Origin of the sequence: Pseudoalteromonas sp. SR43-3, from assembly GCF_014163875.1 — a bacterium.
GTDB lineage: Bacteria > Pseudomonadota > Gammaproteobacteria > Enterobacterales > Alteromonadaceae > Pseudoalteromonas > Pseudoalteromonas distincta.
The window spans coordinates 328,522-386,192 of the sequence record NZ_JACJEC010000002.1 but is presented as its reverse complement, the minus strand read 5'-3'; the positions used below and the strand labels follow the sequence as shown (position 1 = coordinate 386,192).

The window sequence follows — 57,671 nt, the reverse complement described above, 5'->3', positions numbered from 1 at the left end:
GATGATACGCCGATGGGGGAGTCGCGAGCTGATTTACTTTCAGTAGGATTTAGCATTGATTTGCCATTGTTTACTGATAACAGACAAGATCAACAGGTTAAATCGGCTATTGCTAGTGCAGAAGCTACTAAAACACAAAAGCTGGTGGCGCTTCAAAAACTCAAAGGCATGTACTTTAAGGAGTTTAGCCAACTCGCTCGTTTGCAAAAACGCGATGCGCTTTATCAAAATACGTTATTACCGCAAATGTCAGAGCAATCTCAAGCAACACTTAATGCTTATACGCGCGACGATGGGGATTTTTCTGACGTGATGCGCGCGCGCATTGGTGAACTTAACGCCAAAATAGACGCGCTTAATATTCAAGTAGAGCAGCATATTATTACCGCTCGCCTTAATTATTATGCAAGTAGCTTAGACCCCCAAGTAATGAGCGAGCAAACTGGAGAATTACATAATGAATACTAATTTAAAGTTACTTGTTGCCGCCTTAGTCGGTGCGGGCGCATTTGCATTAATTGGCGCCTTAGTGATGCAGTTTTTACCTAGCAGCTCGGAAATGAATGAACAGCAAAGTGCTGAAAAACAGCCCTTGTATTGGGTAGCCCCTATGGATAGTAATTACAGGCGTGACGCGGCAGGGCTGTCGCCAATGGGAATGGATTTAGTCCCTGTATATGAAAACGATAGCAACGCTCAGGATGGACCAGGTGCAGTAACTATTTCGCCTGCAGTCATCAATAACTTGGGTGTAAGAACTGCCAAAGTAGAGCTTAAAACACTTCACAGCGATATAAATACTGTGGGGTATGTGCAATATAACCAAGACCAACTTATTCACATTCATCCGCGTGTAGAGGGCTGGATTGAAAGCTTGTACGTTAAAGCGCAAGGAGCACAAGTTAAAGCCGGTGAGCCTTTATATACTTTGTATTCACCACAATTGGTGAATGCACAGGAAGAGTTTTTATTGGCGGTTAATCGTAATAATACCGTGTTAATTCGCGCAGCAAAGGCACGTTTAGAGTCGTTAAATGTGTCTGATGGATTTATTGAACGTTTACAAAAAAATAAAAAGATAATGCAAAATATTACTTTTTACGCAAAGCAAAGTGGTGTGGTAGATGAGCTAACAGTACGAGAAGGCTTTTACGTTAAACCAGGCACATCAATGATGAGTATTGCTCAGCTTGATGAAATTTGGGTAGAGGCAGAAGTATTCGAGCGCCAATCAGAACAAGTGAGCGTGGGCTTGCCCGTTACAATGACGCTTGATTACTTAAAAGGTCAAAAGTGGGAAGGTAAGGTTGATTACATTTACCCCGCGCTTGATGCTAAAAACCGAACGCTGCGTGTAAGACTCAGGTTTGAAAATGCAGATCATCGGTTAAAACCAAATATGTTTGCACAAGTGAGCATTCACGCTAAAGCGAGTAAGGCGCAATTTACAGTACCAAAAGAAGCGGTAATTCGCACGCAGCATCAAAACCGTGTAGTTATTGCATTAGGTGAGGGTCGTTTTAAATCGGTAGAAGTCGAAGTTGGGCAAATTAATAGTAATGAAGCGGTCATTTTGTCAGGTGTAATGACAGGTGACACGGTAGTGACCTCAGCGCAATTTTTAATAGATTCTGAGTCAAGTAAGAGCTCCGACTTTAAACGAATGGAAATGCCTAGTTCTAGCATTAGCTCAGGTATGAGTTCGGATTCTGGTTCAGACTCAAATATGAACATGGATATACAGCCACAAAGCGCCACGGTTAACGGCACTATTAATGCCATAGATACACAAAATCGCATTATAAATATTAGTCGAGAAGCCATTGAAAAATGGAATCGAGAACCCGCCACAATGGACTTTGTATTAGCGCCAGATATTGATATTACCAAGTTTGAAAATGCCCAGTATATTAATTTTACTTTTAGCATTATTAATGATGAATTTGTAATTACTAAAGCGCAAAACGCAGAGCTGATTGATCATTCTACCATGCAACCTATGCAACACAGTTCTCACTAGGAGCCATTATGATAACTGCCATTATTCGCTGGTCTGTTGGCAATCGCTTTTTTGTGTTGTTGCTTACATTAATTTTACTAGGTGGAGGGTTGTTTGCACTAAAAAATACGCCCGTGGATGCCTTGCCTGACTTATCTGATGTTCAGGTCATTATAAAAACTACTTATCCGGGGCAAGCGCCGCAAGTAGTGCAAGACCAAGTTACATTTCCTCTCACCACAGCAATGCTTTCTGTGCCGGGAGCGCAAACCGTAAGAGGTTTTTCGTTTTTTGGTGACTCGTACGTTTACGTTATTTTTGATGAAAAAACTGATTTGTATTGGGCGCGTAGCCGAGTACAAGAATACCTAAGCCAAGCAGCAAACCGATTGCCCGATAGCGCTACGCCAGAGCTTGGCCCTGATGCAACAGGCGTAGGTTGGATTTACTTATACGCACTGGTTGATAAAACAAATAAACACGATATTAGTCAGCTACGAAGCTTACAAGATTGGTTTTTAAAGTTTGAGCTACAAACTGTGCCCGGAGTCTCTGAAGTGGCTGCTGTTGGTGGCATGGTTAAGCAATACCAAGTCAATGTAGAGCCCGATAAATTACGCGCATATGGTATTCCGCTTAGCCTCATTCAAACCGCTATTCAACAAGGCAACCAAGAGATGGGCGCCTCGGTAGTTGAAATGGCTGAAGCTGAATACATGGTAACAAGCACCGGCTACATTAAAAGTGTTGCCGATTTGGAAGTTATTCCGCTTGGCGTAAACGCTAATGGTACTGCGCTGCAATTGCGTGATGTAGCCGATATTAGAGTCGGGCCGCAAATGCGCCGTGGTATTGCAGAGCTTAATGGCGAAGGCGAAGTAACCGGCGGCATTGTTATTATGCGCTATGGCGAAAATGCACAAAAAACTATTGAGCTGGTAAAAGCAAAATTAGAATCGCTTAAAAAGGGATTACCAGAGGGCGTTGAAATAATCCCTGTGTACGATCGCTCCAACTTAATAAATAACGCGGTAGATAATCTAACAAGTAAGCTAATTGAAGAGCTGATTGTAGTTGCTTTAGTGTGTGTGGTGTTTTTGTTTCATGTGCGCTCATCATTGGTGGCAATTATTACGTTACCGCTTGGCATTTTAACGGCATTTATAATTATGTATTGGCAGGGGATTAACGCCAACATTATGTCTTTAGGAGGAATTGCAATAGCGATAGGTGCAATGACCGACGGCGCTATCGTCATGATTGAAAATATGCACAAACATATGGAAAAAACGCCCCTTACCAACGAAAACCGCTGGGAAGTTGTGGCTAAATCGGCGAGTGAAGTGGGTCCTGCATTATTTTTTAGTTTATTAATTATTACCGTCAGCTTTATGCCGGTATTTATTTTAGAAGCGCAAGAAGGACGTATGTTTGCGCCACTGGCTTACACTAAAACCTATGCTATGGCAGCGTCTGCTGGGCTTGCGATTACCTTAGTGCCGGTATTAATGGGTTACTTTATTAGAGGTAAAGTTATTTCGGAGCAAAAAAATCCAGTTAACCGATTACTCGTCGCAGCGTATCGCCCACTACTTAACTGGGTGCTTAAATTTCCAAAAATGACATTGGTACTCGCGGTGGTTGTTTCTGTTATTGGCTTTTACCCGGTAAACAAAATAGGCAGTGAATTTATTCCGCCACTTGATGAGGGCGATTTAATGTATATGCCCACAACGTATCCTAGTTTATCGGTAGGTAAAGCGCGCGAAATACTACAGCAAACCGACAAGTTAATTGCCACAGTGCCCGAGGTTAAAACAGTATTTGGTAAAGTTGGGCGAGCAGAAACAGCAACAGATCCTGCGCCGCTTACAATGATAGAGACGTTTATTCAGTTAAAACCAAAAAACGAATGGCGCGAGGGTATGACTCTTGAAAAACTTAAAAAAGAACTCGACGGTTTGGTTAAGTTTCCGGGGTTGACGAACGCGTGGGTAATGCCAATTAAAACACGTATTGATATGCTCGCGACCGGTATTAAAACCCCTGTGGGTATTAAAGTTGCGGGACCAAAGTTGAGTGAAATTCAAAAAATTGGTCAACAAATAGAAGTGTTATTAAAAGATGTGCAAGGCACTGCATCGGTTTACTCAGAGCGAGTAGCCGGTGGACGTTATATAAAAGTAGATATAAATCGAGAAAAAGCGGCGCGTTATAGCTTAAATATTAGCGACATACAGCAAGTTGTATCTACTGCAATTGGTGGTACAAACGTAACTCAAACCGTAGAAGGGCAAGAGCGCTACCCAGTTAATTTGCGTTACCCGCAAGCATACAGAGACTCGCCAGAAGAGCTAATGTTGTTACCCATTGTAACGCCTACAGGGCAGCGTATAGCACTTGGTGATGTAGCCGATGTATTTATTGAAGATGGACCGCCTGGTATAAAAAGCGAAAATGCACGTTTAAACGGTTGGAGTTTTATTGATATAGATGGCGTTGATATTGGTACTTACGTTGAGCACGCTCAGCAAGTGCTCGATAAAGACCTAATACTACCTGCTGGCTACTCAATTACGTGGGCTGGGCAGTATGAATACATGCAGCGCGCTAAAGACAAACTGACTTATGTATTACCACTTACATTAGCGATTATTATTGTGTTGCTTTATCTTAATTTTAGAAGCTTTGCTGAGGTCACTATTATTATGGCTACGTTGCCACTGGCAATGATTGGTGGCGTATGGCTAATGTATTTAGAGGGCTTTAACTTTTCAGTTGCAGTGGGTGTAGGTTTTATTGCCTTAGCTGGGGTAGCGGTAGAAATTGGGGTCATTATGTTGGTGTATTTAAACCAGGCCTATCAAGAAAAATGCATCGAAGCAGAGCAGGCAGATAAGCCACTTAGTTTAGTGCAATTACAGCAAGCTATTATTGAAGGTGCAGGGCTTCGAGTACGCCCGGTTATGATGACTGTCGCGACAATTATTATTGGCTTGCTACCTGTGCTGTATGGCACAGGCACCGGAAGCGAAGTAATGAGTCGAATAGCTGCACCTATGGTTGGCGGTATGGGCAGTGCAATTGTACTCACCTTACTTGTTATTCCTGCGGTTTACCTACTGTGGCGCAAACAAGGACTTAAATAATATAAAGCAACAAGACGATAGAGCAGTGCGGTTACTACCCACGCATTGCTCTATAAAAATTACCTATAATTTGTAAGTTATTCTATTAAATTGCTAACTAATATCCATTTTAAAATTAACCTTCTGTTTTTAAATGGTTTTTTAATTGGCACGCTTTACGCAGTGTAGTACCTAAACAGTCAACTAAGTAAGGAATGCACATGCAAGTTAAAACAATTAAAGAGGTATACGATTGGACCGTTTTGTTTCATACGCAAATGGCGGCTAATTTTCATAGCGTAAAGGATTTACTCGATGAACATAATGCAATGCTGGTGGACTACTACCTAAATTACGAAAAAAAACTCGCTGAAGATTTAGTCGGGTTTAAAGCGATAACCGAAATAAATACGCTCGATACGTACTGTTATGAATACTTTGCTAAAAATCCTGAGCTAATTACTTTCGAAGACATTAGTAAAGACCAGCAATTTGATGAGAAAGTTATTCAAGCTTATTTATCAGAGCAGCATCAAAAGGTAATTGAATTATACGAATACTTACTTGAGCGCGCTGAAACTCAAAGTGGCCAAGAAAAGCTGCAACAAATACTAGAGCTGGAAAAGCAAGGTATAAAGCAAATGATGCAAAGTACGAATCGTCATATGGATATGTAGCTTTATAAGATAACTATTCAAAATAGCCGATGCTTGCATCGGCTTATTTTATGTCTGCGTTAAATAACCCGCAGAGGGCTTTGATAAACTGGCTAAAATAATATGCGTGTCAACAGTGTGGCACGCACCTAGGGAGATCAAACTTCTTCTGTATCTACAATTAAATCACTTGTTATTGATTCCAATGCTTCAATGACTTCATCTTTATTCATACCATTGGGTAAAGTAACGGTAGCAACAGCGCTAAAAATAGGCACCCCCCAATTAGGCGCACTTTGCTGCCTTGAATTTAAATGAGTAATGTTAGCGCCTTTGTGGCGTATTACACTCGCCAACTCTTGAACAATACCTGGGCGATCGTTACCTGTTATAACCAGATTGATTTGTTCTAATGTTGATGGTTCAATTTCTGTGTTTCCGGTTTCAATTCGAACGTCTAACTTAGGTAACTTATTTAAAGCGCTTTGTAATGATTGAAAGTGTTCCTCAGCAACTTCAAGTTGAATAATACCTGCAAAATGACCTAATAAATGGCTTAAGTTACTGCTTAGCCAGTTGCCATGATTTTGTAACACGACGGATGAGATACTCTCTACTAAACCAGGGCGATCTTGCCCTAAAATAGTTATAACCAACTGCTTCATAAATAATTCTCTTTTTAAGCCCAAAGAAAGTAAATGCATAGGCATTAAGTGTATTGTCTAATCTAAATTGTGTATTGTTGCACTTTTATAAGTCGTTGATTTTAAAATAATAAAATTGAATGTGGTTGTGTTGACTATACGTGGTATTAATAGTCATTCTTATTTAGTAAGTACTCTTTTAGTATTGACCTCGATAAATGCTTTGTCCAATTATTTTATAATTTAGTTCACTTAAAAATCATCTATATGAGACTTATTTAGCGATTTTCTTCGCTAGTTTTATTTAAAACCGTTTTAACGTGCTTATTATTACTGCTGTAACATTACTGTCATCTTGATGAAATATAATTTATACAACGTTAAGATTTAAGGGTGTTTTGATGACTTCAAATCCGAATAAACCGACTTTTAATACGGATCGAAGCCGTCTATTTAAAGATCGGTTTGCCAAATTTGGTATAACCGCAGGTGGGATAATGGTATTGGTAGCACTGCTATTAATATTCTTTTACCTTCTTTATGTAGTACAGCCAATTTTTGAATCAGCAAAAGTAGAAAAACGCGATAGCTTTCAGGTCGCTAATTCGCAGCAAATAGCAGGCCTAGGTGTAGAAGAGCAAACTGAAGTTGCTTATTTACTCAGTCAGCAAGGGCAGGTTGATTTTTACAGTGTGCAAGATGGCAGCTTTGGTAAAAAGCTTAAAACATTAAACGCCGAGCTACCAAGTGATGCAACAAGCTTTGCAACTAGCGCGCCTTTTCAAGGGTATTATGCGTTTGGTTTAAAAGATGGCACTGTAATGGTCGTAGCACCTAAATTTTTGGTCACCTTTCCTAATAACGAGCGTAAATTAACGCCTCGTTTAGACTTTCCTCTTGGGGAAATGGCTTTGGAAGTAGATGAACAAGGCGCAGCTATTAAACGCTTTGCATTTAGCCACTATGAAGACAGAACAGCCGTTGTCGCACTTACAGAAGACAAACGGGTGCTGTTTAGCAGTTTTGTTGCTGAAGAGAATATGTTTACTGGCGAAGTTGAGTGGGTTGTTGAGCGCACAGAGCTAGATGTTGAAGGGCGTGTAGATGAGCTATTAATGTCGCCAGATACAACCCGTACTTTTGTACGTTCTGCTAATCAAGTTTACGTATACGATACACGTGACCCAAGTGATGTAGAGCAAATTCAGCTACTTTCAGCTAACGAAGAAAATGCCAATATTGTATCTGCACAATTACTAGCAGGTGCAAACTCATTAATGCTTGCCAATGATAACGGCGAAGTTTCGCAGTGGTTTGAAGTTAACACTGACACTGGCCGCGAATATGAAAAAATACGTTCATTTGAAACGACTAAGCAAAGTAAATTAAATGTATTTACAGAGTTCTACCGTCGTACTTTTTTTACGACCAGCAGTAACGGTGAGCTTGGGGTGTACTACACAACAAGCGAAGCAAAATTATGGCAAGGTAAAGTAAGTGAAGGCGCAATACAAAACTTTGCAATTTCACCGCGTTCAAATGCTGCATTAATTTTGGCGGATAACAAACTAACAGTATTAGAAATACATAACGAGCATCCAGAAGTCACTTGGTCAGCGCTTTGGCAAGAAGTGTGGTACGAAGGTTACCCCGAGCCAGGTTATATATGGCAGTCAACATCAGCCAGTGATGACTTTGAATCTAAGTTTTCATTAGTGCCAATTTCGTTTGGTACATTAAAAGCAGCCCTTTATGCGATGTTATTTGCAGTGCCTATTGCGCTTTCGGCGGCAATTTACACGGCATACTTTATGTCGAGTAAATTACGTAAGGTAGTTAAGCCTACTGTTGAAATAATGGAAGCATTACCAACCGTTATTTTAGGTTTTTTAGCCGGTCTTTGGTTAGCTCCTTTGATAGAAGAGCACTTACCTGCAATTGTTGGGTTACTCATATTATTACCTTTAGGTATGTTAGCGACAGGTTTAGCTTGGACTAAATTACCAACCAAAATCCGTCATCGAATTCCTGAAGGATCTCATTCAATTATCCTTATTCCGGTCGTTTTACTTATTGGCTGGTTTTCGTTTGCGATGAGTGAATTTGTTGAGCTTTGGATGTTTGACGGCAATGTACGTCAGTACTTAACAAATGAGCTAGGTATGACATTCGATCAACGTAACTCGCTGGTTGTAGGTATTGCGATGGGGTTTGCAGTTATTCCAACTATATTCTCAATTGCAGAAGACGCCGTATTTAGTGTTCCAAAGCATTTATCAAATGGCTCATTAGCATTAGGTGCAACGCAGTGGCAAACACTAATACGTGTTGTATTACTAACAGCAAGCCCTGGTATTTTCTCTGCGGTAATGATGGGACTTGGCCGCGCCGTTGGCGAAACCATGATTGTACTTATGGCAACGGGTAATACACCTATTATGGATTGGAGCATCTTCCAAGGTATGCGTACGCTTGCAGCAAATATTGCAGTTGAAATGCCTGAGTCAGAAGTAGGTAGTTCGCATTACAGAATATTGTTCTTAGCGGCCTTTGTACTATTCATATTCACATTCATTTTTAACACAGTCGCTGAGTTTGTTCGCCAGCAACTGCGTGAAAAATATAGCTCAATGTAAGCGGAGAGACATGACATGGTAAAGCAGTGGTTTAAGTCTGGTTCTCCTTGGATTTGGATGACCGGTGGTGCAGTGAGCATCAGTTTAATTTCAGTTCTAGGCTTATTAGCAATGATAGCCTGGAAAGGATTAAGTTTTTTCTGGCCTTCAGAAGTTGTGCAGTTTGAACTTGAAGGGTCAATTTCAAAACAAACCGTTATTGGCGAAGTTTATGACCGTGAATTAGTACCAAAAACGCGTTTAGCCGCGACAGGTATTGACGTTAGCGGATTTGAAAAAGAAGAAATAGAGCGCTTACTTATTAAAACAGGTAATCGTGAGTATGTAGATTTAGACTTTCGTTGGATATTAGAAACCGACATTAAAAATAAAACAACGCCTGCAACGCTTGCTGTATTTGAGCGTAGTAAAAACGGTAATTTTTATGGTTATGTTGAAAGTGTAATTAAAGATGGTAAACCAGTCGAAGGCGATAAAATTGAAGCTCTACATGAACTTGTAGAGCGTGCCGTGGATTTAAACGACGAAGCACTTGATTTACAAAATGGTGACATTGGGCATATTAACTATGAGCTTGAGCGTCTTCGTTTAAAAGAAAAGGGCTACTTACTAGATAACGCACTCACTGATGAACGTGTTGCTGAGCTTGCTCAAGAGCGTGCTGAATTACGTGCGCAGTATGGTGTACTTGAAAAAGATTTATTTGCACTACGTAAACAAGCTAAACGTGACCACGTAACTGTAAAAGATATGCGCGGTGAAGTAGTTACGATTCCAATGTATCAAGTACTTGATGTTTGGTTTCCAAATGATATGGGCTTTTTTGCAAAGCTAGGGCACTACTTTGTGCAGCTAGGTAAGTTTGTATCTGATGACCCACGTGAAGCAAATACAGAGGGCGGTGTTTTCCCTGCTATATTTGGTACTGTGTTTATGGTTATGCTGATGGCTGTAATAGTGACGCCGTTTGGTGTTGTTGCTGCAATTTACTTACACGAGTATGCCGCTAAAAATGCAGTCACTAAGATGATTCGTATTGCGGTGATTAACTTGGCCGGTGTGCCTTCAATTGTGTACGGTGTGTTTGGCCTCGGCTTTTTTGTATACATGTTAGGTGGTAGCTTAGACCAATTATTTTACCCTGAAGCGGCACCAACGCCAGTATTTGGTACGCCAGGTGTAATGTGGTCGGCGTTAACGCTTGCTATATTAACTTTGCCAGTTGTTATTGTATCGACTGAGGAAGGCTTATCTCGTATTCCAAGTACCGTACGTGACGGTTCACTAGCGCTTGGCGCAACAAAGGTTGAAACGTTATGGCGCATAATTATTCCAATGGCAAGCCCTGCAATTATGACTGGTTTAATACTGGCAGTTGCGCGTGCTGCAGGTGAAGTTGCACCATTAATGTTAGTAGGCGTTGTAAAAATGGCCCCTACATTACCACTTGATGGTAACTTCCCGTATTTTCACTTAGATAGAAAGTTCATGCACTTAGGCTTTCATATATACGATGTTGGCTTCCAAAGCCCTAATGTTGAAGCGGCACGTCCGCTGGTATACGCCACTGCCTTTTTATTGGTGTCGGTGATTATTACCCTAAACATAACGGCCATTGGTATACGTAACCATTTACGTGAAAAATTCAGATCGCTTGAACACTAATTAGTAAAGATTTTATAGGTAACAAAAATGATTACAGTCGCTCCACAAGTAAACCAAGCTAATATTGGTCAAAAGTTAGACCTAGAAAATTTAACGGATGATCAAAAAGCGCTAGAGATTAAAGACCTCGATCTTTACTACGGTGATAAGCAGGCGCTTAATAAAGTTAATATGAACATTCCTAAAGGCCAAGTAACTGCGTTTATCGGGCCGTCTGGGTGTGGTAAATCAACATTACTGCGTTGTATTAATCGCATGAATGATTTGGTTGATATTTGCCGTATTGAAGGTGAAATATTACTCCATGGTCAAAATATTTACGATAAGAGCGTAGATGTAGCAGCACTTCGTCGTAATGTAGGCATGGTGTTTCAGCGCCCTAATCCATTTCCTAAATCAATTTATGAAAATGTAGTTTATGGCCTGCGCTTACAAGGCATTAAAGAGAAACGTAAATTAGATGAAGTAGTAGAGCAATCACTTCGTGGTGCTGCTTTGTGGGATGAAGTAAAAGATAGATTGCACGATAGCGCGTTTGGCTTATCGGGTGGTCAGCAACAACGTTTAGTTATAGCTCGCTCAATTGCAATTGAGCCTGAGGTACTTTTACTTGATGAACCAACATCAGCACTCGACCCTATTTCTACTTTGGTAATCGAAGAGCTAATAAACGATTTAAAAAACAAATTTACCGTTGTTATTGTTACACACAACATGCAACAAGCAGCGCGTGTATCTGATCAAACAGCCTTTATGTATATGGGCGAATTGATTGAATACTCAGACACAAATACCTTATTTACTACACCAACGAAGAAAAAGACTGAAGATTACATTACCGGTCGTTACGGTTAATTAGCCCGTTATAGCGTGTTGTACAAGATTAAGAGAGAAGGTAACTATGGAACATAATATTAATAAGCATATTTCTGGGCGCTTTAACCAAGAACTAGAAAATGTACGTAACCATGTATTGAGTATGGGTGGCTTAGTTGAGCAGCAATTAAATAGCGCGCTTGATGCGGTGAGTCGTAACGATGCTGAGCTTGCTCAAAAGGTACGTCAGAACGATTACAAAGTAAATGCAATGGAAGTCAGCATTGATGAAGAATGTACGCGTATCATTGCTCGTCGTCAGCCTGCAGCAAGTGACTTACGTTTAGTGATTGCAATTGCAAAAACTATTGCAGATTTAGAACGTATTGGCGATGAAGCTGAGCGAATTGCTAAAGTTGCACTAGACTCATTTACTAAAGATCAACAAGACTTGTTAGTAAATATTGAGAATATGGGCCGCCAAGTTCTAAAGATGTTACATGATGTACTAGACGCATTTGCACGTATGGATGTGCAGCGCGCATTTCAAGTACATAAAGAAGATGCAAAAGTTGACCGTGAATATGAAGCTATCACACGTCAAATAATGACTTATATGATGGAAGATCCACGCTCAATCCCTAAAATTATGGACTTAGTTTGGTCTGTTCGTTCATTAGAGCGCATAGGTGATCGCTGTCAAAATATTGCGGAATACATTATTTATTTTGTAAATGGCAAAGATATTCGTCATACATCTCAAGAAGATATAGAAAAATCGCTATAATTTTTTACCTATTTTTCTTTTTTATTAAAGCGGCTTAGTGCCGCTTTGTGCATTGCAAGCCTTAGTGAAGTAATAAAAAGCGTTCACAATCTTGGTTAATACTGTAAAATTCATGCTGCAAAGCATATCAATTTGATTAAAGGGTCAGTTATGCCTACAAACGCGTTTTTAGGAGTATTTGCAAAATCTCCTATCAAACCAATGGAAGAACACATCAAGAAGGTTCATCAAGCAAGTAAAGCTTTGATACCTTTTTTTAATCACGTATTTAAAGAAGAGTGGGTACAAGCTGAAGAGCTTCGCATCACTATTCGCAATTTAGAACGTGAAGCTGATGATATGAAAAGAGATATACGCTTACAATTGCCACGTGGTTTATTCATGCCGGTAGAGCGTACAGATCTTCTCGAATTAGTAACTCAACAAGATAAAATTGCCAATAAAGCAAAAGATATTGCAGGACGAGTGATTGGTCGTGAAATGACCATTCCTAAAGTTATGCAAGCTGATTTCTTAGCTTACTTAACCCGTTGTGTAGATGCGACTAAACAAGCATCTAAAGCAATTAACGAATTAGAAGAATTGCTAGAAACGGGTTTTAAAGGTCGAGAAGTCACCTTAGTAGAAAAAATGTTAGTTGAATTGGATGCCATAGAACAAGACACGGACGAAATGCAGATAAAAGTACGCCGCCAGCTACGTGATGTAGAAGGTGAGTTAAATCCAATTGATGTGATGTTTTTATATAAAATCATTGAATGGGTTGGCGAGCTTGCAGATATTGCAGAGCGCGTAGGATCACGTCTTGAGCTGATGTTAGCTCGTTAATTTAAAATCAGTTCAAACACGAAAGATTAAGGTTTTACAATGGATATCATTGCATCTTACGGCACGGTATTAATTTTAATTGCCGCAGCAGTCGGCTTTTTTATGGCTTATGGTATTGGCGCGAACGACGTAGCGAACGCCATGGGTACATCTGTAGGTTCAAAAGCGCTAACAATCAAACAAGCTATTTTTATAGCGATGATTTTTGAATTTGCAGGCGCCTATTTAGCAGGTGGTGAGGTTACATCAACAATTCGTAAAGGAATTATTGATGCAGCACCATTTGCAGATATTCCGGAATTAATGGTTCTGGGTATGATTTCGTCTTTATTTGCAGCCGGTGTTTGGTTATTAATGGCCTCGTTCTTAGGTTGGCCTGTATCTACAACTCACTCAATCATTGGTGCAATCATTGGTTTTGCGTTAGTTGCAGTAGGTACTGAGGCGATTCAATGGGATAAAGTAGGTGGTATTGTAGGTAGTTGGATTATAACACCTGCCATATCAGGCTTTATTGCATACTTAATATTCATGAGTGCACAAAAACTTATTTTTAATACAGATGCACCACTAAAAAATGCTAAACGTTATGTCCCTCTTTATATGGGCTTAGCAGGTTTTATCATGGCATTGGTTACAATTAAAAAGGGCTTAAAGCACGTTGGTATAGACCTAGGCTCAGCTGAAGGCTATGCACTGTCAGTAGGTGTTGCAATAGTTGTTGCTGTGATTGGTAAAATTGCCATATCTCGCTTAAATATTGATCCAAAAGCAGATAAACAAATGCAGTTCAACAATGTTGAAAAAGTATTTGCTGTTCTTATGGTACTTACAGCATGTTGTATGGCATTTGCACATGGTTCTAATGATGTTGCTAATGCAATTGGTCCACTAGCAGCTGTTGTAAACATTGTTGAAAACAATGGTGAAATTGCTAAAAAAGCAGCTATTGCTTGGTGGATTCTACCTCTAGGTGGTTTTGGTATTGTTGCTGGTCTTGCTATTTTAGGCAAAAAAGTAATCAAAACAATTGGTGAAGGTATTACACATTTAACACCTAGCCGTGGTTTTGCTGCTGAACTAGCTGCTGCTTCTACCGTTGTTATTGCCTCAGGTACTGGTATGCCAATCTCTACTACTCAAACCTTAGTGGGTGCGGTATTAGGTGTAGGTATGGCACGTGGAATTGGCGCGCTTAACATGGGTGTTATCAGAAACATTGTAGTTTCTTGGGTAATTACATTGCCAGTTGGCGCTGCCCTTGCTATTGTTATTTTCTACGTACTAAGAACCGCATTTGGGGTTTAATAAAAAAGTACTCAAAGACTTTTAGCTTGAAAAGATCTCAATGCCCTAGGTGTTGGGGTCTTTTTATTTGTGGAAAGAAAAAATGACTAACCTTCCAAGTATTAAACAACTACAGTATTTATTAGCTGTTCATCAACATCAGCACTTTGGCAGAGCCGCTAGTGCCTGCTTTATAGGACAATCTACTTTAAGTAGCGCTATTCAAAATCTTGAAGAAACACTAGGCTGTCAGCTAATTGAGCGTGAAAATCGCAGCCTGATGTTTACCAGTATTGGTGAAGAAGTTGTTGAGCGTTCTCGTAAAATAATTAACGATACAATTAGTTTAAAAGAGCTTACAAAAAGCTTTTTAACACCACTAAGTGGTAAGCTGACTGTGGGTGTTATACCTACAATTGCAAGCTTTATAGCGGCTCCGCTTTATCATTTTTGTAAAGAAACCTTTTGTGATTTAGAGCTGGTATTAATTGAAGATACGAGTGACAAGCTACTGGATAAACTTGAACATGGGCATATTGATTTAGCGCTACTTGCACTGCCGTACGAAACAGATAAATTTCATACACAAGTATTGGCAAAAGATCAGTTTAGTTTAGTGCACCATAAGGATTACAGCGCTGCAAAGGGCGTAGTCGACTTTAATCTATTACCAGAGGCTAGCGTATTCTTATTAGAGCGCGAGCACTGCATGACGGGCCATGCGCTTAGTGCATGTCACTTAAACCGTGCCAGTTGTATTAACCCATTTGAAGCTGCAAGCTTACATACTCTATTAAGCATGGTTGAGCATCAGCTCGGGGTGACTTTTTTACCACAGATGGCGATTAATGCGGGTATTTTAGATAATAAAAATATGGTGGCTACACCATCACAAAGTGATGCATATAGAGATATTGGTATCTTGTGGCGTAAAACTACGGGCCGAATTCGAGACTTTAGGCTATTTAGTCAACAGCTTGAGGTGTTTTTAAAGCGTCAATGTAGTTTAGATTTTTCTAAAGCAGAATAATAAGTGAACTAAAGCAGCCTACAAAGGCTGCTTTTGATTTTGACGATGGCTTTCAAAAGGCTCAAGTTCAGGTAAAAATAATAAATAAATCCATACCACCAAGTTAAAGTAAGGCACACAGCCTAATACAGTAAAAACCTTAACTGGGTAGCCTTTAATATTCGCGTAGCGGTAACACTGATACGCGATTGCAAAATGTATAATCAGTAATAACATAACTAGTTGTGTCATACCTTCTTCCTTAAAAGCTTAAATAGCTTTGAAACCCACTATAAATATCGGTACTACGCCGCCAAAAGGTAATGTCATGTTTTTAAAGTGAAATACATAAAAAGGCACGACATTTTTTATTTGATGCTGAAAGTATAGGCAAGAAAGGTAATATTGGTAGTAATAAAATGATTAAAATTGTTTAATTTTGTTTATTTTGGGCTAGCTTGTTGTTGGTAAAACGTTTTATTTTTAGAAATTTTTTCGAGTTCATCTTTTACTTTTTCAACAGGTATTGGACGTGCAATAAAGTAGCCTTGCCCATAATCAACACCAATTTCTTTTAGTGCAAAAAATATCTCTTCGTTTTCAACGTACTCAGCTACAGAGCGCTTATCGAGAGACCGACTAATATCATTTATTGCTTTTACTAACGCTAAATCTATAGGGTCATTGAGCATATCACTTACAAATGAGCCGTCAATTTTCACATGCTGTGCTGGTAGCTGTTTTAAATAATTAAATGTACTAAATCCAGTTCCAAAATCATCGATAGAAAAATGACAGCCTAAGCTATTAAGCTTCTCAATCATTTTACGAGTGGCCTTTAGGTTATTGATACTCGCAGATTCAGTTATTTCAAAAATTATCCGCGAAGCAGGCACGTTATACTTTTCAAGGTTTGATTCAATTAATGGCAATAAGCGTTCATCTAAGAACGATTGTGCTGACAAATTAATAGCAACTTGGTTTAACTCTGGGTGCTTAGATACACAAGCAATAGCATTACGTATAACGCATTGATCCATCAAAAATGTGTCGTTAAGCATTTCTAAAGAGGGAATAAACTGATTTGGGTATACGAGTTCACCTTTTAGTTTTAAGCGTAAAAGCGCTTCAAAATAAGCAACTTTACACTCTTTAAAATCCCAAATAGGTTGGTAATGTAGTTCAATATTATCTTGCTGTAGTGCTTGGCGAATTTCGTGGCCCCATTCAAGCCCTGTTTGTAGTGTATTGTTTTGAGCATCTTCTTTTGAATAGCAATGTACTAAGTTACGCCCTAGGTTTTTGGCAATATACAAAGCAATATCGGCTTGTTTTAAACACTCATTAGGGTCGTTATTTTGTGTCGTGATTTGAGTTAAACCAATAGAGCAGCTAATAGTGTATATCTGATCTTCTGATTTAAAAGCATGTTTTTCTATCGCACTACACACACCTTCTGCAATAAGGTGTGCATCCAGTAAATTCATATTGGTAAGTATGACTGCAAATTCATCCCCACCAATTCTGCATACCAGGTGATCGTCGCCAATATTTGCTTTAAATAATTGCGCCACTTCTTTTAAAACTATATCGCCCTGATGATGGCCTTTACTGTCGTTTATTATTTTAAAGTGATCGAGGTCAATATAAATAACAGCATGCTCTATGCCATCATAGGTGTATTTATCTTGGCATATTTTATTAAGCTGTTGATCAAAATAATAACGATTATGTAAACCAGTTAATGGGTCATGGTGTGCTAAATGACGTAGTTGAATCTCAGCTTGCTTTCGTTCGTGTATATTGTCGATAGTTGCGGTTATAGTCGCGTTGTTACGACTATTTTTTATTAGCTGCAATCTGCATTCAACCCAAATTAAATTGCCATTTTTGTGGGTTAACTTTACTTCTATTTGTTGCTGTTGCTCGCCACCATGTAAAATATCGTTAATAGTGTAGTCAAGCCTTCCTTTATCTTCGTTATTACAATAAGCGCTTAATGGGTTTTGTAGTGATGATTTAACACCAAAACCGCTTAATGTTTCCCATGCGGGGTTAATAAAACGAATATTACCTTGCTGATCGAGCTCTAAAACAACTGTATTTAAGTGCAATAAAATACGCTGATGAGCTGAAAATAACTCTTTGTAACGCACTTCGCTCACGCTTAATTGTTCTACTTTGTAAGCAAATTCAGCATAACTCACCATAAAATCTTCACGTCGTGCGGCGTGGTCACACACTTTGTTTAAAAATGAAGGATCGTAAGGGGCTCTAATAAAGTCGGTAACACCCGAAAGCAAAAGCTGCTCAGCGTAATCGGCATCGTCACTTTCTATAATTGTAACAATAGCTTGTTTAGAATTGTGCTGGAGGATTTCTTCAACGAGTACACTCGAGCTCTCTGCACTTGATGTAGTGGCATCGAGTAGCACAATTGAAAACTGCTGTTGGTTATAAGCGTTAAGTGCCGCTTTAGCTGAAGTTACGTGAGTGATAGCAAAGTTTAACTTTAACTGTTCACTTATTTTGTCTGCCGTATTTTGAAGTGGCTCTAATAATAATAAGTTTAGCCGGCTACTTTTTTCTAAGTGAGTAGATAAAACATTCGCAAGTACTTGAGGGAGCATATCTTTGTGCTCAAACGGTAGTACAGCATCTATCCCATAGCTTCGGGCTGTTGTTTCGGCAATCCGCTCACAGTAAATTGGCGGAATAAGTAAGATTGGTGTGTTTTTTGGTGTTTTTAATAATCCTGAGCGGATCATCCTAGAAAAGCGCCAGCCATCAATTTTACCAACATTAATGCCCGTTATTATAATATCAACAGGGTGTTGTTTTAAAAGCTTTAAAGCTTGTTGGCTGTCTTGGGCATCAATAAAGGTAAATACATTTAAGCTATCTAAAGTGCCCTTAATCGCGCGACGTTCAGCACTACTTGCGTTTAATATTAGCAATTTAAGCTGGTTTGGCACGAGTTGAACACCCCTAATATAACTTATAATAATTTAGCCGAACAAGAATAGTGACATTTAACCATAAGAACAAGAGAATTTAATGGCAAACACGCAAACAGACATTATAAGTTTGGCTGATTTCTTGAGCTTAATATCCGATACATATACACTTGGCGCGATTTTAAATGATGTGGATTACTAATTATGCGCGTGGCTGACTTTAGCTTTGACTTACCTGATGAATTAATAGCTCGTTTTCCTAAAGCGGACAGAACCAGCAGCCGTCTACTCACTTTAGATGGCCCAAGCGGAACTTTAGAACATAAAGTGTTTAGCGATATACTTGATTTAGTAAACGAAGGCGATTTATTGGTCTTTAACAATACACGCGTTATTCCAGCACGTATGTTTGGTCAAAAAGCTTCAGGCGGAAAAGTTGAAGTACTTGTAGAGCGGGTATTAGATGAGCATCGCGTACTTGCGCATGTACGGGCAAGTAAGTCGCTTAAGGTCGGTAACGAAGTTATTTTAGAAGGCAAAGCCAAGGCAATAATGGTTGCACGCCACGATACTTTATTTGAGCTTGAGTTCGATCATAGCCAAAACGTGTTAGATATACTTAATGATATTGGCCATATGCCACTGCCTCCTTATATTGACCGACCTGATACCGATGCTGACCGTGAGCGTTATCAAACTGTTTATGGAGAAAAACCAGGTGCAGTTGCAGCACCAACTGCAGGTCTACATTTTGACGATAAGTTAATGACAGCACTCAAAGATAAAGGCGTAAACATGGCTTTTGTTACGCTACACGTTGGCGCTGGTACTTTTCAGCCGGTACGAGTTGATAGTGTTGATGAGCATGTGATGCACTCAGAGTACATAGAAGTACCTGATGACGTAGTTGCAGCTGTTGCGCAAACTAAAGCAAATGGTGGGCGTGTAATTGCGGTAGGCACAACTTCAGTTCGCTCATTAGAGTCGGCTGCTAAAGTTCACGGCGGCAAGTTAGATACGTATTTTGGTGATACCGATATATTTATTTTTCCGGGTTATCAATTTAATGTTGTTGATGCCATGGTCACAAATTTTCACTTACCAGAATCAACGCTTATAATGTTAGTCAGCGCATTTAGCGGCCAAGACAATATTATGGGCGCTTACAATACTGCAATAGAGCAGCAGTACCGCTTTTTTAGTTATGGCGACGCCATGTTTTTAACACGAAAGTAACAAAATATTGTTTAATACTCAGTAGAATATATTAAAACCCCCAGCTTAGTTGCTGGGGTTTTTGTTTGCGGCAATTGGCAAAACTGAATTTATCGCAGCTAATAGTATTAGTGAGGCAAAAAGGGTAGAATCAGGCGGTTAAATTATAGCTTGTTGGACTGTTTTTCCGACATTGAGGATGATATGAAATTTGAATTAGATTGTACTGACGGAAAAGCGCGCCGCGGCCGCTTAATTTTTGACCGTGGTGTAATAGAAACACCTGCTTTTATGCCTGTTGGTACTTACGGTACTGTAAAAGGTATGACGCCAGATGAAGTTAAAGCCACTGGTGCGCAAATATGTTTAGGTAATACCTTTCATTTAATGCTTCGCCCAGGTACTGAGATCATTAAACAACATGGTGATTTACACGACTTTATGAATTGGGACTTCCCAATTTTAACTGACTCAGGCGGTTTTCAAGTATTTAGCTTAGGCGCAATGCGTAAAATTACTGAAGAAGGCGTTTTATTTCAATCTCCAGTAAATGGTGATGAAATTATGATGTCGCCTGAAAAGTCGATGGAAGTACAGCGTGACTTAGGTTCAGACATCGTTATGATTTTTGACGAGTGTACGCCATACCCAGCGACTGAAAAAGAAGCTAAAGATTCTATGGAGTTATCTCTTCGTTGGGCTAAGCGCTCAAAAGAAGGGCATGGCGATAATCCATCTGCTTTATTTGGTATTATCCAAGGTGGTATGTACCCAGAATTACGTGCACAATCACAAGCTGGCCTTGAAGAAATTGGTTTTGACGGTTATGCATTAGGTGGCCTATCAGTAGGTGAGCCTAAAAACGAAATGATGAATATCCTTGATCATTGTGCGTTTAAAATGCCAGAAGACAAGCCTCGTTACCTTATGGGTGTAGGCAAGCCAGAAGACTTAGTTGAGTCGGTTCGCCGTGGTATTGATATGTTTGACTGTGTTATGCCAACACGTAATGCGCGTAACGGCCATTTATTTATTACCACGGGTGTAGTAAAAATACGTAACGCAGTGCATAAAACAGATACAGGGCCACTTGACCCTGAGTGTGATTGCCATACGTGTAAAAACTATTCACGAGCTTATTTGCATCACCTTGATAAATGTAACGAAATTTTAGGTGCGCGACTAAACACAATTCATAACTTACGTTACTATCAACGTGTTATGGAAGGTTTACGTAATGCAATTAGCGAAGGTAAATTAGAAGAATTTGTACAAGATTTTTATGCTCGCCGAGGCCAAGATGTGCCAGAGTTAGCAGATATAAAAAATTAAACTTTAAAATTAAAGAGGAAGTATCATGAGTTTATTTATTTCAAATGCACACGCAGCAGCTGGTCAACCTGCGGCAGGCGGTGGTTGGGAAATGCTAATAATGTTAGCTATTTTCGGTTTGGTTTTTTACTTTTTAATCTACCGCCCACAAGCTAAGCGCGTTAAAGAGCACAAAAGCTTAATGAGTATGATGGCTAAAGGTGATGAAGTACTTACCCAAGGCGGTTTAGTGGGTAAAATTGTGAAAATTTCTGAAGAGAAAGATTTCATCGTTATCTCTTTAAACGAGCAAGCAGAAGTTACAGTACAAAAATCTGCAGTATCTGCAGTATTGCCAAAAGGCACAATGAAGTCGCTATAAAAATAATAAGGACGACCCCGTGTTAAACAAGTTTCCAGTTTGGAAGTATTTACTTGTTTTAGCTGTGGTAGCCATTGGCCTTTTATATGCCTCTCCAAACTTGTATGGTCGTGATCCGGCCATACAAGTTTCAGGTGCTAAAGGCGCTGATGTCGATCTCAGTGTTGTAGACAAAGTAAACGCAATCCTTAAAACAAATAATGTAACCGCTAAATCGACAATACTTGAAGATGGACAAATTTTAGTTCGTTTAAAAAATGTTGAAGAGCAACTTAAAGCGCATGACTTACTGCGTGATTCGCTGAGCGATGATTACATTTCTGCTATTAATATGGCACCTGCTCAACCAGCTTGGTTAAAAGCGGTTGGTGGTAACCCTATGAAGCTAGGTCTTGATTTAAGTGGTGGCGTACATTTCACCATGGAAATCGACATGGCAACAGCGGTTGATAACCAGCTTGAGCAAATGGAACAAGATTTTCGCAGTGACCTGCGCGAAGAAAAACTACGTTATCGTAGTGTTCGCCGCGTAGCAGGCTCCGATCGTATGCGTGTAGAAATGCGTACCGAAGAAGACAAAAATGCTGCAGAGAGTTTCTTAGAAACTCGCTACCCGCTAAATGTCTACATTGATGACAGCAGTAACGATAAAGCATTTTTTGCGACAATGAGTGAGCAAAAACTCAAAGAGATTCGTGACTATGCTATCAAGCAAAATGAAACGATTATTCGTAACCGTATCAACCAAATTGGTGTTGCAGAGCCTAACGTACAACGCCAAGGCGCTGAGCGTATTATTGTTCAACTACCAGGCATTCAAGATACTGCACGTGCTAAAGAAATTTTAGGCGCAACAGCAACACTTGAATTTCGTGAAGTAGACGAAAACGCTGATATTAGCGCTGCTGCTCAAGGTCGTATCCCTGCGGGTACTGAAATGATCATGAGCCGCGACGGTTACCCTGTTGTACTTAAAAAGCGTATTATTCTAGAAGGCAGCCATATAACTGGCGCGCAATCTGGCGCTGATGAATACCAACGCCCGCAAGTGAGTATTACGCTAGATAGCAAAGGTGGGGCAAAAATGAATGCCTTTACCAAACGTGCTATTGGTAAGCGTATGGCAACGGTATTTATTGAGTACAAGCCATCAGGTAAAAAAGATGCAGATGGTAAAGCGCTTCCGCCTATTAAGGTTGAAGAAGTTATTAACGTAGCAACAATTCAAGCACGTCTTGATCGCTCGTTCCGTATTACAGGTATCGATAACCCAGCTGAAGCACATAACTTAAGTTTGCTACTTCGTGCAGGTGCGCTTGTAGCACCAATTCAAATTGTTGAAGAGCGCACTGTAGGTCCAAGTTTAGGTCAAGAAAATATTGAAGCGGGTATGACTGCGGTTGCACTTGGTTTTGCGTTTGTACTTGTGTTTATGCTTGTGTACTACAAAGGCTTTGGTATGGTTGCAAACCTTGCGCTTGCGGCTAACTTAGTACTAATTGTAGGTGTTATGTCTTTAATTCCGGGCGCTACACTTACGCTACCAGGTATTGCCGGTATTGTATTAACGGTAGGTATGGCGGTTGATGCTAACGTACTTATTTTTGAACGTATTCGTGAAGAGCTGGCCGATGGCCGTAGCCCTCAACAAGCGATTCATTTTGGTTACGATAGCGCATTTAGCACTATATTTGATGCCAACATCACGACACTAATTGCTGCCATTATACTGTTTGCAGTGGGCACTGGTCCGATTGCGGGCTTTGCAGTGACACTTGCCATTGGTATTTTAACTTCAATGTTTACAGCCATCGTTGGTACCCGTGCGGTAATCAACTTATTTGTTGGTGGTAAACGCATTGATAAACTTTCGATTTAAGGAGCAGACATGCAAATTTTAAGTTTGGGTAGTAGAACCCTTCGTTTCATGTCTCTTCGAAAAGTGGCTATGGGTTTCTCGACGCTACTAATTTTAGCGTCGTTTGCATCAATTTTTATCAAAGGCCTAAACTTTGGTTTAGATTTTACCGGCGGTACTGCGGTAGAAGTGGGTTTTTCACAACCGGCTGACCTTAAAAAAGTACGTGATGCACTAGCTGATAATGGTTTTGCTGATGCATCAGTGCAGCTATTTGGTTCAAGCCAAGAAATTTTAGTTCGCTTAGCACCACGCGGTAGCGATGTAAAAGCTGAAGTAATTGGTAACCAAGTAATCGATGCACTTAAAAAAGCAGACGACAGCGTAGTAATGCGCCGTATTGAATTTGTAGGCCCAAGTGTAGGTGAAGACTTAAAAGAGCAGGGTGGCCTTGCCATGTTAACTGCGCTTATTTGTATCTTAATCTACGTTGCGTTTCGTTTTGAATGGCGCTTTGCAGTAGGTGCGGTAGGTGCACTACTACACGATGTTATCATTACTGTGGGTTTATTTTCGGTATTAGGTTTAGAGTTTGATTTAACTATATTAGCGGCAATTCTTGCGGTAATTGGTTATTCACTCAATGATACGATTGTTGTATCAGACCGTATACGTGAAAACTTCCGTAAGGTACGCATTGACGATACGATAGAAATTATTGATATTTCACTTACGCAAACACTTAACCGTACACTTGTAACATCAATCACGACTATTTTAGTATTGATTGCCTTGTTTACATGGGGCGGACAAACCATTCATGGTTTTGCAACTGCATTACTGTTTGGTGTGTTTATTGGTACTTATTCTTCGATTTATGTTGCAAGCTCTGTTGCTATAGCAATGGGCGTAAGCAAAGAAGATTTAATACCAGAAGTAATAGAAAAAGAAGGCGCAGACCAAGACGCTATGCCGTAACTAGGTTTGTACTTAATAAAAACCGCTCTTATGAGCGGTTTTTTTATGAGCGCATTTTTTTTGCGCAATAAAAATGTCATACACACTTGGTACTTTATTGCTCCAATCAAAATAGTTGTAAGGCAAATACGTGACGATTCAGCGCAAAGTATTAGAGTACATTTTAAAAAGCGGTGAAATAACTACGCTGTTTCAGCCTATCTTTGATATTAGTAATCAAGTTATTTTAGGTTACGAAGCACTTAGTCGAGGACCTAAAAATAGCCCGTTAGAAATGCCTAATACGTTATTTAAAGTTGCCCATGAGGAAGGTTTAATTTCGGAGCTTGAATTACTATGTCGCTCAAAAGCGATTGAAAACTTTGTAAGGCTTAATCTACAAGGTAAATTATTTTTAAATGTAAGCCCTAAAACACTATTAGACCCTTGCCACCCTAAAGGGGAAACACTGCACCTAATAGAGCAATTTGGCTTAGCTGCTAACCGTGTAGTTATAGAGGTTACTGAGCAAGAAAAAGTAGATGATGGCTTCTTGTTATTAAAAACGATTGCCCATTACCGAGAGCTCGGTTTTACTATAGCAATAGATGATTTAGGCGCTGGGTATTCAGGGTTAAAGCAATGGTCTGAACTATGCCCCGACTTTGTAAAGATTGACCGCTATTTTATTGATCATTGTGATGAAAGCGAAGTTAAAAAAGAGTTTTTGAAATCTATTACCGTTTTGGCTAGAGCTACTAATACTCAGGTTATTGCCGAGGGCATAGAGCGCGCAGAAGAGCTTACATTGGTAGAGAATTTAGGTATTAGTAATGTACAAGGGTTTTTACTCGAAAAGCCAAGCATAAAGCCAAGTGAGGACTTCAGCTCAGAACAGCTGCAGGCACTTTCATTTGTGCAATCAAACGCATTATTAGAACAATCAATGGCCATAGGTCGCCTATCGATTACGCAACCTGCAATAAATAGTGATACTCGTTGTAAAGATGCACATAAGCTCTTTGAGCAAGATAAATTACTTATAAGTATTGCAGTGTTAAGTACTGAAAACCAGCCAATAGGGCTACTTCACAGAGATCAATTAACAGAAGTTTTTGCAGCGCCCTATGGACATGCCCTTTACGATAAACGCCCAGTTACTGCACTTATGGACAAGCAGCCATTAGTCGTTGACGAAAACCAATTACTCGATACCGTAAGTAAACAAATAACTGAGCAAGACTTTGATATACGCCGCCATATAGTGATAACCAGAGAAAACGCTTATTTAGGTTTAGCGCCGCTTCGCGATATTTTAAAACACATAACCGAAGAAAAAATACGCCATGCACAACACGCTAATCCACTGACTATGCTCCCTGGTAATGTGGCAATTAATGAAGCTATAGAGCAGCGATTAAAAGGTAGTAATCCGTTTTCACTCGCGTATATAGACTTAAATCATTTTAAGCAATTTAATGACTTATACGGCTACGCTAGCGGCGACAGTGTAATTAAACTATTAGCTGATGTAACAGTGCAAGCGTGTAAAAATAGTGCTAACTTTGTAGGACATATAGGTGGCGATGACTTTATGGTGGTGTTTGATCAGCACAACGCGGTTGATATATGTAATACCATTATTGAGCAATTTCAACTCCAGTCTCGTATATTTTTTACACCTGAGCACATAAAGAGCGAAGGGTATTGGGCCACAAATCGTGAAGGAGAAAAGCAATTTGTGCCGCTACTAACGTTATCGATTGGCTTAGTTGAGCCTGATTTACAACAATGTAAAAACAGTCACCAAGTTGCAGCACTCGCAACTGATGCTAAAAAAGAAGCCAAACGTTATCGCCATAGTTATTTGTTTATTTGCAAACGTAAAGGGCCTGCGCCCGCAGTGGTGCGCCTAGCAAGCAATAAGCAGGTAATTTAAATAAAAATAGGTAATTATTATGTTGCCAATAAAAATCTCGACCAGTGTACTTGGTCTGCTTGCAAGTTTTGCACTTATGGCGCAAGAGCAAATAATTAATGTAGCCCAAAAGCAAGATACTCAAAACGCACGAGAAGAGTACTTAAGTGAGCTACTGGTACGTGCACTTGAGAGTGTTAACTATCCTGGGGTTATTAGGATGACTCCCATATCAGATCAGCAAAAACGTAAGCTCATAAACCTAAATGATAACGAACTAGATATGTATTGGAGTATGAGTAGTCCAGAGCGAGAGGCACTTGCTTTAGCTATTAAAATACCACTATTTAAAGGTTATATAGGAAAGCGGGCTTTACTCACTAATAAACAAAACGTAGCACGCTTTAAAGACGTAAAAACCCTAGAGCAGCTAGGAGAGTTTTCAGCAGTGCAGGGTCACAACTGGCCAGATACAAGAATAATGTCCTATAACGGCTTACGTGTAAGGCCGCTTACCAATTACCAAGCCATGTTCACTTTAACGAGCCGTGGGCGAATAGATTACTTTCCTCGCTCGTTTATTGAGGTTAATTCTGAGCTTATTGAAAACAAACAAAGTAACTTAGTCGTTGTGCCTGATTTATATATAAGCTACCCAACGGGTATTTATTATTTTGTGACTAAGAGTAAACCCGAATTGGCAAAGGCAGTAGAGGAGGGCTTAATATTAATGCAGACAAACGGCGAGTTTGATGCATTATTTAATGAATACTTCGCAAAGGATTTAAATACACTACCTTATACAAAAGGTAAAACAATAGAGATTAAGCTCGATAACCCTTATTTTTAGGCACAAAAAAAGGAGCCTAGGCTCCTTTTTAGTATGCTATTAATAGCATTTAATTAGCGAAGTAACGACTCAGTTAATACTGGACGAATTTCGCGGATAATTGCTTGAGTCAGTTTTGGTGAACCACAGATAATATTGCCGCTGTGGTTATAGTTATTACCACCGGCGAAATCTACAACCATACCGCCCGCTTCTTTAACCATTAGTTCGCCCGCAGCAGAGTTCCAAGGTTTTAAACCAATTTCAAAAAATCCATCAACACGGCCAGCTGCAACGTATGCCATATCTAAAGCAGAACAACCTGCACGGCGAATATCAGCAGTGTGTACAAACAATGCTTTAAACGCTTCAGTGTATGCATCCATGTGGTTTTTGTTTTTGAAAGGGAAACCAGTAGCAAGTACAGTGCCTGCAAGAACCGTAGTTTTGCTAACGCGTAGACGTTTACTGTTTAACTGAGTGCCTTGACCGCGAGATGCAGTGAAAAGCTCACCACGAATTGGATCATAAATAACAGCTTGGTCTAAACGACCTTTAACTTTAAGTGCGATAGAAACCGCGTAATGAGGGATACCTTTGATGAAGTTAGTTGTTCCATCGATAGGATCTACAATCCATTGGTAATCATCATCCTTGCCTTTATGCTCACCTAGTTCTTCACCAACAATTGAGTGAGTAGGGTAAGACTGTAAAATAGTGTCACGAATTACGGCTTCGGCTTCTTTATCAATGTTAGTTACTAAGTCGTTAGCGCCTTTTTGTTGCACTTCAACTTTTGATAAATCTTCACTTGCGCGAAGTAAAATTTTGCCTGCGTTGCGCGCAGCGCGAACCGCAATGTTTAACATTGGATGCATGGTATTACCTTTGGGTTGTAAAAGAACGTTTATATATTTCAGCCGGCGTATTTTAGCGACTTTTGCCATAAAGTAAACAATAAACCCCAAATACTTGTGTTTGTTTTTTATACAAGATTGAAAAGTTTATATATTTTTAAAAAATAATTATCTGCATTTAAATAAATTAAATTTAAATAACACTTTACCTAAAGTTAACTTGAGGTTTTATCGTGCTCCTAACTTAACTGATAGGATAACATTATGTATTTAGAGCACGTAAACTTAGTCGCGAGTGATATAGATAGTATGCTTACATTTTATCGCGCTGTATTTCCACATTGGTCGATTAGAAGTGAGGGCAGAGGCGATTGGCATGGAAAACCAAGACGCTGGGTACACTTTGGAGATGACACGCATTACATTGCGATAAGCAGTCATGGTGAAGGTGAAAACAGAAACTTATCGGGCCATCAAATTGGTTTTGCACACTTTGCTTATGTAACTAATAATTTAAGCGCAGTAGTAATGCGCTTAAATAAAGTGGGTTTTACTCTAAGCAAGCAAGGTAACGAGAATCCTTTCAGAAAGAATGTCTACTTTATTGATCCTGCAGGGTTTGAAGTTGAGTTTGTAGAGTATTTAAGTGATATACCAAGCGAGCGAAATAACGATTTATAATAAAATACTAAGCAGCACGCTAAAGTGCTGCTACTCAATTATAGTGAGCGATTATTATTAGCCGTGCCAAACTGGGTTTTTAGCTCATTTGCAAAGCTTATAAATTTTTCTTTAATTGTGCGCTTTATTTTTACCTCAACCGAGCCCATTACTGCCTTTCCTTCAATATGAATTGTAGGGCCTTGGCGTTTGTTAAGCGACACAGATTTATTTTCAAGGCTACTTAAAATACAAAACATTTTAGACACTACATTGACATGCTCTGGTACGTAAATTTCATCGCTACCAAAAATACAGTTAACGTGAATAGTTACATTTTGATGCGCAAAAATAGCATCGGTAAAATCAAGCACCACCGATCCCATAAAGTTACTCAAATATATATTTTTTGGCACAACCCACTGACCACTTCGCTCGTTAGATCCTAAAATACTGCGTAATGTAAAATCATCATCACTGTTTTGCTGTGCACTATAATGTGGTGTAAATTGCGATTGTTTTTCTGCTTTATATTGCTGATCGGTATTAAGTGTTAAGTCTTCTACTAAGGCTAGCAGAGCTTCGTTATTAGGTGCATCCATCGCATTATCTAAACGTCTTTCGAATGCATCAACAGAAATAACACCATGACTGTAATTATGAATTAATTGATCAATCACTTGTTCGCGTACTTGCTCTATTGGGCGGTCTTCAACTTTTACAGACATGAGTTATTCCTTATTATATTTACTATTGATACTGCTCTTGTAGTTAGGCTGCAAACCGCGTACCAAATATAATTTCATTAATTATCAATTGGTTATTTTTTAACGGTGTTTTTTGTTTTGTTATATTAACGATAGATTAACCAAAAGAGCAATTATCTAGCTATTTTCACTATTTGAGAAAGTTTTACCGAGTAGCCTGTAAATAGTTACACAAACATAGATAAGGTTTTATCTTTTAATTAATTCAAGCCTTTGAATTTTAAGTATAAATAAAGTTGGCCTGAAGCTCGCATTAGTTAAAGTGTCTTTAATCAAAAGGAGAAAGATTATGAAAACATTTAACAAATCTATTATCGCAGCTCTAGTTCTTGGTACTACGGCTATGGGTGCCCAAGCAAACAGCTGGGAAAACGAAAGTAAAGATGCTTGGATTGATGGTAAGGCAGAAACCGTTCTACTTATGAACACTAATCTAAACAACTTTGACATTAACACTGATGTAAAAAATGGCAAGGTAGTACTTACAGGTAAAGTTAATAGCGAACTCGATAAAGAGCTAGCAGAAGAACTTGTACTTAGCCTAGATGGTGTAACTGATGTTGATAACAGCCTTACTGTTGTTAAAAGCATGGACACCGAAGATAAAAACAACGACATGATGGACGATGATGATAACGACCTAACGGACGCTAAAATCACTACTGTAATCACAACTCGCTTCCTGTTTGACTCAGAAGTAGGTGGTACAGACATTGATGTTGATACCGACAACGGTGTGGTAACTCTGAATGGCTCTGTAGAGTCTGAAGCTGAAAAGCAACTAGCAGTTAAAATTGCTAAAAATGCTGAAGATGTTCGCGACGTAGTTGATAAACTAGCTATTGTTGCTGAATAATACAGTATAGTTAAGGCCCAGTAATACTGGGCTTTAAGTCTTTTCAATGTTTAATTTAAATGGAGTTTGATCATGGATATTATTCGTATAATACTTTCGGTTTTATTACCGCCATTAGGTGTGTTTTTGCAAGTTGGCTTAGGTATGCATTTTTGGTTAAATATTCTATTAACACTGCTAGGTTATTTCCCAGGGTTAATACATGCAATCTACATTATTGCGAAAAAATAATGACAGATTATATATTGTGTAAGCCGACTACTGAGGTCTAGCTAAATACTTTAGTACCGATCGGCTCACAATATTAGTTTTTAGATGGTTTTTAGGTTAAATCCAATTTTTAAAGCTCTTCAACCCATTAATTCACTTCCATAACTCACTCCCAATATTATTTTCAAACTATACTTATTGTTTACTAATAAGCTTTCCAGCTAAAAGTCGCGCTCTGATTCTGATTTGTTGCCATTTAGGAAATCTTCAACATTAGTGTGTTTATACATCTATAATATACAATCAAATACCTTATTATTTAGTGACAATATTACCTTCACTTCTAGTGTTATCATTAAACTAGGTTTTTAGGCATATTGAGGTAGTTAATTGAATATTCGACTTATACTGTCAGGTGTTGTGTCTTTCGTTTTTTATTTTAGTTGGGCCTTCTGGGCAAATAGTGCGGCAGACATTGCTAAATCGGTCACTTTTCAAGCTGCATTAGTGCAAGGGTTGTATAGTGGATTTGTAACGCTATTTTTTACCTTTATTTTAGAAAAGGTCGTCAACAAGTATAAGTTTAGTTATGTAACGCTTGCGTTCGTAACTCCAATTATTTGTATGTTTCATTCTAAAACACCACAAAACGTCGCAATACGACAAAGTTTTAATAATGCAATTAACTCTAGCGCCTCGTATTTAAGTAATAAAAAAATAGCAGGCGTACTTTTTGCGCCTATTATTCCGATTACTGTTCAATCGAGCTTAGTGATTATGGTGAATGTAGTTAATCAGACACCTAATCTGGCACTGACAGTAGCCCCAAGCATATTTTTTACAGCCTTGTATGCCTACACATATATGTTAGCTTTGCTTAAAAAGTAGAGGGTTAAATATAAAAGACTATATGGGATAGGTTTTGTTTATAATTTAATGCAGTGAATAGCACGGTAAATATCTTACATTTTATGTTTATGCCCACTTAAAAGATTACTATTTAAGCAGTTAGCTTGTTGATTGTTAAAATAAAGGTTTTTGGTAGTGACAAGCACCTAAAAAGTTTTTATACTGCAACCCGCTTTAGTCGCTCTGTGACTGAACGCTTCAAAAATTAACTGCCTAGCAGTTATATAAAGTTGGCCCCTTAGCTCAGTTGGTTAGAGCACACGACTCATAATCGTTAGGTCCCCAGTTCGAGTCTGGGAGGGGCCACCACTTTTACAAATTTCCCAAGTAAATATCTATCCAAATTATTTAAAGCTACATTAATTTAATATTGTGTAATTTTTATTCTTTAGTTACCCCTAAGAATAAACGTAATCTAAATAAAGTTAATCCATAGATTAAGCTAAGCTTTCTTAAATTTGGAATAGTGCGAATGCACTATTAAATTCCAGCGTTAGATCAGATGCTTTGCTTTATAAGTGACAGTGATCAGCATTTAATGTCAGAAGACAAAAAAGCCCCTATTGGGGCTTTTTACTTACTAGTGTTTACTTTTATTGCTCAAAGCTACAAGAGTTAACTAATTTTTACGGTATATCTCATGCTCAATATCGTAAATATTTACGCTTAAACTGTCTGATGCTCTGCAGTATGTTTTTAAGCATGAAAGTAGCAGTTCGCTTAACATTTGTTTTTGCTCAATTGAGCGTCCTGCCAAAATATGTACCGCGATATGTATAAACCCTGATTTTCCTGCGCCAAGTTGATATTGCTGATAAGCAATAGCGCGTGTTTTGATGGTTTCTAATTCAAACAAGTTACTTTCGAAAGCGGTTGTATGAATTTTTTCTACCAGTACTTGAGGTAAAACGGGGAGGTCTTCTGAGTGTTCAATAATAATGTGCGGCATTTAGGCGTTTCCTATTATGAGTTACTGCATGAGCGAGAGGTAATTGTACCAAATACAAGAGGGGTCACTAAACCCTGAGCTATCTAAAATCTTTACTTTAAACTAATTTAGTCGTATTTATTTTTGATGTTAGTATAAAAACAAACAGGTGAACCTTCGCTTAGTAACTTATCTACTAAGTTACCTATATATTGATTAAGGATAAGTATGAAATTACCACATAAATTTAAACGTTTAGCTTTACTTGCAGGTGCAATTGTTACGTTAAGTGCTTGCTCTGACGATGTTGCTTCGGTAAGCCTTGGGTTATTTACAACTAAAGATGTTGTGGTGAATTCGCAGCAAGATCCTATTGTTGAGGGCGTTACTTGTCATATTAGTCATATAGAGGCTAATTTGGACTTTTCTGATCCCTCTGATATGTCTATAGCGTGTCGTCAAACGGGGCCAATTACAGCGCAGCAGCTACAAAAAATAGACCGCAGCAAATCGGGCGAGGTGATCTTTAAATCATCTAAAAGTATATTATTTAAATCACTAAAAGTGCGTCGTATTTACGATGCTGAAAATCGTACTTTATTGTACTTATCGTACTCAACTAAAGAGTCCAGTGGAAGCCACCACCATGCGCTATCAACAGTGCCGCTATACAATACTCAAGCGTGGGACTGGGCGCTTACACAAAAAGACTAAGTTAGCACCTACGTAAGCACCTAAACTAAAACCTAAAAGAGCACACTATGTTAGCTTTATTTAAATCAAAGCCATTATTAGAGCAGCAAGAACAGCAATGGCTTATTGATACATTTATTTGGGCTGTAGAAAACTTTGATGCTGAGTTTTTTACAAAGCACACTCAAATAATACTGCCAACGGCCACTTTTTTCCCTGATTCGGTATCGAGCATTGAAGAAATGGCGAGTAATGTTTTTAACCGCGTTACTAATTACGCGGGTATGAACGCATGGCCTATCCAACTAGTTGCACCGCAGCAATTACAACCGCAAGTTTTTCCACACTTTGAATTTAGCAATGAAATACGTGGCGAAGGCAGCCATCTAATTGTGCCGCCAAGCCATACGATTAATATTTCTTTTAATCCTAACCAGATTAATCAGCCACAAGATTTAGTGGCTAGTTATGCAGGTACTCTGGCCACCATACTTATTCATCACGTTGGGGTGCTACCGCCAGGTGGTAGGGAGTATTTACCACAAGCTGCTGATGCACTTGCTTGTTTTTTAGGGTTTGGTGTGATGATGAGTAATACGGTGTATCAGTTTAAAGGCGGGTGTGGCTCTTGCTATAACCCATACGCTAACCGTGAAGCTAAGTTAAGTGAAACGCATACGGTATTTATGCATGCCCTAATTAGTTACTTTAAAAACGATAAAGTGTCTAAAAAGCATTTAAAGCCGCATTTACGTGGCCAGTTTAAAAAAGCACAAAAAGAAATTAAAGCATTGGTAAATAACTCGGCCAACCCGCTGTTATTATCTTATTCGCCAAACTAGCAAGGATCTGCGTGGAATACTTAGATGAATTTTTACTGATTGTTATTGCTCATTTTTTTGCAGTAGCAAGCCCTGGGCCCGACTTTGCCGTTGTGCTCAAGCAAAGTGTGCAACAAGGTAGGCGCAATGCATTGTGGACAAGCGCCGGTGTTGGCGCTGCTATTTTACTGCACGTTGCCTATTGCGTTTTAGGTGTCGCGCTTATTTTAACGCAATCGCCTAGTTTATTTATGGCGCTCAAGTACCTTGCTGGTGCATATTTAGCTTACTTAGGCGTACAAGCTCTTAGAGCTGCAAAACCGCCTGAAAGTAATGAAGGCGAGGCTGTAAAAGATGTTGAAAACAAAACCGTTCAAGAGGAACCCGTTTGGGTGGCTTTTAGGCGCGGCTTTTTCACCAATGCATTAAACCCAAAAGCCACGTTATTTTTTATGTCGTTATTTACACTCGTGATTAGCCCAACAACACCTACTAGCATACAAGTCGGCTACGGCGTATACATGGCATTGGCTACTTGGGCGTGGTTTTCAATGCTTTCAATGATGCTTTCTCGAGATAATGTAAGGGGCTTTTTCCAACAACGCGGTTATTGGTTTGACCGTGGAATTGGCATTATTTTAATTGCACTTGCAGTACGTGTTGTTATTTAACTTATTCAAAAAGCGCAGGAGATAAAAATGCCGCTATATAATTTTTCGTTTGGTTCTAATATGTCATCTAACCGTTTGTTAGCGCGCTTGCCCAATGTAAAGCGTGTAGGAACTGCGATACTTAAAGGCTACGAGCTTACTTTTGATATGCTATTTAAAGATGGCTCAGGTAAATGCAGTATTTGTCCAAGCGATAAAGAAGATGCATTGGTTTACGGCGTTATTTATGAGCTCAATGAAGAAGAAAAAGCTATTTTAGATGGTATTGAGGGCGTAGGTTACGATTGTGTAGATATAGCCCCAACGCTTTTAACGGGTGAGACTGTAGCCGCACATTGTTATATAGCTAATACCCATGACAGCAATGTACTCCCATATGATTGGTACATAAAACACGTTCATCGCGGTTCACTTGAAGCGGGCGTACCAAAAGAATACAGTGATGCCATATTAAATCGCGCACAAAAAAGCGACACCAATCAAGAGCGCGCAGCAATTGAATTTGCAGTTCATCAAAAATAATAAAATAGGATTGATATGAAATTAACCAAACTTGCCGCAATTGCACTATTAGCAGGCACTACGTTTAGCAGCTGGGCACAAGTTGATACCAACAAAATTGACGACGTAATTAAAGCGTCAATGGCACGTTTTGACGTACCCGGTATGGCAGTTGCCATTGTTGAAAACGATAAAGTAATATTTGCTAAAGGCTTTGGTGTAACTAATCTCGATACCAACAAAAAAGTAAACAAAGACACTTTATTTGGTATTGCTTCAAACACAAAAGCATTCACTACTGCGGCACTGGCAAAGTTGGTTGATGAAGGTAAATTAAGCTGGGATGACCGCGTAATTGATCATTTACCCGAGTTTAGATTGTACGATTCGTACGTAACACGCGAAATGCGTATTCGTGACTTATTAAGTCATCGCAGTGGGCTTGGGCTTGGGCAAGGAGATTTAATGATTTGGCCAAGTACCGATAAATCAGTTGATGAAATTTTAGCGGGATTACAGTATTTAAAACCAGCGAGCAGCTTTCGTAGTAAGTACGCTTATAACAACTTGATGTTTGTTACCGCTGGTGAAGTGGTTGCACGTGTGTCGGGTATGAGCTGGAACGATTACATCGAAAAAAATATATTACAGCCGCTGCACATGGATAACTCACGCGCGGGCTTTTCACGTATTCCTAAAAGTAATAAAAACTGGGCGACAGGTCATATCCCTATGGATGGCACGCTTCATCCATTTTTTGTGAACTACCTTGAGGACTTTAGAGGCGCAGGCGCCATTGCTTCAAGTGTAAGCGATATGAGTCAATGGCTACGTACGCAATTAGCAGGCGGTAAAATGCCAAGTGGCGAGCAGCTATTTAGTGAAAAGCAACAAGCGCAAATGTGGCACCCACATATTACATCTATGGCGTCTAAAAGTGCGTTTGAATCGTATCATCAGCAGTTTAGGGGTTATGGGTTAGGCTGGAGCATTGAAGACTACCATGGCTTTAAAAAGCTAGGTCATGGCGGTGGTATTTTAGGAATGGTATCGCAAGTTACTTTATTGCCTGAGAAAAAACTTGGTATTGTTATTTTATCTAATCAACAAGCTTTTGGTGCGCTTTCGGCGGTAACCCATGAAGTACTTGAAGATGCACTTGAGCTTGAAGATAAAGACTGGGTAGAGGATTTAGCTAAAAGCCATTTTGAAGGCAAACAACAAGCGTATGTTAATGCAAAACCAGAAGCCCCCGCTGACTACCAACCACAATTACCAAACATTAATTACACCGGTACATTACACGATGATTGGTATGGCGATGTAATTATTGAGCAGTTAGATGGTAAATTACGCATTGATTTTACCCACACTAAACGCTTGAAAGGCACTCTTGAGCATTACACAGGTAATACATTTATTGTTAAGTGGGATGAAAAATTACTAGAAGCAGATGCGTTTATTCGTTTTGAAATGAGCTCACAAAATCGTGTAAACAGTGCCAAAATGCGTGCGGTATCAACACAAGTAACCGACTTTAGCTTTGACTTTAGAAACCTACATTTAAAAGCAAAATAGCTAATATTGATATTTAAAGTATTGATATAAACCAAAGTCGCAAAGCCACCCATCGGTGGCTTTGCTATATTAAGCTTTTACACCTTGTAAGGGACTTTTTATGCGTACCGCTGTTATTTCTCATCCTCATTGCCGTAAGCATAAAATGATAGACGACCACCCCGAGTGCCCAGAACGTCTAGATGCCATAACAGACCGATTACTTGCCAGCGGCGTAGATGTTGGCTTAACACACCTACAAGCACCCAAGGCCGAGCGTGAGCATTATTTACTTGCTCACGATGAAGCTTTACTTAAACACGTAGAAAATACGCTACCAACAGAAGGGCTCGCTAATTTAGATGGCGATACGTGGCTGTGCCCCGATTCGTTTAAAGCGATTGAGCGGGCAGTAGGTGCAGGATTGTTAGCGGTTGATGAAATACTTGCCGATAAACTCGATGCTGCTTTTTGCTCAGTACGCCCGCCAGGGCATCACGCTAATAAAAACTCATCATCTGGGTTTTGTGTGTTTAATAACTTAGCTATTGCTGTTAAGTACGCACAAAGCAAAGGGGTTAAGCGCATTGCTATTGCGGATTTTGATGTACACCACGGTAATGGCACGCAAGATATTTTTATTGATGACGAAAATGTACTGCTTTGTTCGTTATTTCAGTATCCGTTTTATCCAAATACAGCGGTTAAAAATAATAGCCATATAGTTAATTCACCTCTGCCAATTGCCAGTAATGGCGACGATTTAAAAGAGGTGTTTACTGGGCAATGGCTACCAAAATTAAAAGCGTTTAAACCTGAATTACTTTTTATAAGCGCAGGGTTCGATGCTCACCTAGAAGATGATATGGCAAGCTTAAAATTTGTTGAAGATGACTATACTTGGCTTACCGAGCAACTATGTGGCGTTGCTAAAGAGGGCGGTTGTAAAGGGGTTATTTCGTATTTAGAAGGTGGCTATGCGCTATCAGCTTTAGGTCGCAGTGCTGTAGCGCATATAAAAGTGCTTACTGAGGTTTAAATAAAGAGAGTGTTTATAGCCCTAGTAAATCAAACGCCTGCGCAGTACTTAGGGTTTTGATTTTACCAAGGCAGCATTGCCCTTCATTTAATAAGTAAGCTGTAACAAGCTGTGCTAGTTGCTCGCCATTCAATTTAGGGCAAACAGTGCCTTGTAAATTAAGGTAGTCACCTTGCTTGTTAAGTACTCGCACATCGCTTAGCTCACTTTGCGTAACGCTGTGCAAGCACTCTTGTTGCTCTTGTTGGTTATGGGCTATCTCAAGCTCATTATAAATAACCAATAATTGTGGGTAGCTGTTTAACATGGCCCGTTAGCCTACGGTTACTTCATAAGACGTAAATTTACGTATATTAATAACGCCTTTTTCAAAGATTAAGTACTGACCTTTAATACCTTGTAAAACACCACTTACAACAGGGTCTTTATCAAAGTTAAATGAGCTGATTTTTGTTGGGTATTCGGTTACTGGAAAGTTTAAATCAACCACATCTTCATCAAGTTGCTCTATTGCGGTTGCGCCAAATAATTCACTGAGCTCGTTTAGCTTTTCACTAATTTGTGGGATCAGCTCGGCTGCCGCTGCTTTTAAGTCAATTGCGTCGTTTTGACCTTTTAGCATATTGCGCCAATTAGTTTTGTCGGCAATAAATTCAGCCAATGCAACTTCTACTAAACCAGATTGCAGGCGAGTTTGCACTTTAAAAATAGGTAATGCCTGAGTGGCGCCTTGATCAACCCAGCGAGTCGGTATTTGTGTGTGGCGGGTAATACCTACCTTTAAACCTGAGGTGTTAGCGAGATACACATAGTGTGGGATCATGCAGTTTTCTTCGCCCCACTGCGGCTCTCGGCAAGTGCCTTGATCGTAGTGGCAGGTTTCTGGTTTCATTATGCACATATCGCAACTAGCAAGCTTGCGCATACATACAAAACAGTGACCTTGAGAATAGCTTTTTTTGGTTTTTTTACCGCAGTTAGAACATAAAATAGTGCCACTAAAGGTAAGCGTAAGCTCCTTACCTATAAATGCATTTAAGTCTACTAAGTGTTCACCTACAGGTAAGTGATATTGTACTGGTTCGGTTAAGCTCGATTTTAGTTTACGCAGTGTGCCTTGCATCTTTACTTGGCCCCTAAAGATGTTAAAAAGAGGAGTCTAACATTTTTAAGCTATATTGGCTTTTTAAGAAGTGTAAATAGTCGGTGTAAGGCAGTGCTTTTGCGTATAAATAACCTTGGGCGGAATCAGCGTTCATATCTTTGAGCAAGTGATGGATTTCTTGGGTTTCTACCCCCTCAATTGTTATTGATAAATTGAGGTTATGCGCCATATCAATGGCTGTTTGTACAATAACTTGGTGAGTTGGGTTATTAGGCAAATCAAAAACAAATGACTTATCTATTTTAAGCTCACTAAAGTGATAATTAACTAAGTAGCTAAGTGACGCGTAGCCTGTCCCAAAGTCATCCAGTACCACTTTAATACCTAATGCGGTTAACTCATCAACTAACTTTATAAGTGCATCTTGACTATCTACGAAGGCCGATTCGGTTAGTTCAAATTTAAGTAAGTGTGCCGGCACTTGGTATTTAATTAAAATATTTTCTACTTTTTCGGCTAAGTTATTTATGGTTAAGTTTTTAGCACTTAAATTTACGCTAATTGTGTGCTCGTTATAGCCATTTTTTGTAAGCTCAACTATGTCTTTACAGGCTTGCTCTATTACCCACAGTGTTAGCTCGTTAATAATACCTGTGTGTTCAGCAAGTATTATTAGCTCTTCAATTGATAAGTTGCTGTAAGTTGGGTCGGGCCAACGTAATAAAGCTTCAGCACCACTTACGTGGTTACTTAATAAGTTTATTTGAGGTTGGTAATAAAGCGCCAGTTGATTTGTTTTGATTGCTTGTTGCAGCTTAGCGGCTAGAGCAACGTCCATCATCAGATTATTACCGTTTGACGATGACCCAACTTGATTAACGCTACCTTTTGCTTTTTTAAGCGCTAAATAACCACGCTTTAACCAATATTCAAAGTCGTTACTCTTGCCTGCACTACTAATACCTATACTGTAACTAAGCTGCAGGTTTAGCCCTTTAATTTCATATTGTTTTGGTAGGCTACTAATTATTTTAGTCAGTAGTGCTTCTAGCATTTCTTGGTTTTGCGTTTTTGTAGAAATACAGGCAAATACACCACTGCTTAAATCGGCTAAGCGAGGACTGGTGTTTAAATCTGTTTCGAGGTTTGTAAATTCACGTTCATGGCTGAGTTCTAATTCAAGCTCTTTGGCTATATGCTTTATAAGTGTGTAGCCCTGAGAAGAGGTAATAATCGTATTAAGTGAATTAAAGTGACGTATTTTTATTAAACACAACGTTGTTGAGCGGTTTTGGCTCTGTAGTGCCATAAATGCTTGTTTTAGCTTGGAGCTATTAAGTAATCGTGTTTGTTGTGTATGCGTGGCATGATAAAGCGCACGTTCTCGCTGATACCTTACCCTGTCTGCTAATGCCATCGCCATTAAAATAACTTCACACAAAATAGCGACTAAAAAGGCATGGCGGGTTGCAAAGGTATACGGTAAAACACCAGTGAGTTCCATAGGCTGAATTGCCGCACCAAAAATTAGCGGTATCCATGATAAAACATAAAACTTAGCCCACCTAAAACCACTGCGTAACTTGTTATATATTAAAATAATACAGGTAATATAAAGCAGTACCATTACACCAAAAAATATAGGAGCCGCTATATTTTCAGGAATAAACAAGCTACATACAGCAAGAGTAAACATAAGCCAAAGTAGAGCTACGCTCATTTTGTAACGCCAACACTTATCTTTATGATAGCGCAAAAACATGGTGCAAAAAGCAAGGGTGAAAAAGGCGACCCCATAATTACTAAACACAATTTGTTCGTGAATAAAGAGCTGCCATTGCTTAGGCCATAAATAAAAACCAAAGCCCAGTACTGCACCCATTAGCGTAATAGCGCTGACGATGTAGCCAATATAAATTAAATAAACACGGTCTTTTATACCAAAATAAAGCACCAAGTTATAAAGTGCAGCCATCAATAGCACGCCTACAAAAATACCCCAGATCCCAGTTTGAGAGCGCACTAAGTCAATAAACTCTTTATCACGATACAAGTTTACAGGTGTTTTACTTATGCCTATTGTGTCTATTTTTATTACTAGGCGTTGTGATGATTTTCTTTCTACTAAAAAGCGAATATGCGGTACGCTGTATTCAAACAAAGAGAGGGCTTCTTCTTTATCGCCGAGTTTGTATGTTTCAATTAGTTTGTTATTTTTATCGAGGCGATAAACCGTAAGGTGATCGACCATAGGGTTGTCAAAATGTGCTACAACATTTTGCTTGTTAAGACTTTTATTTTCTAAATCAAGAAACAACCAATAATTTTGTTGGCTAAAGCTCCATGGAACATCTGAAAATGGTTGATGAGTAAGTAATTCAGGTTGGTTAATGATGGTATCGAATGTTTTAGTTTTGGTTTCGTCAATATAGTAGGCGTAATCGAGGTACATTGGAGCCGTTTTATCAATTGTATATCGTGTAGGCACGACTAAGTTTGATGCCAATGTACTGATTATAAAAAATATAAAAATCAGTATGGCAACAGCAATTGCATGGTAACGTAAAGTTCTTAGTTCCAACGTTAATTTACTTTTAAAAAACCTTTTAATTAGTGTAGCACTAAAAAAGCGCAGGGAAACTGCGCTTTTTTAGTTAAATTAATTGGTTATACCAATGAATAGGTATTATAGGCTATTGCTCGCGTGCAATAGCACGGTAAGCTATATCTGTACGATATTCCATACCATCCCAGCTAATTTGTTTAACAAGCTCATAGGCGCGTTGCTGCGCTTGCGTAACAGTGTTACCAAGTGCTGTTGCGCATAATACGCGACCGCCTGCGGTTACAACGTCATTGCCACTTTGTTTAGTACCCGCATGAAACACTTTTTCACCTGCAGGGTAATCCACTTTTAGCCCCGAAATAGCGTCACCTTTAGGGTAATCACCAGGGTAGCCTTTAGCGGCAATTACAACACCAACGGCTGCGCGTGGGTCAAACTCAATTGTTGTTTTATCAAGTTCTACACGGTTAGCAGCTTCAATCAATTCAACCAAATCTGATTGCAAACGTAGCATCATTGGTTGAGTTTCAGGATCGCCAAAGCGACAATTGTACTCAATTACTTTAGGGGTGCCTGTTTCGTCAATCATTAAACCTGCATATAAAAAGCCGGTGTACGGATGGCCTTCGCTTGCCATGCCTTCTACCGTAGGGTAGATCACTTCGTTCATAATACGCTGGTGGATTTCATCAGTAACAACTGGCGCAGGTGAGTATGCACCCATGCCACCCGTGTTAGGACCCGCATCGCCATTGTAAGCGCGTTTATGATCTTGGCTTGTTGCAAATGGTAATACGTTTTTACCATCAACCATTACAATGAAAGACGCTTCTTCACCGTCTAAAAACTCTTCAATAACAACACGACTTCCCGCATCGCCAAAAGCATTACCCGCAAGCATATCGCGAATCGCTTCTTCGGCATCGGCCTCCGTCATGGCTACAATTACGCCTTTACCCGCAGCCAAACCATCTGCTTTTACAACAATTGGCGCGCCTTTCTCTTTTAAATAAGCAAGGGCAGGCTCAATCTGTTCAAACGTTTGGTAGTCGCCAGTTGGGATTTTATGACGTGCTAAAAAGTCTTTAGTAAACGATTTCGAACCTTCAAGCTGAGCTGCGCCCGCCGTTGGTCCAAAAATAGCCATGTTATGCTCACGAAACTTATCAACAACACCCAGTACTAACGGTATTTCTGGACCTACAATAGTAAGCTCTACCTTATTTTGCTGTGCAAAACTAAGTAAACCATCTAAGTCGTCAACGTTTATTGCTACGTTTTCAAGTTTTGGTTCAAGTGCAGTACCTGCATTACCAGGGGCTACAAATACAGTATTTACTTTGGTGTTTTGAGCGGCTTTAAACGCAAGTGCGTGTTCGCGGCCGCCGCTGCCAATGACTAAAACATTCATGGCGAAAATTCCTATTTAAAGCGGTTTCTTAAATTTCAGCGTCATGCGGTCGCTTTCACCAATGGCTTTATATTTGTCAGCATCTTGTTCGCCGAGTCTTAAGCTTGGTGGTAGCGTCCATACACCTTTAGGGTGATCGGCTGTATCTTTTGGATTTGCATTTATTTCACTGCTTGCTACTAATTCAAACCCAGCTTGTTCAGCAAGGTCTACTACGTAGCTCTGCTTCATATAACCTGATGTTTTTTGATCTTCATCAGCACGCTCTTCAGCTAAACGGTGTTCAACTAAACCTAATGTACCACCTGGTTTAAGGGCTTTATAAAAAGCTTGGAATGCACTTAATGCACCGCTTTTATCTTTGCCCATATACCAGTTATGTACATTACGAAATGTTAAAACCATATCGGCACTGCCAGCTGGTGCAATATCTAAATGTGTTACAGGTGCAAATTCAGTAATTTTAACGCTACTAAAGCGCTCATCTTCAGCTACTTTTTGTTTAAAGCCTGCAAGAGAGCGTTGGTAGTAGCCAACTGATGAATCAGCAGGAAAGTGCGCGGCATAATAAGTGCCTTGCTTTTTTAATGCTGGCGCTAAAATTTCACTATACCAACCACCACCGGGTGCAATTTCAACAACTGTCATGGTTGGTTTAAAGCCAAAAAATGCAAGTGTTTGAGCTGGGTGACGATATTCATCACGAGCGCTGTTTTTAGCACTGCGTTCGCTTGATTGAAGTGCATGTTCAAGGCTTGATTCGTGGTTATGGCTAAGCGCCATAGTCGATGTCATTGTTAGTGTGGCTACAAGTAGCGATTTTAGCGCAAATTTCATTGTTTGTTCCTTCACATTATAATTTTAAATAGGTTATTGAATAATCAGAATACGTGAATTTATAGCAAACAAAAAGGGTTAAACCAACGTTTAACCCTTTGTGTGATTAGTGGCGGAAATGGCGCATACCAGTTAGTACCATTGCCATGCCAGCTTCATCAGCAGCTGCAATCACTTCTTCATCACGCATTGAGCCTCCAGGCTGAATTACCGCAGTAATGCCAGCTGCTGCGGCTGCGTCAATGCCATCACGGAATGGGAAGAATGCGTCAGACGCCATAACTGAACCTTTAACTTCAAGGTTTTCGTCGGCGGCTTTTATACCTGCAATTTTAGCTGAGTATACGCGACTCATTTGGCCTGCGCCCACACCAATGGTCATACCGTCACGGGCATAAACAATTGCGTTTGATTTAACAAACTTAGCTACTTTCCAGCAAAACAGTAAATCTTTAAGTTCTTGCTCAGAAGGCTGGCGCTTAGAAACAACTTTTAAGTCGCCTTGCGTTACCATGCCTAAGTCGCGGTCTTGAACTAAAATACCGCCGTTAACGCGTTTAATATCTTGGCCTGCGGCTTTACCTGTCCACTGTCCACACTCTAATAGGCGCACGTTCTTTTTAGCTTCAACAATTTTTGCAGCGTCGCTCGAAATACTAGGTGCAATAATTACTTCAACAAACTGACGGTCAACAATTGCTTGTGCAGTTGCTGCATCTAGCTCTCGGTTAAAGGCAATAATGCCACCAAATGCTGATGTAGGGTCTGTTTTAAAAGCGCGCTCGTATGCTTGTAGAATATTGTCGCCAATTGAAACACCACACGGATTAGCATGTTTTACAATTACGCACGCAGGTACGTCAAATTCTTTAACACATTCAAGTGCTGCATCGGTATCTGCAATGTTGTTAAACGAAAGTGCCTTACCTTGCAATTGAGTTGCTGTTGCAACTGATGCTTCAGCAATGTCATTTTCAACATAAAAAGCAGCATCTTGATGTGAGTTTTCACCGTAACGCATATCTTGCTTTTTAGTGAACTGCATATTGATAGTACGTGGGAATTTAGTCTCTACAGCAGCTTCCTCGGTGTAATCAGGCACCATTTTACCGAAGTAGTTAGCAATCATGCCATCGTATTGTGCAGTGTGCTCGTAGGCGGCAATCGCTAAATCAAAACGTGTTTTGTACGTTGTTGAACCATTGTTGTTTTGCATTTCGCTAATAACACGGTCGTAGTCGCTCGCGTTTACCACGATTGTTACATCTTTGTGGTTTTTAGCTGCTGCACGAACCATTGTAGGGCCGCCAATATCAATGTTTTCAATGGCATCTTCAAGGCTGCAGTTTTCTTGAGCGACTGTATTCGCAAAGGGGTATAAGTTAACTACAACTATGTCGATAGCAGAAATGTTGTTATCTGCCATTACGCTTTCATCTTGTCCGCGACGGGCTAATATACCGCCGTGAATTTTTGGGTGAAGGGTTTTTACGCGACCATCCATGATTTCAGGGTGGCCTGTGTGATCTGATACTTCAGTCACTTTTATGGCGTTATCAGCAAGTAGTTTACATGTGCCGCCAGTTGATAAAATATCAACGCCTTGCGCTTCAAGTGCGCGGGCAAATTCAACAATACCGGTTTTATCAGACACACTTAATAGTGCGCGACGAATGGGACGATGAGTATCCATTGTAGTTTGATTTCCTCAGTTAATGAGCTAGCTTAGAAGCGGGCATTTTAACTGATTACTACTCAAAAAACGACTTATAAAGGCTCAATAAGCGTGAGCATTTTGCAATTTAGTTAATAAACTGTAGGCATAAAAAAAGCACCTTAAGGTGCTTTTTTTGCATAATACCAGTTGTATTGGATTAGTAAGTAGTAATAACGATAGAAAAACAAGTCTATAACAAGGCAAAAATTTTGCAGTGTAGTTATTCTACATAAAAAACTTTTAACGACGTTATGGGCTTGTTTAGCTCGTTAGAATACTTACGCTTTCAATATAATTGGTATTAGTTCATGCCGTATTTTTTAAGCTTTTTACGTAAAGTACCACGGTTGATACCTAGTAAAATTGCTGCACGAGTTTGGTTACCACGTGTATATGTCATTACTTCTTCAAGTAATGGCGCTTCTAGCTCTGAAAGAACAAGGTCGTAAACGTCTTGCACATCTTGACCGTTAAGCTGCTTTAAATAGTGGTGAACAGCTTTTTTTACTGCATCACGCAATGGCTGCGGTTTCTCGTGTGACTGAACATGAGGGTTAGTGATAAATGGAGAAGTCACGTTTTGTTCGAACATTATTAAGTCTCTTTCTTTCTTAGTTAGCTGCTAGTGTTTTAAAGTATTGCTCTAATGCGACGACCTGTGCCTGTGGGTTGTCGAGCGCATTAAATACTCGCCTAAACTGACCATCACTGTCATGGGTTTGCAAATACCAAGATACATGTTTGCGAGCAATTCGCGCTCCCATTGGCTCACCGTAAAACATATGGAGGTTTGTTAAATGCTCCATTAATATACTGCGCACCTCTGCAATAGCAGGTGGCTGTAAATGTTCCCCAGTTCGCAAATAGTGGTCTATCTCCCTAAATATCCAAGGGCGACCTTGGGCGGCTCGGCCAATCATAATGGCATCTGCACCCGTATAGTCTAAAACCTGTTTTGCTTTTTCTGGTGATGTAATATCACCATTGGCAACTACAGGAATCGACACTGAACGTTTTATATCCCTAATCGTGGCGTACTCAGCATCACCTTTGTACATACATGCGCGCGTACGCCCATGTACAGCAAGTGATGCAATGCCATAACGTTCAGCTATTCTCGCAATCTCTACACCATTACGGTTATCCGGATCCCATCCTGTACGGATTTTAAGTGTCACAGGTATATCAACAGCATTAACAACTGCATCAATAATCTCTTCCACAAGTTCAGGAAACTGTAATAAGGCAGAGCCTGCGAGTTTCTTGTTCACTTTTTTTGCTGGGCACCCCATATTGATATCTATGATCTGTGCACCATTAGCAACATTGAATTGTGCGGCCTGCGCCATAAGCTCAGGATCTGCTCCTGCAATTTGCACCGCGCGTATACCCGACTCACCGCTGTGATCCATACGGTTCATCGACTTTTCTGTTTTCCAAACCTTAGGATTTGACGATAGCATTTCAGACACAGCTAAGCCCGCACCTAAGCGTCGACAAAGTTGTCTGAATGGTCTGTCTGTAATGCCTGCCATTGGCGCGACAATTACATTATTCTCAAGTTGGTATTTACCGATACGCACTATATTCAATAGGCCTCTTTTCAAGGGGCGCTAAGTTTACGGTTTTTTTCACAAAAATCAAAGGCTATAAATTGAACAAAAGTAACTTTTTTTTGCCCTTTTCGTATTGACATTTGATAACCACATGACAAGTAGGTTGATTTGTTTGAAATTCATACAGATTTTATTTTTTACAAGATAACTAGAAAATTTTTTGATATGTAAAAAAATAGTAAAGCCTGTTAAATACAGGCTTTACATGCATGTTTTGAGTTAATGCTCTAGATTTGATTGTTCGATTTATTACGCTTTTTTAGTGCCACTTACTCGAGTCCAATCACCTTCAACGGCAATGTCATCTAGTTCAATAAACGGTGCATAAATGTCAGCAACCGATTGTGCTTGTTCTTCTAAAATACCTGACATGGCAATTTTACCACCTGGCTTTAATAACCCTAAAATCACACTATGTAATTCGCGAAGTGGCTGGGCTAAAATATTGGCCACTACTATATCTGCACTAAACTCAGGTTGGTTTTCTGGAAGGTATACTTCGAGTTTGTCTGCAACACCATTTCGGTTCGCGTTATCAAGGCTAGCTTCAAGCGCTTGAGGGTCAATATCTATCCCAATCATACGCTCTGCACCTAGTTTTATAGCTGCAATACCTAAAATGCCTGAGCCACAACCAAAATCAACAACCGTTTTACCCGTCAGATCTTGGCTTTCTAACCATTTAAGGCACAAGGCCGTTGTTGCATGCGTACCCGTGCCAAAAGCAAGGCCAGGGTCTAGCAATACATTTACAGCATCAGGGTCAGGAATGTCGCGCCAGCTTGGGCAAATCCATAGTTTTTCGCCAAATTGAATAGGGTGGAAGTTATCCATCCATTCACGTTCCCAGTCTTTATCTTCAAGTTGCTCGATTTTGTATACTAAATTGTCTTTTAGCTCATCATGGCGCTTCAATAACGCAACGACTGCGTTCATATCATGATTAGCTTCGAACAGGCCAATAACTGTGGTATCAGCCCAGAACACAACGGTGCCAATTTTAGGCTCGTAGATAGGGGTGTCTTTTGCGTCAATAAAGGTTACTGAAGCGCTACCCGCTTCCATTAATAGATCGCTTACGGCATCAGCTGTTGCAGCATTGGCATTAATACGAATTTGGATCCAAGCCATGGTTATTTCCTTCAAATAGAAAAAAGGCCGCTATAGCGGCCTTTTTAGTTTATATAGTAGCGCTAAAATTATTTAGCGTCTAAAAAGCTTTTCAGTAAATCTGAGCGAGAAGGGTGGCGTAATTTACGCAGCGCTTTCGCTTCTATTTGACGAATACGCTCACGTGTTACGTCAAACTGTTTACCTACTTCTTCTAAGGTGTGGTCGGTATTCATATCAATACCAAAACGCATACGTAGTACTTTAGCTTCACGAGCTGTTAAGCCTGCAAGTACATCGTTAGTTGCGCCACGAAGAGATTCCATTGTTGCCGAATCGATTGGCGAATCAATAGTTGTATCTTCGATAAAGTCACCTAAGTGAGAATCTTCATCATCACCGATTGGTGTTTCCATTGAAATTGGCTCTTTAGCAATCTTAAGTACCTTACGGATTTTATCCTCAGGCATCATCATGCGTTCTGCTAATTCTTCTGGATTTGGCTCACGACCCATTTCTTGTAACATTTGACGAGAGATACGGTTAAGTTTATTAATCGTTTCAATCATATGCACAGGGATACGGATTGTTCTTGCTTGGTCAGCAATAGAGCGTGTGATTGCTTGACGTATCCACCACGTAGCATAAGTAGAGAACTTATAACCACGGCGATATTCAAACTTATCAACCGCTTTCATCAGACCAATGTTACCTTCTTGGATTAAATCTAAGAATTGTAAGCCACGGTTTGTGTATTTTTTAGCAATTGAGATTACAAGACGTAAGTTAGCTTCAACCATTTCTTTTTTCGCACGGCGTGCTTTCGCTTCACCTATGCTCATTCGACGGTTGATGTCTTTAATACGCTCAATGCTTAAACCTGTTGTTTGTTCAATAACAGATAATTTATTAATGCTACGAATGATTTCTGGCTTAACTTCTTCAAGTTTAGCTGAATACTTTTCGTTACCTGAAATTTCTAAATCAACCCAAGAAGCGTCAGTTTCGTTATTAGCAAAATGCTTAACGAATGTTTTCTTTGGTAATTTAGCAATTTGAACAGCTTGCTTCATGATTAGGCGTTCTTGAACACGAACACGATCCATCATTTCACGCATGTTATTTACCATGCGGTCAAACTGTTTAGGTATTAATTTAAATGTTCTGAAAAGCTCACCAATTTCAAAAATGGCTGCTTGTGATTCAGGATGCGAACGACCTTTAGCTTCAAACGTATCACGTGCTTTATTATATAAATCACGTAAATTTTCAAAATGAATACGAGCTTCTTCAGGATCTGGCCCTGTGTCTATCTCTTCTTCATCTTCATCATCGCTATCAGCATCATCTTTGTCATCTTTATCGTCGTCCTCAAGTTGCTTAGCACTTAATTCTGAACCGATGTTAGTTGCTGAAATTGGCGCTGTATCTTCATTAGGATCGATAAAGCCAGCGATAATATCGCTTAAACGCATTTCTTCAGCTTCAAACTTATCCCACTGCTCTAGTAGGTAAGTGATTGCTTCAGGGTACTCTGCAACAGAAATCTGTACTTGATTAATGCCTTCTTCAATACGTTTAGCGATTACAATTTCGCCTTCACGTGTAAGAAGTTCAACAGTACCCATTTCGCGCATGTACATGCGAACTGGATCCGTTGTACGGCCGATTTCTTTTTCTACAGTCGCAAGGGCTGCAGCGGCAGCTTCAGCTGCGTCTTCGTCTGTCGTTGTTTCTTGCATCATTAATTCATCAGCATCAGGCGCGTTTTCGCTAACCTTGATACCCATGTCATTAATCATGCTTATGATATCTTCTACTTGATCTGAGTCTATAATGTCTTGTGGAAGGTGATCATTTACTTCTGCAAAAGTTAAGTAGCCTTGCTCTTTACCTTTCTGAATCAGAAGTTTTAATTGTGACTGAGGAGTTGGATCCATAGAGATTGTTTCTTCCACTCTGATAAGTTGATACAACAGGCGCCATCATGTAGTTTGCATTAAAGCTAACTAGAATAATGTGACGCAGTGAATAGCACAGTATAACAGTTTAAATCAATTTTGACTAGGGTCTGTTGGTCTTTCAGGATTAAAGTTTGTTCTATCCAAGGGTGGTTTAATCGCGGCGCGAGGTTTGTAACCTAGTGGGCTAAGTAAAAACCGAGCAACAAAGAGTAAACCTCCCTTGGGTCGAACCCAAAGGGCAGCGCGTGTTTGGTATTTATGCTGCGTTATCGCCTATTTATGTGGAATAACCACACTACATAAGCTCTGTCTTGTCTAAATACCAAACACACTGCTGTAAACTTAACCTCGAAAGATAAACAGACCCTAACTGTTAGTCGCTTTTAACGCTGTCATTAACAAATGACACTCAAGCCTTTCATCGCTACTAAGGCCTTGTGTCTTGTCCTTTATTAATAGGGTCTCGAGTCGATAATTTAAACACTGATCTTCAATAAATTTGAAAGTATTTTTAAAAACCGTCTCTAAACGTTCTTCATTTATCTCATGTTGCCACGTTGCAAGCTTGATTAATGGCTCGTAATCTTCAGTTCCTCGAAAAAACTCGAGCAGTTGCGCAGTGGTCACATTTTCTTTTTCTAAAGCTTGTTCTTGTAATCGTAATAACAGCCCTATGCCAGCAATGTTCATTTGTGCAAGCTCAGGTAAATACGGCACACTTTTAGCTAAATTAGGGTGCTGGATCAATATACCGATAGCTTGGCGCATAGGTGTTATTTTAAATTTACGTTCAATAGAGTGTTGTTGTTTAGGCGTTTTTAAACGGCTATTCAACTGCTCACGCGTTCTGCCAATTAAGCGTCCTAATTGTTCAAGAATGTTTTCTTGATAAAACTCACTTGGAATTTTTTCAATTAGTGGAAGTGCTGCACTAAGAAGTTTAGCTTTTCCTGAATCGAGTGTTAAATCAACCTCTTGGCTTAATTTATTAAACAATACTTTGGTAAAGTCATCTGCTTGGCTTAGGCGCAATTCGAATTGCTCCTTACCTTCTTTTTGTACAAGCGAGTCAGGGTCTTCGCCATCTGGTAAAAATGCAAATTGTAGTGCTTTACCATCGTTTAAATAAGGGAGTGCATTTTCAAGTGCCCGCCAAGCAGCGTCACGGCCAGCCCTGTCGCCATCGTAACAACAGATTACTTTATCAGTAGTTCTAAATAAAGTGTGCATGTGCTCGCTTGTTGTTGCTGTCCCCAGTGATGCAACTGCATATTCAATCCCTTGTTCAGCTAAGGCAACAACATCCATATAACCTTCAACAATCATTACATGATCAAGTTTTTTATGGGCTTGCTTTGCTTCGTAAAGCCCATAAAGCTCAAAGCCTTTATGGAAAATTCGGGTTTCTGGCGAGTTTAGATATTTTGGCCCTTGGTCGGCTTGCATTACACGCCCACCAAATGCAATAACGCGTCCGCGTTTATCGCGAATAGGGAACATTAGGCGATCGCGAAAAAAATCAAATTGTCTGCCTGGTGTTTTTTCTGAAGCTAGCTTTAGCTCAACCAATTGCTCTTTTTGTTCTTTATTACGACCAAGCTGTAGGCATAGCCCATCCCATTCACTGGGAGCGTAGCCAATCATAAATTTTTTAACAGTTTCACCGCTTAAACCACGGCCTTTAACATACTCAATAACAGCAGCAGAATTACTATGGTGTTTTAATTGGTGCTGATAAAAGCGAGCAGTATGAAGCATTAAGTCGTAATCGGAGCGCTTTTGCGCAGCCGTACGCTCTGGTGCTGAATTTGCGCCTTGTTCTCGAGGTACTTCTAAGTTAAGCATGCTGGCTATTTCTTCAATAGCATCTACAAACTCTAGCTTTTCGTACTCCATTACAAACGAAATTGCATTACCATTAGCGCCACACCCAAAGCAGTGATAAAACTGTTTGTCTTGCGATACAGTAAATGAGGGAGATTTTTCGTTATGAAATGGGCAGCAAGCTTGATAATCCTTACCTGCTTTTTTTAGACCTACTTTTGAGTCTATCAGGTCGACAATATCGGTTCTGGCAAGTAAATCGTCTATAAAGTTACGTGGGATCTTTCCGGCCATTAGTAAAATACAGTCCTGAAATAATAAGAAGAAGAACGAATATGAAATTTACTTTTTTATACTTGCTTGATGCAAAATATAGTGTGCTTTAACTTACCAAAATGACAGCGAAATAAATAGGGAAGCTATAAAAAATTTCATTTTAAAGTAACCTAATCGGTGTACTTTTTATTAAAGTTAAAAACAAAGAAACCGAGCGCTAGGCTCGGTTTACTTCAATCATACTTTAATGTATGTGGGAGTATTAGGCAGTTAATCGTTGCTTAATTAAACCAGAAATCTTACCCATATCGGCTCGACCTTCAGCTTTGCTTTTGATTATACCCATTACTTTACCCATGTCTTGCATACCTGCTGCATTAGTATCAGCAATAGCCGCGTCAATGAGAGCAATTATTTCTTCTTCACTCAATTGTTGAGGTAAAAAAGTTTCAAGCGCTACTATTTCATTGGCTTCAATATCAGCTAAATCATCACGCCCAGCATCTTTGTACTGAGTGTAAGAGTCACGACGTTGTTTAACAAGCTTCACTATAACGGAGGTAATACCTGCGTCGTCTAGCGTTATTTGCTCGTCAATTTCACGTTGCTTGATTGCAGCAAGTACCATACGAATAGGGTTAAGACGTTGCTTGTCTTTAGCTCTCATCGCATCTTTTTGCGCATCTTTTAGCGTTATTAAAAGGCTCATTTATACAAGACCTAATATATTAGTATAATTTAACGCGACGAGCGTTATCACGAGAAAGTTTTTTCATGTGACGTTTAACTGCAGCAGCTTTTTTACGCTTACGCTCAGCTGTTGGTTTTTCATAGTGCTCGCGACGACGAACTTCTGAAAGGATTCCTGCTTTTTCACATGAACGCTTGAAGCGACGAAGTGCTACGTCAAACGGTTCGTTCTCTCTTACTTTAATTACTGGCATTAAAAATTCACCTACCTAAATTATGAGCGTTGCTCAAGTTGATCAAACATTGATCAAGTGGTTCAAAAATGGTGCGGTATTGTAATCCGAAGCAACACCACATGTAAAGGACAATATTAACAGAAACGCATTACGTTAAACAGTATTAATTTGCTTGGCGCTGGTACAGTTGGCAAAGTACTTGTCCCGCCTTTTTTTCTTTAATTAACAACCAGTTGGTTGGTGTTTCTAAGGCGGCTAGCTCTGCCTCTACTTCAACATAAATTAATGCGTCGTTGCTTAACCATTGGTTTTTTTCTAATAAATCGCAGGTTGTTTGCGCTAAATCTTTACGAAATGGTGGGTCAACAAATACAAGATTAAAGGCTTTGTTTGTGTTTTTTTGCTCTAAAAAGGAGAGCGAATTAGTATGTTTAACGTATGCGTTGTCGAGCTTTAAAGTGCTAATATTTTGTTCTAATTGCTTAGCGGCTAATGAGTCGAGTTCGATAAATGTAGCGCTTTTAGCATATCGTGATAGCGCTTCAAATCCCAATCCACCAGAACCGGCAAAACAATCAAGTACATTTGCGTCACGCGTATCTTGCATTAGCCAATTAAATACAGTTTCTTTAATTCGATCAGTAGTAGGTCTCAAGCCTTCTACGTTTTTAACCGGGAGTTTACGGCCTCGAAATTGACCACTAATCACTCTAATAAAGCCATCACTGGGCTTGTTAGCTGCTTTATTTTGCGTTGTTTTTTTTCTCATTTAGCTCACTAAAAAATGGTATATGGTATCTAGCTCAGATAATATTATGGGCGATTACGTGTAGCTTCATTTTTCAACCGCATTAAAAGTGTTACTATTAAACACTTACGTTTTGAATGGTTGTATTTATTAGCAACTATTGCTGGGCATTGCCAAGCTATTTCAAATTTTAGTTTATCAGATTTTTATAAGTGGTTATTAGCAAGTATGACAAAAAAAAGTAAATTCATGTCGTGGCTCGGTTTTGGCAAGTCAGATAAAAAAGAAGCAGAGCAAAAAGCAGCAGCTGATAAACAACAAGTATTAGCGCAAGAAGAGGCCCAGAAGCTAGAGCAAGAAAAACTAGCGCAAGAGCAAGCTGAAGCTGAACGGTTAAAAGCAGAGGCTGAAACAGAGCGTTTAGAACAAGAACGCCAGCGTGCTGAAAACGCGGAAAAGATTGCCATTGAGCAGGCCAATGCTGAATTGCTTGCAAAACAGCAAGCAGATGCCGAGGCGCAAAGACAAGAACATGCGCACCGTTTAGCCGACCAAGAAAAAGAGATGCGCTTAGAGCAAGAACGATTAGCGGCAGAAAAAGTAGAGGCTGAGCGACTAGAGCAAATACGCCTTGAAAAACAAGATGAGGCAATCAAAGCCGAAAAGCTTGCAATAGAGCAAGCGAATGCTGAGTTATTAGCAAAAGAACAAGCGGATGCTGAAGCTCAAAGGCAAGAGCAAGCGAAGCGCTTAGCAGAACAAGAAGCGCAGATGCTTTTAGAGCAAGAACGCATTGCGGCTGAAAAAGCAGAGAATGAACGCTTAGAGCAAGTACGTATTGCAGCTGAAAAAGCAGAGAATGAGCGTTTAGAGCAAGAACGCCTTGCAGCTGAAAAAGCAGAAAATGAGCGTTTAGAGCAAGAACGCCTTGCAGCTGAAAAAGCAGAGAATGAACGCTTAGAGCAAGAACGCCTTGCAGCTGAAAAAGCAGAAAACGAGCGTTTAGAGCAAGAACGTATTGCAGCTGAAAAAGCAGAGAATGAACATTTAGAGCAAGAACGCCTTGCAGCTGAACAAGCAGAGAATGAACGCTTAGAACAAGAACGCCTTGCTGCTGAAAAAGCAGAGAATGAACGCTTAGAGCAAGAACGCCTTGCGGCTGAAAAAGCAGAAAATGAGCGTTTAGAGCAAGAACGTATTGCAGCTGAAGAAGCAGAAAATGAGCGTTTAGAACAAGAACGTATCACAGCAGAACTTGCAATTGAAGAAGCTAAAAAAGCCGAAAAGCCAAAAAAAGAAGGGTTTTTTTCTCGTCTTAAAAAAGGCTTGTTAAAGACTCGCGTTAATATAGGTTCTGGTTTTGCGTCTATTTTTAGTGGAAAAAAAATAGACGACGAATTATTTGAAGATCTTGAAACTCAATTACTCACCGCCGATTTAGGCGTTGATACCACCATGAAGTTGATTGATCGTTTAACTGATGCAGCGAACCGTAAACAGTTAAAAGATGGTGATGCGCTTTATGAGTTAATGAAACAAGAAATGGCTGCGATGCTTAAAACGGCAGAACAGCCTTTAGTCATAAGCGAAGATAAAAAGCCGTTTGTTATTTTAATGGTAGGCGTAAATGGTGTTGGAAAAACAACGACTATTGGTAAAATGGCTAAGCAATTTCAAAACGAAGGTAAGTCGGTTATGCTGGCTGCTGGTGATACGTTTAGAGCGGCAGCTGTTGAGCAGCTTCAGGTTTGGGGTGAACGTAACAGCATTCCCGTTATTGCACAGCATACAGGTGCAGATAGTGCATCAGTTGTGTTTGATGCATTCCAAGCGGCTAAAGCACGTAATATAGATGTGTTAATTGCTGATACAGCTGGGCGCTTGCAAAATAAAGATAATTTAATGCAAGAGCTTGAAAAGATAGCTCGTGTAATGAAAAAGATTGATCCTGATGCGCCGCACGAAGTGATGTTAACTATCGATGCAGGCACAGGGCAAAATGCAATTAGCCAAGTAAACCTGTTTAATCAATGTGTTGGTTTAACTGGTATTACGCTTTCAAAACTTGATGGAACTGCAAAGGGTGGTGTTATTTTTGCGGTTGCAGATAAGTTTAATATTCCAATTCGTTACATTGGTGTTGGTGAAGGTATTGATGATTTACGCGCTTTTAAAAGCGATGATTTTATTGATGCGTTATTTAGCCAAGATGAGGACGACGTTTAATTTACCAAAAAAGGGAGCTAGCTCCCTTTTTAATTGCGAGGAATACTAATTTCATTAATGTGTTAATGGAGTTGGCATAATAAAAAGATGATAAATTTTCAGCAAGTAAGTAAGACCTATCCTGGAGGGCACCGCGCCCTCGAAAAAGTTAATTTTCATATTAAACCGGGTGAACTTGCCTTTTTAACTGGCCACAGTGGTGCGGGTAAAAGTACGTTGCTTAAGTTAATTAGCTTAATGGAACGTCCTTCAGCAGGTAGTGTATTTATCAACGGTGTTGATTTAAACAAAGTAAACTCGCGTCAAATTCCTTATGCTCGTCGTGATATAGGTATTATTTTTCAAAACCATAGGTTATTAGAGCGCTACACTATTTTTGATAACGTGGCATTACCTCTCATTATTGAGGGGACTCACCATAAGCAAATAGCTAAACGGGTCCATGGCGCGCTTGACAAGGTAGGCCTAATTGACAAAGTGAAATGTCATCCTTCTATGCTCTCTGGAGGCGAACAGCAACGAGTTGGTATTGCCAGAGCTATTGTAAACTCCCCACCAATTTTACTAGCTGATGAACCAACAGGTAATCTTGACCCAGAGCTTTCAATGGAAATACTAAAGTTGTTTGAAGACTTTAATAAACACGGTACCACTGTTCTTATCGCAACGCATGATTTGGGTTTGGTTGCACGTATGAAGTATCGTAGCTTAACCTTAAAAGATGGCCGTATGCTTCAAGACCCGCTTGCTGAGGGGGCACTATGAGTTTACTTTTTAAAGGTCGCCAAAATAGTAACGACAAGCAAAAAAAATCAGTATTAGCTGGCGGTTACTTTTTTATTATTAATATCTTTCGCCAAGGTGTGCATAGCTTAGGTGAAATGTGGCGCACGCCGCTTGCGTCTATGATGACTATCGCTGTACTTGGTTTGAGCCTAACGTTACCTGCAACACTTTACTTAGTCGTTAAAAACGTACAGCAAGTGAGTAGTGGCTTTGAAGAGGCGAGTGAAATATCGTTGTTCGTAAAAGAAAGTATGAACGAGCAAGAAACGCAAACATTAGTAAAGCGTTTAGCACTTTACCCAGAAGTGGAAAGTGTTGAGTTTATTTCAAAACAACAGGCATTAACTGAATTTAAAGATGTATCTGGCTTTGGGCAAGCTTTGGAGTATTTAGATAAAAATCCATTACCGGATGTGGTACTCGTTACTCCAACAAAACGTCACAGACACCCAAATGCCGCTAAAGTACTGCTAACTAAATTAGAAAGTGAACGTGAAGTTGATTTTGGTAAGCTCGATATAGCCTGGTTAGAGCGTTTAAATGCATTACTAGATTTACTCAAAGAAAGTGTAATAACTATCGCATTATTACTACTTACCTCAGTGACACTTATTATTGGTAACACCATTCGTTTGTCGATCATGGATAAAAAAGAAGAAATACAAGTAATGAAGCTAGTAGGCGCAACGAACACCTTTATACATGCCCCATTTTTGTGGACCGGTATTTGGTATGGTGTAATAGGTGGTTTGTTTGCCTTTATATGCGTAGGACTGATGATGTGGTGGCTTTCAAGCGCTGTGAGCAGTGTAGCGGGGGTGTATCAAACAAGTTTTTCGTTAATAGGATTATCGCTTAATGAACTCGGCTTTTTAGTGTTACTTGCAACAAGCTTAGGATTTGTAGGCTCGTACCTTTCTGTAAATCGATATATTAAAGAAATAGAACCCGATAAAGTATAAAAAACCCTGCAAACTATAAGTGAACCAACCCAGCTTGATATGCGTAACGTATCGGACTGGGTTGTACCTCCCGTTACTAAAACTGTCATATTTGTGTACTATCCTCCCATAAAGTAATGAGTTGTAAATAAGGTGATGCGGTTAGGTTAATTGGCTGCAATCCCTCAATTCATCACTTATTCAGTCGCTTGTAGTAGACTAAACACATACTAAAAACTGCTTGATTTATACTTTTAAAAAGTTTTA

General features: G+C 39.6%; 51 protein-coding genes and 1 tRNA gene (1 of these 52 running past the window's edge). 32 read left to right on the top strand and 20 right to left on the bottom strand.

Annotated features, from left to right (window positions below):
- From H5088_RS04095 to H5088_RS04080, 4 genes are all read left to right on the top strand, one after another.
- Positions 1–468 carry the end of a TolC family protein gene (locus H5088_RS04095; protein WP_182752246.1) on the top strand. It extends 909 nt beyond the left edge of the window, so the window shows 468 of its 1,377 coding nt (coding positions 910–1,377); the start codon falls outside the window, past its left edge; the stop codon is at positions 466–468.
- Positions 458–2,020 carry an efflux RND transporter periplasmic adaptor subunit gene (locus H5088_RS04090; RefSeq protein WP_182752245.1) on the top strand — a complete coding sequence of 521 codons (1,563 nt, stop codon included), beginning with the start codon at positions 458–460 and terminating at the stop codon, positions 2,018–2,020. The genes H5088_RS04095 and H5088_RS04090 overlap by 11 nt, the downstream gene beginning before the upstream one ends.
- 8 nt (positions 2,021–2,028) lie before the next feature.
- Positions 2,029–5,148 (top strand): efflux RND transporter permease subunit, encoded by a 3,120-nt coding sequence (locus H5088_RS04085; RefSeq protein WP_182752244.1) that lies wholly within the window; start codon positions 2,029–2,031, stop codon positions 5,146–5,148.
- 200 nt (positions 5,149–5,348) lie between these two features.
- Complete coding sequence (locus H5088_RS04080) at positions 5,349–5,804, top strand: hypothetical protein (protein WP_002957844.1); 456 nt, start codon at positions 5,349–5,351, stop codon at positions 5,802–5,804.
- 137 nt (positions 5,805–5,941) lie between these two features.
- Here the strand turns inward: H5088_RS04080 and H5088_RS04075 are convergent, their stop codons facing one another.
- Positions 5,942–6,448 (bottom strand): glycine cleavage system protein R, encoded by a 507-nt coding sequence (locus tag H5088_RS04075; protein ID WP_002957843.1) that lies wholly within the window; start codon positions 6,446–6,448, stop codon positions 5,942–5,944.
- 380 nt (positions 6,449–6,828) lie between these two features.
- On the opposite strand from H5088_RS04075, the gene H5088_RS04070 reads away from it, so the two are divergent.
- The 7 genes from H5088_RS04070 to H5088_RS04040 all read left to right on the top strand — a co-directional run bounded on the left by H5088_RS04070 (position 6,829) and on the right by H5088_RS04040 (position 15,476).
- Positions 6,829–9,063 (top strand): ABC transporter permease subunit, encoded by a 2,235-nt coding sequence (locus H5088_RS04070; RefSeq protein ID WP_182752243.1) that lies wholly within the window; start codon positions 6,829–6,831, stop codon positions 9,061–9,063.
- Positions 9,064–9,078: 15 nt separating this feature from the next.
- Entirely contained in the window at positions 9,079–10,728 is a 1,650-nt protein-coding gene (gene pstA, locus H5088_RS04065) for a phosphate ABC transporter permease PstA (RefSeq protein WP_002957841.1), read from the top strand.
- Positions 10,729–10,755: 27 nt separating this feature from the next.
- Positions 10,756–11,583, top strand: a complete 828-nt coding sequence (pstB, locus tag H5088_RS04060; protein ID WP_002957840.1) for a phosphate ABC transporter ATP-binding protein PstB — start codon at positions 10,756–10,758, stop codon at positions 11,581–11,583.
- Between the two features lie 46 nt (positions 11,584–11,629).
- Positions 11,630–12,331: a phosphate signaling complex protein PhoU gene (gene phoU, locus H5088_RS04055; RefSeq protein WP_007586465.1), complete on the top strand. Its 702-nt coding sequence runs from the start codon at positions 11,630–11,632 to the stop codon at positions 12,329–12,331.
- A 150-nt stretch (positions 12,332–12,481) separates the two neighbouring features.
- Positions 12,482–13,159, top strand: a complete 678-nt coding sequence (locus tag H5088_RS04050) for a TIGR00153 family protein (RefSeq protein WP_002957838.1) — start codon at positions 12,482–12,484, stop codon at positions 13,157–13,159.
- A 39-nt stretch (positions 13,160–13,198) separates the two neighbouring features.
- Positions 13,199–14,467 (top strand): inorganic phosphate transporter, encoded by a 1,269-nt coding sequence (locus H5088_RS04045; protein ID WP_182752242.1) that lies wholly within the window; start codon positions 13,199–13,201, stop codon positions 14,465–14,467.
- Between the two features lie 82 nt (positions 14,468–14,549).
- The gene (locus H5088_RS04040) at positions 14,550–15,476 is read left to right on the top strand and encodes a hydrogen peroxide-inducible genes activator (RefSeq protein ID WP_002957836.1); all 927 of its coding nucleotides are present in this window, start codon (positions 14,550–14,552) and stop codon (positions 15,474–15,476) included.
- An 18-nt stretch (positions 15,477–15,494) separates the two neighbouring features.
- Here H5088_RS04040 and H5088_RS04035 read toward each other — a convergent pair whose 3' ends face one another.
- Positions 15,495–15,707 carry a hypothetical protein gene (locus H5088_RS04035; RefSeq protein ID WP_182752241.1) on the bottom strand — a complete coding sequence of 71 codons (213 nt, stop codon included), beginning with the start codon at positions 15,705–15,707 and terminating at the stop codon, positions 15,495–15,497.
- A gap of 191 nt (positions 15,708–15,898) precedes the next feature.
- Positions 15,899–18,430, bottom strand: coding sequence for a GGDEF domain-containing protein (locus tag H5088_RS04030; RefSeq protein WP_024597537.1), 2,532 nt, complete (start codon positions 18,428–18,430; stop codon positions 15,899–15,901).
- A 186-nt stretch (positions 18,431–18,616) separates the two neighbouring features.
- Here H5088_RS04030 and queA point away from each other — a divergent pair, with 186 nt between their 5' ends.
- The 7 genes from queA to H5088_RS03995 all read left to right on the top strand — a co-directional run bounded on the left by queA (position 18,617) and on the right by H5088_RS03995 (position 26,903).
- Complete coding sequence (queA, locus tag H5088_RS04025) at positions 18,617–19,648, top strand: tRNA preQ1(34) S-adenosylmethionine ribosyltransferase-isomerase QueA (RefSeq protein WP_002957832.1); 1,032 nt, start codon at positions 18,617–18,619, stop codon at positions 19,646–19,648.
- A gap of 183 nt (positions 19,649–19,831) precedes the next feature.
- Complete coding sequence (gene tgt / locus H5088_RS04020) at positions 19,832–20,959, top strand: tRNA guanosine(34) transglycosylase Tgt (RefSeq protein ID WP_002957831.1); 1,128 nt, start codon at positions 19,832–19,834, stop codon at positions 20,957–20,959.
- A 25-nt stretch (positions 20,960–20,984) separates the two neighbouring features.
- Positions 20,985–21,320: a preprotein translocase subunit YajC gene (gene yajC / locus H5088_RS04015; protein ID WP_002957830.1), complete on the top strand. Its 336-nt coding sequence runs from the start codon at positions 20,985–20,987 to the stop codon at positions 21,318–21,320.
- 19 nt (positions 21,321–21,339) lie between these two features.
- Positions 21,340–23,199, top strand: a complete 1,860-nt coding sequence (gene secD / locus H5088_RS04010; protein WP_002957829.1) for a protein translocase subunit SecD — start codon at positions 21,340–21,342, stop codon at positions 23,197–23,199.
- Between the two features lie 9 nt (positions 23,200–23,208).
- Positions 23,209–24,156 carry a protein translocase subunit SecF gene (gene secF / locus H5088_RS04005; RefSeq protein ID WP_182682574.1) on the top strand — a complete coding sequence of 316 codons (948 nt, stop codon included), beginning with the start codon at positions 23,209–23,211 and terminating at the stop codon, positions 24,154–24,156.
- A gap of 130 nt (positions 24,157–24,286) precedes the next feature.
- Positions 24,287–26,074 carry a bifunctional diguanylate cyclase/phosphodiesterase gene (locus H5088_RS04000; RefSeq protein ID WP_182752240.1) on the top strand — a complete coding sequence of 596 codons (1,788 nt, stop codon included), beginning with the start codon at positions 24,287–24,289 and terminating at the stop codon, positions 26,072–26,074.
- Positions 26,075–26,093: 19 nt separating this feature from the next.
- A complete protein-coding gene (locus H5088_RS03995; RefSeq protein WP_182695500.1) occupies positions 26,094–26,903 on the top strand; it encodes an ABC transporter substrate-binding protein in 810 nt (269 codons plus the stop codon).
- A gap of 53 nt (positions 26,904–26,956) precedes the next feature.
- On the opposite strand, the gene suhB is transcribed toward H5088_RS03995, so the two are convergent.
- Entirely contained in the window at positions 26,957–27,760 is an 804-nt protein-coding gene (gene suhB / locus H5088_RS03990; protein ID WP_002957826.1) for an inositol-1-monophosphatase, read from the bottom strand.
- A 243-nt stretch (positions 27,761–28,003) separates the two neighbouring features.
- On the opposite strand from suhB, the gene H5088_RS03985 reads away from it, so the two are divergent.
- A complete protein-coding gene (locus tag H5088_RS03985) occupies positions 28,004–28,420 on the top strand; it encodes a VOC family protein (protein ID WP_182682573.1) in 417 nt (138 codons plus the stop codon).
- Positions 28,421–28,458: 38 nt separating this feature from the next.
- Here the strand turns inward: H5088_RS03985 and H5088_RS03980 are convergent, their stop codons facing one another.
- A complete protein-coding gene (locus tag H5088_RS03980; protein ID WP_182752239.1) occupies positions 28,459–29,127 on the bottom strand; it encodes a LiaF domain-containing protein in 669 nt (222 codons plus the stop codon).
- A gap of 328 nt (positions 29,128–29,455) precedes the next feature.
- Here H5088_RS03980 and H5088_RS03975 point away from each other — a divergent pair, with 328 nt between their 5' ends.
- From H5088_RS03975 to H5088_RS03960, 4 genes are all read left to right on the top strand, one after another.
- On the top strand, positions 29,456–30,022 hold the full coding sequence (locus tag H5088_RS03975; RefSeq protein WP_182693927.1) for a BON domain-containing protein: 567 nt from the start codon (positions 29,456–29,458) through the stop codon (positions 30,020–30,022).
- Between the two features lie 72 nt (positions 30,023–30,094).
- Positions 30,095–30,253: a YqaE/Pmp3 family membrane protein gene (locus tag H5088_RS03970; RefSeq protein WP_002957822.1), complete on the top strand. Its 159-nt coding sequence runs from the start codon at positions 30,095–30,097 to the stop codon at positions 30,251–30,253.
- A 369-nt stretch (positions 30,254–30,622) separates the two neighbouring features.
- On the top strand, positions 30,623–31,120 hold the full coding sequence (locus tag H5088_RS03965) for a hypothetical protein (protein WP_182752238.1): 498 nt from the start codon (positions 30,623–30,625) through the stop codon (positions 31,118–31,120).
- Positions 31,121–31,373: 253 nt separating this feature from the next.
- Positions 31,374–31,450: transfer RNA gene (locus H5088_RS03960), tRNA-Ile, on the top strand.
- A 310-nt stretch (positions 31,451–31,760) separates the two neighbouring features.
- Here the strand turns inward: H5088_RS03960 and H5088_RS03955 are convergent.
- Positions 31,761–32,090 (bottom strand): 5-carboxymethyl-2-hydroxymuconate Delta-isomerase, encoded by a 330-nt coding sequence (locus tag H5088_RS03955; RefSeq protein ID WP_002957818.1) that lies wholly within the window; start codon positions 32,088–32,090, stop codon positions 31,761–31,763.
- Between the two features lie 207 nt (positions 32,091–32,297).
- Here H5088_RS03955 and H5088_RS03950 point away from each other — a divergent pair, with 207 nt between their 5' ends.
- From H5088_RS03950 to H5088_RS03925, 6 genes are all read left to right on the top strand, one after another.
- Positions 32,298–32,783 (top strand): CreA family protein, encoded by a 486-nt coding sequence (locus tag H5088_RS03950; protein ID WP_182720025.1) that lies wholly within the window; start codon positions 32,298–32,300, stop codon positions 32,781–32,783.
- A gap of 47 nt (positions 32,784–32,830) precedes the next feature.
- Positions 32,831–33,604 (top strand): hypothetical protein, encoded by a 774-nt coding sequence (locus tag H5088_RS03945; RefSeq protein ID WP_182752237.1) that lies wholly within the window; start codon positions 32,831–32,833, stop codon positions 33,602–33,604.
- 11 nt (positions 33,605–33,615) lie between these two features.
- Entirely contained in the window at positions 33,616–34,254 is a 639-nt protein-coding gene (locus H5088_RS03940; protein WP_024605480.1) for a LysE family translocator, read from the top strand.
- A gap of 27 nt (positions 34,255–34,281) precedes the next feature.
- Entirely contained in the window at positions 34,282–34,776 is a 495-nt protein-coding gene (locus H5088_RS03935) for a gamma-glutamylcyclotransferase family protein (RefSeq protein ID WP_024605481.1), read from the top strand.
- Between the two features lie 15 nt (positions 34,777–34,791).
- Positions 34,792–36,333: a serine hydrolase gene (locus H5088_RS03930; protein ID WP_024605482.1), complete on the top strand. Its 1,542-nt coding sequence runs from the start codon at positions 34,792–34,794 to the stop codon at positions 36,331–36,333.
- A 100-nt stretch (positions 36,334–36,433) separates the two neighbouring features.
- Positions 36,434–37,351 (top strand): histone deacetylase family protein, encoded by a 918-nt coding sequence (locus H5088_RS03925; protein WP_182752236.1) that lies wholly within the window; start codon positions 36,434–36,436, stop codon positions 37,349–37,351.
- Positions 37,352–37,364: 13 nt separating this feature from the next.
- Here H5088_RS03925 and H5088_RS03920 read toward each other — a convergent pair whose 3' ends face one another.
- From H5088_RS03920 to rsmD, 14 genes are all read right to left on the bottom strand, one after another.
- Entirely contained in the window at positions 37,365–37,658 is a 294-nt protein-coding gene (locus tag H5088_RS03920) for a hypothetical protein (RefSeq protein WP_002957811.1), read from the bottom strand.
- A gap of 6 nt (positions 37,659–37,664) precedes the next feature.
- Positions 37,665–38,474, bottom strand: a complete 810-nt coding sequence (locus tag H5088_RS03915; RefSeq protein WP_024597548.1) for a DUF2797 domain-containing protein — start codon at positions 38,472–38,474, stop codon at positions 37,665–37,667.
- Between the two features lie 22 nt (positions 38,475–38,496).
- On the bottom strand, positions 38,497–41,037 hold the full coding sequence (locus H5088_RS03910) for an EAL domain-containing protein (protein ID WP_182752235.1): 2,541 nt from the start codon (positions 41,035–41,037) through the stop codon (positions 38,497–38,499).
- 112 nt (positions 41,038–41,149) lie between these two features.
- Positions 41,150–42,433, bottom strand: coding sequence for a phosphoribosylamine--glycine ligase (gene purD, locus H5088_RS03905; RefSeq protein ID WP_182736988.1), 1,284 nt, complete (start codon positions 42,431–42,433; stop codon positions 41,150–41,152).
- Positions 42,434–42,448: 15 nt separating this feature from the next.
- Positions 42,449–43,270, bottom strand: a complete 822-nt coding sequence (locus tag H5088_RS03900; RefSeq protein ID WP_182752234.1) for a class I SAM-dependent methyltransferase — start codon at positions 43,268–43,270, stop codon at positions 42,449–42,451.
- 106 nt (positions 43,271–43,376) lie between these two features.
- The gene (gene purH, locus H5088_RS03895) at positions 43,377–44,963 is read right to left on the bottom strand and encodes a bifunctional phosphoribosylaminoimidazolecarboxamide formyltransferase/IMP cyclohydrolase (protein ID WP_024603688.1); all 1,587 of its coding nucleotides are present in this window, start codon (positions 44,961–44,963) and stop codon (positions 43,377–43,379) included.
- A gap of 325 nt (positions 44,964–45,288) precedes the next feature.
- Positions 45,289–45,579: a DNA-binding transcriptional regulator Fis gene (fis, locus tag H5088_RS03890; protein ID WP_002957804.1), complete on the bottom strand. Its 291-nt coding sequence runs from the start codon at positions 45,577–45,579 to the stop codon at positions 45,289–45,291.
- 19 nt (positions 45,580–45,598) lie between these two features.
- Positions 45,599–46,570, bottom strand: coding sequence for a tRNA dihydrouridine synthase DusB (dusB, locus tag H5088_RS03885; protein ID WP_024603689.1), 972 nt, complete (start codon positions 46,568–46,570; stop codon positions 45,599–45,601).
- A 282-nt stretch (positions 46,571–46,852) separates the two neighbouring features.
- Positions 46,853–47,734 (bottom strand): 50S ribosomal protein L11 methyltransferase, encoded by an 882-nt coding sequence (gene prmA, locus H5088_RS03880; RefSeq protein ID WP_002957801.1) that lies wholly within the window; start codon positions 47,732–47,734, stop codon positions 46,853–46,855.
- Between the two features lie 68 nt (positions 47,735–47,802).
- Positions 47,803–49,653 (bottom strand): RNA polymerase sigma factor RpoD, encoded by a 1,851-nt coding sequence (rpoD, locus tag H5088_RS03875; RefSeq protein WP_154903596.1) that lies wholly within the window; start codon positions 49,651–49,653, stop codon positions 47,803–47,805.
- Positions 49,654–50,043: 390 nt separating this feature from the next.
- Positions 50,044–51,795: a DNA primase gene (gene dnaG / locus H5088_RS03870; RefSeq protein WP_165744708.1), complete on the bottom strand. Its 1,752-nt coding sequence runs from the start codon at positions 51,793–51,795 to the stop codon at positions 50,044–50,046.
- A gap of 244 nt (positions 51,796–52,039) precedes the next feature.
- Complete coding sequence (locus H5088_RS03865; RefSeq protein WP_007376027.1) at positions 52,040–52,486, bottom strand: GatB/YqeY domain-containing protein; 447 nt, start codon at positions 52,484–52,486, stop codon at positions 52,040–52,042.
- Between the two features lie 19 nt (positions 52,487–52,505).
- Positions 52,506–52,721, bottom strand: a complete 216-nt coding sequence (gene rpsU / locus H5088_RS03860) for a 30S ribosomal protein S21 (protein ID WP_002957797.1) — start codon at positions 52,719–52,721, stop codon at positions 52,506–52,508.
- A 145-nt stretch (positions 52,722–52,866) separates the two neighbouring features.
- Positions 52,867–53,472 (bottom strand): 16S rRNA (guanine(966)-N(2))-methyltransferase RsmD, encoded by a 606-nt coding sequence (gene rsmD / locus H5088_RS03855; RefSeq protein WP_182720029.1) that lies wholly within the window; start codon positions 53,470–53,472, stop codon positions 52,867–52,869.
- Positions 53,473–53,679: 207 nt separating this feature from the next.
- On the opposite strand from rsmD, the gene ftsY reads away from it, so the two are divergent.
- From ftsY to ftsX, 3 genes are all read left to right on the top strand, one after another.
- The gene (ftsY, locus tag H5088_RS03850; RefSeq protein WP_182752233.1) at positions 53,680–55,677 is read left to right on the top strand and encodes a signal recognition particle-docking protein FtsY; all 1,998 of its coding nucleotides are present in this window, start codon (positions 53,680–53,682) and stop codon (positions 55,675–55,677) included.
- An 87-nt stretch (positions 55,678–55,764) separates the two neighbouring features.
- Positions 55,765–56,442: a cell division ATP-binding protein FtsE gene (ftsE, locus tag H5088_RS03845; RefSeq protein WP_002957793.1), complete on the top strand. Its 678-nt coding sequence runs from the start codon at positions 55,765–55,767 to the stop codon at positions 56,440–56,442.
- Positions 56,439–57,425 (top strand): permease-like cell division protein FtsX, encoded by a 987-nt coding sequence (gene ftsX / locus H5088_RS03840; RefSeq protein ID WP_002957792.1) that lies wholly within the window; start codon positions 56,439–56,441, stop codon positions 57,423–57,425. The genes ftsE and ftsX overlap by 4 nt, the downstream gene beginning before the upstream one ends.
- Positions 57,426–57,671 lie beyond the last annotated feature (246 nt).

Bases quoted from the DNA above. Each gene is read 5' to 3' on its own strand.
- prmA (WP_002957801.1), bottom strand. From the start codon at position 47,734: ATGGCTTGGATCCAAATTCGTATTAATGCCAATGCTGCAACAGCTGAT.
- H5088_RS03915 (WP_024597548.1), bottom strand. From the start codon at position 38,474: ATGCAAGGCACACTGCGTAAACTAAAATCGAGCTTAACCGAACCAGTA.
- rpsU (WP_002957797.1), bottom strand. From the start codon at position 52,721: ATGCCAGTAATTAAAGTAAGAGAGAACGAACCGTTTGACGTAGCACTT.
- purD (WP_182736988.1), bottom strand. From the start codon at position 42,433: ATGAATGTTTTAGTCATTGGCAGCGGCGGCCGCGAACACGCACTTGCG.
- H5088_RS03985 (WP_182682573.1), top strand. From the start codon at position 28,004: ATGTATTTAGAGCACGTAAACTTAGTCGCGAGTGATATAGATAGTATG.
- pstB (WP_002957840.1), top strand. From the start codon at position 10,756: ATGATTACAGTCGCTCCACAAGTAAACCAAGCTAATATTGGTCAAAAG.
- ftsY (WP_182752233.1), top strand. From the start codon at position 53,680: ATGACAAAAAAAAGTAAATTCATGTCGTGGCTCGGTTTTGGCAAGTCA.
- yajC (WP_002957830.1), top strand. From the start codon at position 20,985: ATGAGTTTATTTATTTCAAATGCACACGCAGCAGCTGGTCAACCTGCG.
- fis (WP_002957804.1), bottom strand. From the start codon at position 45,579: ATGTTCGAACAAAACGTGACTTCTCCATTTATCACTAACCCTCATGTT.
- H5088_RS03900 (WP_182752234.1), bottom strand. From the start codon at position 43,270: ATGAAATTTGCGCTAAAATCGCTACTTGTAGCCACACTAACAATGACA.
- H5088_RS04075 (WP_002957843.1), bottom strand. From the start codon at position 6,448: ATGAAGCAGTTGGTTATAACTATTTTAGGGCAAGATCGCCCTGGTTTA.
- H5088_RS04090 (WP_182752245.1), top strand. From the start codon at position 458: ATGAATACTAATTTAAAGTTACTTGTTGCCGCCTTAGTCGGTGCGGGC.
- H5088_RS03925 (WP_182752236.1), top strand. From the start codon at position 36,434: ATGCGTACCGCTGTTATTTCTCATCCTCATTGCCGTAAGCATAAAATG.
- H5088_RS04040 (WP_002957836.1), top strand. From the start codon at position 14,550: ATGACTAACCTTCCAAGTATTAAACAACTACAGTATTTATTAGCTGTT.
- H5088_RS03945 (WP_182752237.1), top strand. From the start codon at position 32,831: ATGTTAGCTTTATTTAAATCAAAGCCATTATTAGAGCAGCAAGAACAG.
- rsmD (WP_182720029.1), bottom strand. From the start codon at position 53,472: ATGAGAAAAAAAACAACGCAAAATAAAGCAGCTAACAAGCCCAGTGAT.
- dnaG (WP_165744708.1), bottom strand. From the start codon at position 51,795: ATGGCCGGAAAGATCCCACGTAACTTTATAGACGATTTACTTGCCAGA.
- H5088_RS03865 (WP_007376027.1), bottom strand. From the start codon at position 52,486: ATGAGCCTTTTAATAACGCTAAAAGATGCGCAAAAAGATGCGATGAGA.
- H5088_RS03935 (WP_024605481.1), top strand. From the start codon at position 34,282: ATGCCGCTATATAATTTTTCGTTTGGTTCTAATATGTCATCTAACCGT.
- ftsX (WP_002957792.1), top strand. From the start codon at position 56,439: ATGAGTTTACTTTTTAAAGGTCGCCAAAATAGTAACGACAAGCAAAAA.
- suhB (WP_002957826.1), bottom strand. From the start codon at position 27,760: ATGCATCCAATGTTAAACATTGCGGTTCGCGCTGCGCGCAACGCAGGC.
- queA (WP_002957832.1), top strand. From the start codon at position 18,617: ATGCGCGTGGCTGACTTTAGCTTTGACTTACCTGATGAATTAATAGCT.
- H5088_RS04050 (WP_002957838.1), top strand. From the start codon at position 12,482: ATGCCTACAAACGCGTTTTTAGGAGTATTTGCAAAATCTCCTATCAAA.
- purH (WP_024603688.1), bottom strand. From the start codon at position 44,963: ATGGATACTCATCGTCCCATTCGTCGCGCACTATTAAGTGTGTCTGAT.
- H5088_RS04035 (WP_182752241.1), bottom strand. From the start codon at position 15,707: ATGACACAACTAGTTATGTTATTACTGATTATACATTTTGCAATCGCG.
- phoU (WP_007586465.1), top strand. From the start codon at position 11,630: ATGGAACATAATATTAATAAGCATATTTCTGGGCGCTTTAACCAAGAA.
- ftsE (WP_002957793.1), top strand. From the start codon at position 55,765: ATGATAAATTTTCAGCAAGTAAGTAAGACCTATCCTGGAGGGCACCGC.
- secF (WP_182682574.1), top strand. From the start codon at position 23,209: ATGCAAATTTTAAGTTTGGGTAGTAGAACCCTTCGTTTCATGTCTCTT.
- tgt (WP_002957831.1), top strand. From the start codon at position 19,832: ATGAAATTTGAATTAGATTGTACTGACGGAAAAGCGCGCCGCGGCCGC.
- pstA (WP_002957841.1), top strand. From the start codon at position 9,079: ATGGTAAAGCAGTGGTTTAAGTCTGGTTCTCCTTGGATTTGGATGACC.
- H5088_RS04080 (WP_002957844.1), top strand. From the start codon at position 5,349: ATGCAAGTTAAAACAATTAAAGAGGTATACGATTGGACCGTTTTGTTT.
- H5088_RS04070 (WP_182752243.1), top strand. From the start codon at position 6,829: ATGACTTCAAATCCGAATAAACCGACTTTTAATACGGATCGAAGCCGT.
- H5088_RS04045 (WP_182752242.1), top strand. From the start codon at position 13,199: ATGGATATCATTGCATCTTACGGCACGGTATTAATTTTAATTGCCGCA.
- H5088_RS03970 (WP_002957822.1), top strand. From the start codon at position 30,095: ATGGATATTATTCGTATAATACTTTCGGTTTTATTACCGCCATTAGGT.
- H5088_RS03950 (WP_182720025.1), top strand. From the start codon at position 32,298: ATGAAATTACCACATAAATTTAAACGTTTAGCTTTACTTGCAGGTGCA.
- H5088_RS03975 (WP_182693927.1), top strand. From the start codon at position 29,456: ATGAAAACATTTAACAAATCTATTATCGCAGCTCTAGTTCTTGGTACT.
- H5088_RS03920 (WP_002957811.1), bottom strand. From the start codon at position 37,658: ATGTTAAACAGCTACCCACAATTATTGGTTATTTATAATGAGCTTGAG.
- H5088_RS03930 (WP_024605482.1), top strand. From the start codon at position 34,792: ATGAAATTAACCAAACTTGCCGCAATTGCACTATTAGCAGGCACTACG.
- H5088_RS03995 (WP_182695500.1), top strand. From the start codon at position 26,094: ATGTTGCCAATAAAAATCTCGACCAGTGTACTTGGTCTGCTTGCAAGT.
- H5088_RS03980 (WP_182752239.1), bottom strand. From the start codon at position 29,127: ATGTCTGTAAAAGTTGAAGACCGCCCAATAGAGCAAGTACGCGAACAA.
- H5088_RS03955 (WP_002957818.1), bottom strand. From the start codon at position 32,090: ATGCCGCACATTATTATTGAACACTCAGAAGACCTCCCCGTTTTACCT.
- H5088_RS04085 (WP_182752244.1), top strand. From the start codon at position 2,029: ATGATAACTGCCATTATTCGCTGGTCTGTTGGCAATCGCTTTTTTGTG.
- rpoD (WP_154903596.1), bottom strand. From the start codon at position 49,653: ATGGATCCAACTCCTCAGTCACAATTAAAACTTCTGATTCAGAAAGGT.